The sequence below is a fragment of the Arsukibacterium perlucidum DSM 18276 genome, from assembly GCF_000382165.1.
GTDB lineage: Bacteria > Pseudomonadota > Gammaproteobacteria > Enterobacterales > Alteromonadaceae > Alishewanella > Alishewanella perlucidum.
Genome location: NZ_KB907705.1, coordinates 113,229 through 160,684, shown reverse-complemented (window position 1 = coordinate 160,684; position 47,456 = coordinate 113,229). Strand labels below are relative to the sequence as shown.

Genomic DNA, 47,456 nt, shown 5'->3' with positions numbered 1-47,456 from the left:
AATGCCGTGCTTCTCATTATTTTGGTTCTCATATTCACGGCCAATAGCGGTAACCGTGCAGCAGCCTTTTTTCATAAGGCTTTGTGCAGCAGCACTTAGCGCAGAAAGTCTGGCTTTATGCATACTTTTAGGGGTGACAAATGAGAGAAAATCGGCGAGCATTGTTTTTACATTCATGGCAGCATTCATGGTTAGGTGTTTTTGGCGAAAGATCAGATCGGGAACTGCCATGAATGTTCCCTTCGCCTTTAACTATTTGTTTTATCTACGCCATTCGTGGGGATTCGTCAGTTATTTTTTACACCCTCAGTATTCTTATATGCTTATTATTAATAAAATCAATTTGTTAGGTATTGGCTTATTTATTGCTAATAGACTGCCTGCTTAATGACTTTACAGAATAAAAAAGGACTTACTTATAATGAAAATAAGAAATATTGCGCTTGCAGCATTATTCACCGTTACAACAGTTTTCACTGCTCAGGCCAGCATAATTGAACCGGGCTTTAACAGTGCAACCCTGGCACCAAATGATGATAGTTCAACCGGTGCTGTCAATATCGGCTTTGATGTTAATTTCTTTGGCCTGACATTTAGCCAATTATTCGTAAATAACAATGGTAATGTGACCTTCGATTCAGCTTTAGCTACCTTTACTCCTTTTGATCTCACGTCAACTGGCCGGCAAATTATTGCGCCCTTTTTCGCTGATGTTGATACCCGCAGTGCCGGCGACCCGGTAACTTACGGCGTGGGATCTTTTAATGGCATGCTGGCTTTCGGGGTAAATTGGTTAAATGTCGATTATTACAGCAGCAGTGCCGCACATACTAACCGCAATAGTTTCCAGTTGTTGCTGGTTGATCGTTCAGATGTTAGTGCAGGTGATTTCGACATTATTTTCAATTACGATCAGATCCAGTGGGAAACAGGCACTGCCAGTTCTGGTGATGCGAATGGTTTAGGTGGTGATTCTGCCCGGGCAGGTTATTCAAATGGCACCGGTGATGCCGGAAGTTTTTTTGAGCTGGCCGGTTCAGCAGTTAATGGTGCATTTTTAGACGGTGGTAGCAATGCGTTGGTTAGCAACCGATTAAATAGTGGGTTTGACGGCCGCTATATCTTTAACGCTCGTAACGGTGAAATCGTTGTTGTACCACCGACCAGCGTGCCAGAAGCTCAGACTATAGCATTATTTGGTTTGGGTTTACTGTTAGTAGCTGGTATACGCCGCAGAAAGATACGCTAACCGAATTGTTCAGAGTAATGCTAATAATAAAAGGCCTGCAATAAATGCAGGCCTTTTGCTATGAGGTTGTAAACCAGTATTAAACCAATGCTTACACCAACTCCATACCCAGATTTGTCAGGCCCTGCTCTTGCAACCAGGCTTTGAGTTGCAGCATTTGCTCCCGTTCTATTTGTTTCATGGAGCTTACCAGCTCTATCAGTTCGGCAAGGCATTCCATTTCATACGCCATTAACGGGTGGTCGCGGACATGCTTTTTTAGCTCGTTTTCACTGGTTATATCTTCGTCTTCGGCCTGGTACTCTATCAGTCTTGCCACTGTGGCCTGAGATATCTTGGCGACATTGATAAATTCACTGCTGTCTTGCTGACTGATACCGTTAAACATGGCATCAAGGGCAGTAGCACAATCTACTGCCGGATATACGCCAAACATAGAGAAATGATTAACTTCAGGGATAAGTGGTTCTAATTCTTCAGCCAAACGTGGAAAATTAATTTTTGCTTTCTTAACGGTCAGCCACTCCCAGCTTAAATCCAGCATATGTCTGAGCGCGGCGGCGTCACCAAATTCACTAACCTCACTGAACAATTGATAATTAGGTAACATGCGCTCAAGCAAACAGGCTGCAATAGCAGCCTGTTGATAAAACCCCAGCTCACGCATTAGCTGGAAGTTATTTGCCTTTTCTTTCATAACACTCCAAAACGGATTAAAGCCCGGCGTTAACCCGATACAGCCAGTTGTTTCTGCGCGTATTCAAACTTGAGCTTGTATTCCATAATTTTCTGTTCAAGCTCGCTGATATTCTGCTGGTTAACTTCATCCTGTTCAGCAAGTTGCGACCGCAATTGCCGGATCATTTCCCGGGTCTGGTCAGCTTCATTTTGCTGTTTTTGCTCGGCAGCTTGCTGTCGGTTAACCGCGTGCTCTAACTGGCCTTCCAGCTTCTTACAGCGATTTTGACTCTGGCTTAACAGCTCGTTTATGTTAACAAACTCGGCTTGCAACCGGGTCAGCTCTGAGCCAAGCTCAGCACTACTATCAGCCAGATCATTGCGGTGCTGCTCAAATTCGTTAATCTGAGCTTGTAATACTTCACTATGGGTAGTCAACTCGGCAAGCTGCTCTTGCAGTTGATTATGCTCTTGCTGCTGCTCGCTCAGCAGCTGCTCACGCTCGGCCAGCTGCTGCTCTAAATCACGAACTTGCTGCTGGCTCTTCGCCAAAGCCTGGAGCTTGTCTTGTTGTGCCTGGGTTTGTTGCTCTGTTTGTTGCTGCAACGCCAGGTAGCTTTCGTTCAGTTCAGCTAACTGCTGCGCGCTTTGTTGCTGTTCATTTTGATGCTGCTGCACACTTGCTTGTAACTGTTGTAACGCCAATTTGCTTTCATGTGCCTGAGCCTGGGCTTGCTCAAGCGCTGAGCGCAGCTGGGTGAGCTCTTCAGGATCGGCAACACTTTGCTGAGCAGCCTGTAACGCCTGTTCAAAATGCTGGGCTTTATGTTGTTCAAGCTGCAGTTCTTTAGTTAAGTCAGCCAGCTGTTGTTCGAGATTCATCTCACGCTCACTGAGCGTGGTATTGTGCTGCTGTGCTTTCTTCAACTCAGCAGCAAGTGCTGCCATTTGTTTAGTTGTTTCAGCCGCTTTTTGCTTCAGAGTGGCCAGTTCCTGAGTATCAGCACTGGCCACCGGCACGGCTAAATCAAGTTGCTGCTTAGTGTGCTGCCAGTCTTTAAATAGTTTCTGGTAAGCTTGTTCCTGTTCGATTAAGCGCTGTTGCCACTGACTTTGCGATTTTGCCAGAATTTGGGCGCTGTAGCTTTGCAACAGCTGCTGTTGCTCACTCATTAGCTGTTTGCCAAAATCAGCCAGGCTGCTGGCAAGCTGCTGTTGCGCTTGATTTTCCAGTTCAGCTGCGAGCTGTTGCTCGTTGTTGTTATTATTCTTTTTCACTGCATTCATGTTCTGGTCTCGTATTAAACAGCCGCCCCGGCTGCATACTATTTTCGTTGTGCCGAGATCCCTGCCGCACTTTGTTAATAAGTGTAATATGAGTTGAGACTGATAGCTAACGCTATTGCGTATTTTGTCAGCAACTGTTTTATCACACTTAGCATGCCATAATAAATATCAGAGTTGGCAAATAAAGATTACATTTGCAATGATATCCAGTTAGCAGCCTAATTATCTTAGCGCAACTTAATCACTCACAGCCTGTCAGAACGCACAGGTTGCAACCGGGGAACAGTAATGATGATAAAGCTACCGACTAAAATACAACACAGCAAACTTTTAACCGCAGCGGTTTTGGCAATAACCTTAACAGCCTGCAGCAGCGGGCCAAAAGTTCGGTCTGATCAAGCCACTAACGTTAACTTTAGTCAGTATCAGACCTTTTCATTCGTTTCCGACTTAGCTACAGACAGAGCCGGTTATACCACTCTGGTAACTCAGCATTTTAAAGATGCCATCAGTGCAGAGCTTACTGCCAGAGGCTATCGCTACGTTGCATCAGATCCGCAGTTGCTGGTTAACTTTAATTCTAATGTGGCAAGCCGTTCTGATACCCGTACTGTATCAACACTCAGCTACCATCACGGATACTACCACTACCGGCGCGGCATTGTGTATGGTGGTTTTCCGGTTTACAACAACGACGTAAGCACTGTTCACTACAAAGTAGGCACAGTGAATATTGATGTGGTAGATGCGGCTGAGCGCCAGTTAATCTGGGAAGGGATTGCTGAGGGCACATTAAAACAAAAAGATTTAGAGCAACCGCGCGAAGCTGCAGCACGCACAGTGGCTCTTATTTTTGAGCAGTTTCCAAAATCAGCTCGCTAACCCGCGGCAATTTCGGCGACTTGTTGCTTTAACGCTGAACAATCGGCATTAGCATCAAGTTGCTGAATAGACAGCGTCAGTTCAGCTACTTTGAAGCCATATTTGTGGAGTGTGGTACGGTTTATCAGGTTTTTCTCATCAACCAGGTGCAGCCAGTCTTTCACCGTGACATCCAGGGTATCGCCATCGTAAGGGATCCGCAAAACATACTGCCAATACAGGCTGTTGCCGGCAAGCTGGCCTGTTGCTTCACCAACAACATCACCAGCCGTACCCCGAACTTCGCCATCGGCTCCTTGAGTCAGCTGCCAGTGACGCTGTTCTACCCGGCCATCACTAAAATAAAAAACTTCGTATAAATCACCCTGCCCCTGCTGCCATTCTCCGCACAGATCAGCAACAAAACGGACACTCTGCTGGCCACGCCAATCATGCATCACCCCGTAGGCCCGGCCTGACCCCAGAAAAAAACGGTCAAGCTCCAGAGCAGGTGTCAGCTGTTTGTAGTCAGATATAGACTGACTACAGCCAGTTATAGCCAATGCACCGGCGACAACTGTCGCTGTTAACCAAGATGATTTTTGCATGATGATATCCCTAATCTATTCAACCTTATTCACAACCATAGCAGACATTACGCAGCCAGTTGTTCTTTAGCTCAGTCAAACCTGCGATCTTACGCAGCAGAATCCCTTATCCTGAAGACAAGTTTTTCTTGTTAGACAGGCTGCCAGCAACCCCGTAAAAACGCTGCTCTATTATAGGGGGGAGCCTGAATATGGCAGAATCGGTTGGGGTCAGGATTGATCAATGCGTCAGCGATGGCGTTATTGGTGATGAATTAATGCTGGCGCAATTTTACCGGCAAGGCTGGACAGTCATAGCTGATTTCCTGCCTGCCGGTTTAAACTTACAGCTGCTGGATGAGGCCCGCTTTGACGCTGATTTGACCCCGGCCGGAGTTGGCCGGGCCCGTGACCATACCCTGAATCGGCAGATACGTCGTGACAAAACACTCTGGTTTGATGGCCAGAGCCCGGCTCAGCAACATTATCTGCAGTTAATGCAACAACTACAGCTGCAACTGAACCGCCAGTTTTTTCTGGGATTGTTTGATTTCGAGTGCCATTTTGCCTGTTATCAGTATGGTGACTTCTATCAGAAGCATTTTGATGCTTTCAGCGGCCGCTCGAATAGAGTACTGACCACAGTTAGTTATTTAAACGATGTCAGTGCCGGTGGTGAGTTAGTATTATATGGCCCCGATGACAGCATATTAAGCAGGATAAAGCCGCAGGCGGGTAGCCTGGTACTCTTTGAAAGTGAGCGTTTCGCCCATGAGGTTTTGAGCGCTGTTGATGACCGATACAGCATTGCTGGCTGGTTCCGGCATAATAATAGTATCAATGGTGTGATTGACCCCAGTCGCTAAACCCACTGGCTGAGCCACAGGTTTTAACGAACCAGTTTCAGCTTTTCACCCACCTGAATGTTGCGCTCGGCAAACCAGCCTCGAGGCATCTCCAGTGCCGCCAGCGCAGCAGATGGCGCTGATACCGGAGTTTCATCCAGCGGATGCAACTGTACTATGGCCATGATTCGCCATTGCGGGTCAATAAAGGCGACATCCAGCGCTAAGTCGGTATTGCGCATCCAAAGACTTATTAACCGGGGTTCGGGGTACAGCAACAACATACCCGGCTCGGCACTTTTTTGAAACATCAAACCACGTTCACGCAGCTCAGGGGTGTCAGCCAGTTGCACCGTTCTTTTAACGTCAGCCAGCTGAATTGTTGCCTGCGGGAAGCTCAGCAGTTGCTCCTGTTCTGGCGCAGCACATGCACTGACAACAACCAGCGATAACAACATGGCAAGGATCCGGTTTTTCATTAATATCTACCTGCAATAAGTCAAGAATCAGCCATCCGGCTAAGCACTATAAAACAAATAATGCAGGGCAATACCGGCAAACACCAGCAACCCGACATAATGATTATGTAAAAACGCCTGAAAACAGCCTGCCCGGCCGCTTATGGCAAGACGAAACTGATAGATAAACGCCAGCACACAACAACTGAGCGCGACATAATAAACCATGCTTAACTGCGCCAGCACCCCAACATATCCCAGCAATAACAAGGTTAACAGCTGCAGCAAACCGATAATCGCTAACGCCTGCCGGCCAAATAAAATGGCAGTAGATTTTATCCCGGCTTTTAGGTCATCGGGTTTATCAACCAGGGCGTAATAGGTATCGTAGGCTACCGTCCAGCATAAATTCGCCAGATATAAATACCACACCAACGCCGGCAACTGCAGCTGCGTTGCCATAAATGCCATTGGCATACCCCAGCTGAATGCTGCTCCCAGCACCAGTTGCGGCAAGTGGGTGTAGCGCTTCATAAAGGGATAGGCGGCTGCCAGTAGCAAGGCCACTACTGACAACAACACCGTTTGCCAGTTTAACCAAAATAACAAACCGGCACTTAGCGCAACCAACAACGCAAACAACTGCAAAGCCTCTGTTGCACTAACCCTGCCCTGCGCTAACGGTCGCTGTGCAGTGCGTTCAACCAGGCCATCGAAGTGGCGATCAGCATAGTCGTTTATAACACAACCGGCGGACCGCATTAGTACTACGCCAAAACTGAAAATAAGCAGCAGCTTAAGATCCGGCAACCCTTCAGCTGCCAGCCATAAAGCCCACCAGGTGGGCCACAGTAACAAATAAATGCCAATCGGTTTATCCAGTCGCATCAATAGCCGGTAATCCGGCCAGCGTTGCCAGCTTAACTGCCAGTTCACAGGGTTACGATTCCATCTAAAAATACTTCGGCAACTAATAGCGGATGCCCCGCCAGGGTAAATACCGAACGTCGGGCCCAGTATTCGCCTGTCGCAACCGTAGTAACCAACGGCTGCCGCAAATACACTCTGGCAACCTCAACCGCGCTGCGCGAGACATGTTGCTGCTGAAAAATCACTTCACCCAGCGGCTGATCGCCAAGCTCTGCCAGGGGTTGCAATGCAGCTAACGTTGGCAATGGCAGCCAACTCTGAGCATAAACACAAGGCAGCTTATTGCAGGACATCAGTACTTCCCGGCACTGAGCAACATCAATACCCGGCAGCAAAGGTTGCAAAAAGTCAGGTAATGCCTGCTGCTGTTGCTGCAGTACCTGCAACTGAAAATCACGGGCACGGTTTTTCAACCTTGCTGTCAGGGAGGCGGGTTCCAGCAACCAGGCCTGTAACATAGGAGGTAAAGTAACAGCACTGGCCAATTGCCAGTCAGCGGCTAATGAAATAGCAGGTTCGGCCACTAAAATGCTCAGCTAACGATAATGTGGCCGAATGATAACAAGTTCAGCCGGGCTTTTCAGCTGAAAAAACTATTGGTTGCAGCAGAATTAAACTGGTAATGAGCTTGGGAAAACACTAAGGTTAACAAAGTATTCTCCTGATGCAGCAAAAAGGCCAGGCAACATGAAATTATTCGTTTTTGTAGTTCTTGCATTAATGCTGACGCTGTCACCAGCCAGCGCCAGACAACAAGAAGCGGAGTTTGTTTATTATGGCTTTGATCCGGATATTGTCACCAACTACGTCTCCGGTAACCGCCGCAGCCTTGGCTATGTCAGAGTGACGGTGGAGCTAATGGTTATTGATAAACGTTTTATTCCGGCGATTGAGCACCACGAGCCACTGATCCTTGATACCATTATTGGCATTCTGAGCAAACAATCAGAAGACAACATAAAATCGCTGACCGGCAGAGAAGAGATCCGGACCACAATTTTGACAAAATTGCAGGAAGTGCTGAAAAGAGAAACCGGCGACACTATTATCAAAGACTTATTATTTACTAAATATTTGTATCAATGATCGACAGCCGCCCGGGGCGGCTTCATCAGCAAGGCCATCAGTAAACCGGCCAGTAAACCGGCTAAATGGGCCCAGTTTGCCATGCTGACCCAAAGCACATCGGCAAAGCCCAGTAACAACCATACCACCATAAAAATTGCCAGAGGGTCGCTGATCAGAGGCCGGGGTTGCGGATCACGTTTCTGGTTAAGCCAGCAGAAACCAAACAGCGCATACACCACACCAGATAAACCACCAAAATTGGTACCAACCAAAAAATACTGAGCAGCATTAGAAATAACCGCGGTTACCACTGTGAAATGAAGTAAGCTGATACTACCGAACCGGCGTTCCAGCGCTGATGCCAGCAACAGCCACCACAACAGATTAAACACCAGATGGGTTACTGAAAAATGCAATAAAGCAGGGGTAAACCAGCGCCACAACTGAGCGGGCTCGGTAAGCTGCAAGCTGCTGGTTGCAGTTTTAAAATCCAGTTGCTGCCAGCCATATACCAACAAACATAACAGCAAAATAAGCGAAGTGACCGGGCTATTGATTACTTTCGCCCAGGGAATAGCAACCTTAACTGGTCGTCCTGTCTGAGCTACCGGCTGGCTGCGCTGCCAGGCTGCGGCCTGATAACGGGGGTGATCAGGCTGCTGAATAAATTCCCTGAGCAAGGCGGTTGCCTGCTGATAATCGCCTTCATCGCAATACAATATTGCCGGGCCTGCAGTGGCCAGCTCAGCCTTAACCTGCAGTCCGCTGCTCTGACAATAGTCAGCAAAAAGTAAAGCAGCAGCCGGGTTGTTTAGCTCAGCCAGTTTATGCATCGGTGCTACGCTCAAATGGCTGCGATTGCTGCCACTGGCTGAAGCCACCATCCATACTATATACCTTCTCAAAGCCCTGCTGCGCCAGATATTGAGCCGCACCCTGACTGGAATTGCCATGATAGCAAACAACAATGACTGGCTGATCAAACTCAACCTGCTGCATAAACTGGCGCAGACTGCCATCGCTCAAATGATAAGCCCCTGCTATGTGACCATTGGCAAAGCTTTGCTCATCCCGGATATCGGCAATAATCACGTGCTGCTGTGCCAGCATTGCTGCGGTATCTGCAACTGAAATATGGTGAAAATCGGTCATATTTGCTCTCACTATTTTGTAAAGTAACCATTGGCACTATGATAACGCACTGATGTTGAAATAGCAGCCGGCAGCAACCCTGATGTTTCAGTTGATGTTTCAACAGCTACTGCACAAGAAAGGCTGGACATTCGATTAAACAATTGTTAACAATATTAGTATCTGATCATTGCGCCGGGAATCCATCATGAATTTACTTATTATACTTGTGATACTTGCTGTCATAATTTTTTATGTCATTAGTATTTTTAATCAACTCGTTAAGTTAAAAAACCGCTTTCAGAATGCCTTTGCCCAAATTGAAGTGCAGTTAAAACGCCGTTACGACCTGATCCCAAACCTGGTTGAAACCGCCAAAGCCTATATGTCGCACGAGCGGGAAACGTTAGAAGCCGTTATCAGTGCCCGTAACGCAGCGATGGCCGGCTTAAAAGTAGCCGCAAATAACCCGGGTGATGCCGGCGCTATCAGCCAGCTGGCGGGCGCTGAAGGCGCGTTGCAAAGTGCAATGGGCCGGCTGAATATGGTAATGGAGGCTTATCCTGACCTGAAAGCCAATCAGAATATGATGCAACTGTCTGAAGAGCTGACCAGCACTGAAAACCGGGTAGCATTTGCCCGTCAGGCTTTTAACGACGGCGTTACCGAATATAATACCTATAAACAGAGCTTCCCGCCGGTATTATTTGCACCCAGCTTTGGTCACGCTAAAGACGCCGCCCTGCTGGAGTTTGAAGACAGCCAGTTAATCCAGGCAGCACCTAAAGTAAGCTTCTGATAAGCCATGGCGAGTAACTTTTTCAGCCAACAGGATTTAGCCCGTCGTAACACCCGGATCCTGGTATCATTGTTCAGCCTGGCCGTTATCCTGCTGTTAGTGCTGACCAACGCCCTGGTGTTGGTTGGGCTGGGCCTGGTTGATATACAAAATGCCGATTCGCTCTCTGCAATAGAGCATGGTTTACCCTGGCAGGCAGTGTTTTTTATCAGTATTGGCGTGCTTACCGCTGTCGGCATTGCGGTGCTGATCAAATGGCAGCAGTTAAAAGGCGGCGGCAAAGTAGTCGCAATCAGCCTTGGCGGTAGCCGGATTGATGCCGCCAGCAACGACCCACTTGAACGGCGTTTGCTGAACGTGGTAGAAGAGATGGCTATCGCTGCCAATGTGCCAGTACCCCCGGTTTATCTTTTACCTGAAAAAGGTATTAACGCCTTTGCAGCGGGCTACAGCCCGGGTGATGCGGTAATCGGGGTGACCCGGGGCTGCATTGAGCAGTTAAACCGTGACGAGCTGCAAGGGGTGGTGGCACACGAGTTCAGCCATATTTTAAATGGTGATATGCGGATGAATATCCGGATGATCGCCATTTTAAACGGCATTCTGTTTTTAGGGCATATCGGTTACTACATGCTGCGCTCGGGTAGCACCAGCAGAGGCAGGATTGGCCGCAGCAGCAAAGATAAAAATGGCGGCGGTATCCTGGCCATTGCCCTTGGCCTGGTCGTTATCGGTTATTTGGGTTCATTTTTTGGCAACCTGATCAAAGCTGCCGTCAGCCGGCAACGCGAATATCTGGCCGATGCCTCTGCCGTACAATTCAGCCGTAACCCCAGAGGGATTGCCGGTGCCTTAAAACGCATAGGCGCACACAGTGCCGGCACCCGAATCAGTAATCAGAATGCCGATGAAAATAGTCACTTGTTCTTTGGCGAGGCTATTTCCCGCTGGGCCAGTATTTTTGCAACGCACCCGCCGCTGAGCAAACGGATTAAACGCCTGGAACCGCACTGGAATGGCAAATTCCCCAGCCCGGTAAGCCAGGTTGAAGTTACAGCAGAGGCCACAGCAGCAAAGCCGGCCGGCAATGCCATGCCCGATAAACAAACGATAATTCAGGCCATGGCTGCCTTGCCAGTGCTGTTGGTTCAGAACAGTCGGCAGCCGCTGCAGGCTCAGGCAATCGTCTGCGCTTTACTGTTACAGCACCCCGATTATGAAGCTGAGCAAATAAAGCTGATTAAAGAGCAAGGCTCACTGGAGCTGTTACAGCAGGTTGATCAAATGGTCGATGCTGTGCAGGCCTTGAGTTTGCCGTTGCAAGTGCAATTGTTGCAGCGCGCCGTGCCGGCATTGAAAGAACTTAATCACCAGCAGTTTATTCAGTTTGAAAAATTGATCCTGGCACTGGCCGCTGCAGATAAACAATTATCTCTATCTGAATGGATTATCATCAACTTTATTGACCATACAGTCGCCAGCCACTTTAAGCCAAAACAGCAAATTCGCGGCGCCCGCCAAACAGAATTTAGCGCCGTACAAACCCCGGCGTTACAACTACTCGCCGCTATAGTAAGTGCGGCTGGTGAGCCGGCAGCCTGCCAGCAGGCTTGGCAGGCTGGGTTAACTACTCTGGGGCTTAAGGACGATACGCCACGGCCTGTAAGCAATTTGCCCGGCTTAACCCGGCAGCTTGACAACCTGCTTGGTGCTGCACCGCTGTTAAAACAACATATCTGGCAGGCAATCCTGGCCGCTGTGGCCGCTGACAAACTACAAACTGACACCGAGCAGGCACTGTTAACTGCGCTGGCCCTACTACTGGAAATGCCCTGGCAGCCTGAAATTGCAACAACTTAAGCTGCCGGCGGCGCAAACGATGGATTAAAAATCCACTTTAGGGCTTTAGCCCTGACCTCAGCTAAGGTAAAATAGCCGGTTCTTGTTTAAATCCGGAGGCTCTGTGTCCGATAGTCCGTCAGATAATCGCTTGTTTTTATTGTACGATTCCTCATTCGACGATATGGATGCGGAGGGCTGCCCGGGCTTTGGCTTCGTGTTATTGTTCAGTGAAGCTGATGTCAGCCAGTTTACTGCCGGTGAAAACCCGTCTAGTCCGGCCGTATCAATGTTATTTACCGATCATGCCGATGGCAGTATCAGTGGCGATTTACTGGGCTGGGCACATCTGGACGCAGAGATTTTTCAGCATTATCCCCTTGGTCAGTTTTTAACCCTGATGGAGCAAGCGGCCCAGGTTGCCATTAACGCCTACCGGCAAGTTGGCCAGGTGCCAGACAAGCTGGTGGCATTAAACCTGCCTGATGACGATCTTATTCAGTTTGATGTCCAATTTAATGACCTGCAGCTGAAAGATAAACAAAGTGAAATCATGCTGGCTCAACAATTGATGGTCGGCCGGCCTTATCTGGATTCTTAAGCGATTTGGCGCGGCAACAACGTAATAGCTAATTGCAATTTATCGCTGATCTTTTACTATAACAAGTATCGGTAAATGAACAGGCCAGCAGCCGGAGTAACCGTGATGACAACTGCCCTTGATATGGCCTTAATTGAGCGGGCTTTGAGCGGCTTTACTATTCCGCCGCGACCAGAAATTTTACGGCATATTCAGCAGCAGCTGGCTAAAGACGAGCCTAGCATTAGCCGGATAGCCGCATTAATTAATCTGGATGTCGGCATCGCTGGTTTTACCTTAAAAGTGGTAAATTCAGCGTTCTTTGGCCTGCGCCAGAAAATCACTTCAATTGAACATGCCTGCAAATATCTGGGCCTGAGCAGGGTTATTGCTCTGGTTCGCAGTATTTTGCTGCGTTTCACCCTGGCCGAGGGCCGGCAGGATCCGTTTAGCCAGCGCTTATGGAGTAGCGCTCTGCATACTGCCACTATCGCTATGGCACTGGCCAAACAGTTTAATCTTAATCAGGCTACTCAGGATGATTGCTATAGTCTGGGTTTATTTCATAACGCCGGTATAGCGCTGATTAGCGAGCAGGCACCACAGTATGCCAACCTTATGCAGCTTGGCTTGCAAGCTGGCCGGGGCTACAGCGAGCTTGAAGAGCAACATTTTCAGACCTGCCATGAAGTACTGGGCTATTTAATTGCCCAGTCCTGGGGGTTAACACCCGAGCTTTGCAATGTCATTGCTTACCATCACAGCCCAGCGCTTATTCTGCAATCAGACAATGATTATGAGCAACAGTTATTCGCCCTGCTTAAACTGGCCGAGTTTTTCAGCGGTGAAAGCCGGTTGCTCTATAACGTTAATGTTGACCCGGAGTGGCAAAATTACAGCGGAGCTATTCTCGATGTGCTGGAATTGGACAGCCTGAGCCTGCCCGATTTTGCCGAGTTATTGCACCGCCAGGACATTCATACCGTATACAGCCTCAACTAAACTGGCTTGAGGCTGGATTGTGGTCCACCGTAAACCGCTGCTCCCACAAAAAATATGTCCCCGCTGTCAGCTGCCCTTTAGCTGGCGCAAAAAATGGCAACTGAATTGGCAAAATGTGGTTTATTGTTCAGAACGCTGCCGCCGCAGCAAAACAGCCCAGTCAGCTGCTGTACCCCCCTTTAAAAATTAGAAAATAGTAGAAACACAACCAAATGACAGCGTTGTCATTTGGCCAAAGGTCTGCTAAAGTCATGTTATTCGCTGGAGCATAGTATGTTATTTAATAATGTCTAACCGGGGCTGATCTGATGCAAATTGTTATCTTACCTACTGCAGACGACGTTGCTGACTATGGCGCACAACTTTTTATCCGTCAGCTTACCAAGCACCCGCAGTCTGTGCTGGGTTTGGCTACCGGTTCCACGCCTTTAGCACTTTATCGCTTGCTGATTCACGCTTGCCAGCAACAACAGGTCTCTTTTGCCAGGGCCAGAACCTTTAATCTTGATGAGTATCTGGGTTTAGCTGCTGAGCATCCACAAAGTTACCGCTATTTTATGCAGCAGCATCTGTTCAACGCTATCGATATTTTGCCGGAAAACACCGCTGTACCTGACGGTTCAGCTGCCGATCCTGTTGCTGCCTGTCAGCAATACGAACAACAAATTGCCGCGGCCGGCGGTATTGACCTGCAGCTACTCGGGTTAGGCCGCAATGGCCATATTGGTTTTAACGAGCCCTCATCCGGGCTCCGTTCCCGTACCCGGATTAAAACCCTGACGCCAGCCACTATTGCCGACAATGCCCGTTTTTTTCAACCAGATGAGTACCAGCCCCATTTGTCGCTCACTATGGGAATTGGCACCATTTTGGATGCTCGCAAAGTATTGCTGCTGGCCACCGGAGCCAATAAAGCCAATGCCGTACAAGCAATGATTGAAGGCCCGCTTACGGCTGCCTGCCCCGCTTCAGCTTTGCAATTGCATCAGCACGCCATTGTGGTACTGGATGAAGCCGCAGCCGCACAGCTGGCCGATATTGAATTCTACCGCCATATAGAGCGGGAAAATCAGGCACTGCTGCACCGATTAGCCAACCAGTAATATCCAACCAGGCCGGTTCCGGCTACAATAGCGCCCTTAATTCAAGTAGGGACCAACATGCAAATCGTATTAGCGCCGATGGAGGGCGTGGTCGATCATCTAATGCGCGAAATGCTAACCCAGATTGGCGGCTACGATTTGTGCATCACCGAATTTGTGCGGGTGGTCGATCAAAAACTGCCAGCACGGGTATTTACCCGGCTGTGCCCGGAGCTGCTGCAAGGCGGCAAAACCCTGGCCGGCACGCCGGTTAGGGTGCAGTTATTAGGGCAAGAGCCCGGCTGGCTGGCCGAAAACGCGTTGCGAGCAGTAGAGCTGGGCTCGCCCGGCATAGATTTAAACTTTGGCTGCCCGGCCAAGGCCGTGAATAAAAGCCGCGGCGGTGCGGTGCTGTTAAAAGACACCGACAAGCTGTACCAGATTGTCAAAGCGGTGCGCGATGCGGTACCGCCAGCCTTTGCCGTCAGCGCTAAAATCCGTTTAGGTTATGAGGATACCAGCCTTACCCTGGATAATGCCTGCGCTATTGCCGCGGCCGGCGCCAGCAGTTTAGCTGTTCATGCCCGCACCAAAACCGACGGATACCGGCCCCCTGCCTATTGGCCATGGATAGCCAAAATTAAACAGCAGGTATCGATACCACTTATTGCCAATGGCGAAATATGGAATGCGCAGCAGGCCTTACTGTGCCAGCAACAAAGCAATTGTCAGGATATTATGCTGGGTCGTGGTGCGCTGGCCATGCCTAACCTGGCGCAGCATATCCGGCAGCAGCAGAGCGCCATGCCCTGGCCGCAGGTGTTGCAGCTGTTAATGCAATACTCCGAATTTGAAATCGCCGGCGATAAAGGCAAGTACTACGCTAACCGGGTAAAACAGTGGTTTAGTTACCTGAAACTGCAGTACCCTGAAGCCCAAAGCTTATTCAGCCAACTGCGGCTGCTTGGCAAAAGCCAGGATATTCTAGCGCTGCTGCAACAGCAGTTAGCCAAATAATCTATAGCGCCAGCGGCGCACAAAGGGAGTAACAGATGCAGCAAGGCAGCCTGATATGTGTTGGCACCGGTATTATGCTTGGCGCCCATCTTGACCCATTAAGCCGCAACTATATAGAGCAAGCCGATGTGGTGTTTATGCTAATGGCCGATGCGATGACCGAGCAATGGCTGCTGCAAATGCACCCCGACGTCCGCTCGTTACAGCCGTATTATCATCAGGCGCCATCGCGCCAACATAGCTATCAGCTAATGGTCGAAGCAATGCTGGCTGAAGTAACAGCCGGTAAAAAAGTGGTCGGCGCTTTTTATGGTCACCCGGCGGTGTTTGCGCTGGTGCCGCATGAGGCAGTGCGCCAGGCCCGTGAACTGGGTTATTACAGCAAAATGCTGCCGGGTATTTCAGCCGAAGATTGCCTGTATGCCGATTTAGGCATAGATCCGGGCCGCTATGGCTGCCAGCTGTATGAATGCAGCCAGTTTATGTTTTATCAGCGCACTATAGATACCGCAGCCTATTTAGTACTGTGGCAACTGGGCATAGCAGGAGATCGCAGCCTGGCCCGTTTTAGTACCCCCAGCCAGTATCGCCAGCTGTTAACCGATTATTTATGCCAGTTTTATCCGCCCGGGCATATTATTACCCTGTACGAAGCCGCCAGCCTGCCAACCGAACAGGCGCGCATTGATAGCCTGCCGCTTAATGCGCTGGCCAGTGCTGCGGTAAGCGGCAAAACCACCCTGGTTATCCCGCCGGCCAGTAAACTGCAGCCGAACACCACCATGCTGGCCCAGCTGGCTGCGCTTGATGCTCAGCCCAATCTTAAGCCTGATTAAGCCTGATTAAGCCTGATTAAGCCCAATGCTAAGCCCGATATTAAACCCGATACCACTAGCTGAGCCGGTATTAAGCCTGTCACCGCTAACGCCAGCCGCAGAGCCGCTGTTTATTGCACTTTTTAGCTGCCCGCAGGTAATGCGATATATTCAGCCGCCGCTAAGCGTGGACCAAGCGCGGCAACGTTTTGGCCGGATCCTTAAACTCAGTACAGGGCCGGCCTATTATTTGGTTAACCATAACCCCAGCCAGCAAAACATCGGCCTGGCCATGCTGAATATATTGCCAGAGCAAAGCAGTGCCGAAATAGGCCGGATGCTGTTACCAGCCTGGCAGCAACGCGGGCTGGGTAAGGCACTTGGCCAGTTACTGCTGCAAACCGCCAGCGCAGATAGCCGGGTGACACAGCTGACCACGCGTATTCACAGCAGCAATAACGCCGCTATTAACTCTGCCCGTAAACTGGGTTTTGCACAACAACACTGCCTGCCAGACGATTTTTTACTGTTCAGTCTGCAGATAAAATGAGCACAGATAGTACTTGTAGCTTTTGTTAAAACTGCTTACATTAGGCATAACTTTTCAGAAATGCTGACTATTATGCCAAATATTACCGAACAGTTAGTTACCCTGGCGCTGCAACCCAACTGGGATAATACGCCAAGCGAAGCCGCCACTGCACTGCAACAGGTGCTGGCCAGTACCGAGCAGGCGTTGCTAAAAGAGAAAATTATTTGTTTTATCATAACTCCTGCCCCTGAGGAACCAGAGAAACAGGAACCTCAAGAACCGACAACGCCAGAACCTGAACCTGAATCTGAAGATAATAAAGATTTATTAAAATCAGCAGTTTAAGCGAAGCATGGCAATACCCCGCTTAATGATTAAAATTATGGTTTTGGCTATATGTTTATGCATATTCAAAGTGTATGGAATAACTGTAACCGAAAATCTGAAGAAACTAGATGAACTAAGACTTAAAGATTCGGTACAGTTTAGCTATGCATTGCAGGCTGTAAAGGCAGAACTCGATACTCATTATTTAACTGCCACTGAGCAACAATATCTGGATCTACTAATTGCATACGATCTCACCACCAGAGGTGATTTTAATACCGCATTGGATATTCTGGAAAGTATTGATTTTAAGGATAATAGTCTGATTACTTTAAGAGTAATTGGCCTTAAGGTTAATATTCACATACTGAGTTATCACTACCTTGAAGCTTTCCTCAATGTTGAGCAACTATTGACTGCGTTACCAACACTGACAAATGATCTGGACTACTATCAGGTAATTGGCCAGGTAATCCTGCTTTTTAATAATATTGAACGCTATGACTTAACCCAGCAATTAGTTGAAAGGGGATTATCTCTTAGCAAGAATGAAAGTTTGAGTTGTCGCTTAATGGCTCTCGGTCTGCAAGGCACTTACAATACAGCCGGTTTTGACACCTATATCACCAAATTTAATGAAGCCAATACGCTGTGTGAACAAACGGCGGAATCTGTCTTTCAGTTGCTTATCATCCGCAACCATCTGTTTTACCTGCTGGAGCAACAGCAATATCACACTGTGCTGCAACTGTATCACCAGCACCTGCCTCAAGTGCAGGACACCCGCTACCCGATATTAAGCGCCGGTTTTAATGCGGCCGCAGCCGAAGCACTGTTGCATTCAGACCAGCTGCAGCAGGCAGTTACCCTGGCGGCAGAGGCCGAGCGTATTTTACCCACTGATCGTAACGATCCTGCTGTACTGGTCACCTACCGGGTGCTTTACTTACTGGCTAAACAGCAGGGTGATTTTCAGCAATTGCTGCAGTATGCCGATAAGCTCAGACAAACCGAAGTAGCCATTGCCGAGGAAAAAGCCAGTCAGCAACTGGCTTACCAGATGGCCAGCAGTGAAGCCCGGTTGCAGGCGCGCCATATTGCCCTGCTCGATAAAGATAACGAACTGCTGTCGCTGGAGCGAAATTTATATCAGCAACAGGCGCAAAACCGTAACTTAATGCTGTATTTGTTGATTAGCCTGACGCTGATGCTGGCGGTGCTGGCTTATCGCGGCATCAAAGGCAGCCGCCGCTTTCGGCGCATGGCCGAGTATGATCAGCTTACCGGCATCAGCAATCGCTACCATTTTAACCAGCAAGCCACGCTGGCTATCAGTTACTGTCAGAAAAATCAGAAGCCGCTTGCTGCCATCTTATTTGATTTAGATTATTTTAAGAGTATTAATGATAAATTTGGCCATGCCGCCGGTGACTGGGCCTTAAAACAAGTGGTGAAAACTTGCCGCCATTTTATGCGTAACAGTGATATTTTCGGCCGCATTGGTGGCGAAGAGTTTGCGATAGTGTTACCCGACTGCGTGTTGTCTAAAGCTGAAATGCTGGCCGAAATATGCCGTGAGGCCTTAGAAACCATTGATACTGAGCAATATGATCATCAAATTACCATCACCGCCAGTTTCGGGATCAGTGATGTAAGTCAGTCAGGCTACGATTTAACAGAACTGCTGGCTGACGCTGACAAAGCCTTATATAAGGCTAAAAGAAATGGCCGTAATCAGGTTTACAGCTCATAAAAACTGCGGCCTGCAGACACCTATATTAATTTTAATAAGCGCCCCCGAACTATGGAAAGCTGGATCTCGCCGGTCATTACTATTGCCCGTTAAGGCATAGCGTAATAACACAAAAGGCGAACTCCGGTTCGCCTTTTTATTTGCCTTTTATTTAATGTTGCAGCAGTATTTTAGCCTGCTACCAGTTTAGGACCACTTTACCGGATTGGCCGGAACACATAATATCAAACCCTTGCTGGAACTGTTCCATCGGCATTTCATGGGTTACCATAGGGGTCAGATCCAAACCTGACTGGATTAAACTGGCCATTTTGTACCAGGTTTCAAACATTTCCCGGCCGTAAATACCTTTGATCACCAGGCCTTTAAAAATCACTTTATTCCAGTCAATCGCCATATCAGATGGCGGAATACCCAGCATGGCGATCTTGCCACCATGGTTCATGGTATCCAGCATGTTACGAAACGCCGACGGTACACCGGACATTTCCATCCCGACGTCAAAACCTTCGGTCATGCCCAGCTCTTTCATCACATCTTTCAGGTTCTGCTTACTAACGTCAACCGCGCGGCTGGCACCCATTTTTAAAGCCAGCTCCAACCGGTAGGGATTGACATCAGTAATTACCACATGGCGGGCACCAACATGGCGCGCCACGGCGGCAGCCATAATACCGATAGGGCCGGCGCCGGTAATTAATACATCCTCGCCCACCAAATCAAACGACAAAGCCGTATGTACTGCATTGCCAAAGGGGTCGAAAATAGCAGCGATATTATCGGGAATATTATCGGGTAATTTAAAGGCGTTATAAGCAGGAATAACCAGATATTCGGCAAATGAACCCGGCCGGTTAACGCCCACGCCAGTGGTATTACGACACAGGTGCACCCGGCCGGCCCGACAGTTGCGGCAATAACCGCAGGTAATATGGCCTTCGCCCGACACCCTGTCACCCACTTTAAAACCACGAACTTCTGAGCCCATACCTTCAATAAGGCCGACATACTCATGGCCAACTACCATACCGTGCGGAATGGTGTTTTGCGCCCATTCATCCCATTTGTAGATATGGACGTCGGTACCGCAAATCGCGGTTTTTTTAATTTTGATTAACACGTCATTCGGGCCAACTTCAGGTTTATCAACCTCTGTCTGCCAAATGCCGGGTTCTGCTTTAAGTTTTGCCAGTGCTTTCATTATACGTCCCGCCCTTATGCGATCACGCCCATGTCTTTACCAATCCGGATAAAGGCATCAATGGCCTTATCCAGTTGCGCTTTATTGTGTGCTGCTGATATCTGGGTGCGAATACGGGCCTGGCCTTTTGGCACTACCGGAAACGAGAAACCAACAACATAAATACCTTCAGCCAGCATTCTTTTCGCCATTTCTGCCGCCACTTTGGCGTCGCCCAGCATCACCGGAATAATGGCATGATCTTTACCTGCCAGGGTAAAACCGGCAGCAGACATTTTTTCCCGGAAATAATTGGCGTTGTCCCAAAGCGTCGCCCGCAGCGCATCGCCCGCTGCCAGCATCTCCAGTACCCTAATTGAGGCGGTAACGATAGACGGCGCCAGCGAATTAGAGAACAAATACGGTCGTGAGCGCTGCCGCAGCCAGGCAATCACTTCTTTTTTGCCTGAGGTAAAGCCGCCTGAAGCACCACCCAGCGCCTTACCAAGGGTGCCGGTAATAATATCTACCCGCTCCAGCACATCACAGTATTCATGAGTGCCGCGGCCGTTTTTACCAACAAAACCAACTGCATGGCTGTCGTCAACCATAACCATAGCATTATATTTATCGGCTAAATCACATATTGCTTTTAAGTTGGCAATAATGCCGTCCATCGAAAATACACCGTCGGTGGCAATCAGTTTAAAGCGGGCACCATCGGCGTCGGCTTGTTTTAACTGCGCTTCCAAATCGGTCATATCGTTATTGGCATAACGGTAACGCTTTGCTTTACAAAGCCGCACACCGTCAATAATTGAAGCATGGTTTAAAGCATCAGAAATTACAGCATCTTCCGGGCCTAAAATGGTTTCAAACAAACCACCGTTGGCATCGAAACAAGATGAATAAAGAATGGTGTCTTCAGTGCCCAGAAACTCGCTGAGTTTAGCTTCAAGAGTTTTATGAATATCCTGGGTACCACAAATAAAACGAACCGATGCTACTCCGAAACCATGGCTGTCCAGGCCCTGTTTTGCTGCAGCTATCAAATCCGGGTGATTGGCTAAACCAAGGTAGTTATTGGCACAGAAATTCAGCACCTGAGTACCACCTACCGTCACACCAGCCTGTTGCTGGGAGGAGATAATCCGCTCTGCTTTAAATAACCCTTCTGCGGTTACGTCTTCAATTTGTTGTTGTAGGTGTTGCAGAAAAGCGCTGTTGCGCATACGGCCTCCTGGTTGGCGATAGTCTGAGCTATTTTAAAAGATGCACATTGTAAAGGTTAAGCCGCTGCTCTGCAGCGTTTGGTTATTAAGGAGCAAAGCAGGCAGCTGTTAAGCTGTAAATAATCAGATACAACAGGCAGTACTTTTATTAGCTGGCCTGCTCTGCACTGGCCAGATTGGCATAGTGTTGTTGTAACTTACTGATCCGAGGTAAAGCCTGAGTTGTGGCATAAGGTTTAAACAATAACAACACTTTTAACACCCCCTGATACACACTGGCCTGATTTATCGGCTTATCCGGCGACTGGGTTTTCAGGTAACTGATCCAGAAAGTTACCAGCAGTTTAATGCTGTGAGCGAAGTCGGTAATGTCCTCGTCAGCAATTTCAATCACGGCTTTGGCTTTCAGCGCCTTTAACACCGAGATCACCCGCTCCAGCACGCCTTGCTGCACCCGGGCATAATCCTGTTGCAATGCCCTGTCGCGCGCCAGAATGTCGGGCAGGTTGGCATAGAAAAAATGAAAACGCCACATCAGCTCAAATACCACATCCAGATACTCGGCCAGGGCGTCCAGTGCTTCAGTCTCGGCCGCAGGCGGTTTGATCCGGGTTTCCAGTAATTTGGCATATTCTTTAAAAATTTGCCGGACAATGTCTTCTTTATTACGAAAATGATAGTACAAATTACCCGGGCTGATACCTAAGTGGGCGGCAATATGATTAGTGGTAACCTGGCGTTCCCCTATTTCATTAAACAGGGCGATACTGGCTTGCAAAATTTTGTCTTTGGTTCTGAGCTTTTTTTCCATCTCGGCAGCTAAGCTTCTTTGTTGGTATAGTAGTTTGCTATAGTAACGCTAAACTGACTAAAAACTCTAGTCGCTTGCACCGCAGTGGTGGCAGGTGGCAATAACCTAAGCATAAAAATATGAAAGTAAAAGCTATTTACCCCGGCACCTTTGACCCATTAACCAATGGCCACAGCGATTTAGTATTAAGGGCGGCCCGGCTGTTTGATGCAGTAGTGGTTGGGGTAGCGTCCAACCCCAGTAAACAGCCTTTATTCAGCCTGGATGAACGGGTGCAGCTGGCAGAACAGGCTTTTGCCGGCTGCCGCAATGTGCAGGTAATTGGCTTTTCCGGCTTACTGGCTCAGTTTGCTAAAGAGCAACATGCCCAGGTACTACTGCGGGGAGTACGTGCAGTGGCCGACTACGAATATGAGTTTCAGCTGGCCAGCATGAACCGGCAGCTGAACCCTGAGCTGGATAGTCTGTTTATGACGCCGTCAGAAAAAAATACTTTTATTTCATCTACTTTAGTAAAAGAAGTGTGTCGGCATGGCGGGGATATCAGTAGTTTCGTGCCCGCTCATGTTGAACGGGCTTTAAAAGCGAAATTTAGCAGAAGCTGAACTGAAATATTAATAAAACTTATAAACGGATAAATATTTTCCGTTTATACAACCACTGTGACAGCATCCAGAATAAGGCAACGTGCAGCAGCGCAAACAGCAACGAGGCAAGCCGCGGTGACAGCACTGCGGCTAAGCCATTAAAACCAGCCTGATACAGGGAAAGGGCAGCACCATCATATTGCCAGACCAGATACTGGCTGGCGCATATAACCCAAAGCCACGACAACATATAAATAAACAACGGGTTGGTGCCATAAACTACCAGTGGTTGCAACCAGCGCTGGGGTTTGATATCCAGCAGATAAACCAGTAAAGCCAGCAGTAATAATATTAAACCACTGGAAAACAGCACGTAACTGCCGGTCCATAAGGCTTTGTTTAATGGCCAGACGATATGCCAGAGCAAGCCGGCCACCACCAGGCCGCTACCCCAACAACTTAACCAACGCATGCGCTGAATGTTAATTAACAAACGCAAATGACTGGCGACCAGATAACCTATCAGGGTAGAGCTGAGCGCCGCCAGTGTGCTGAGCAGCCCTTCCGGGTCGAACGGTATGCCATATCCCTGATAGAGATGTGCCGCACCAAATAGCCACAGATCTAAGCGCTGTACTGCATTGCCACTAAGCGTATAAGGGGTACCACTGGCAAAACTAACCAGTAATGCCCAGTACAGCAGTAATAAACCAACACAGCACCCTACCAGCGCGCGCTGCTTTAACCCTAAAATAAGCACGGCAGCCAGACCGTAACACAGGGCAATCCGTTGCAGTACCCCGGGTAAGCGCAACTCAGTAAGCGACAATACAGCAAACCAATGCAGCAACAGGCCGCAACTTAACAATAGCACTGTTCTTTTAGCGACTTTCAGTAAACTGCTTTGGTTTAAAGTTTGCCCTTGCATTGAAAACGCCATTGCCGCTCCCACTGCAAACAAAAACAGCGGGAACACCAGATCTGCAGCGTTAAAACCGTGCCAGTCGGCGTGCAACAAAGGTGGATAAACGTGGCTCCAGGATCCTGGTGTGTTCACCAGGATCATCAGCGCAATAGCCAGGCCGCGGAGTGCATCTAACGCATAAAAACGTGGTTGCATGCTACTTATAACCCTGACTATCAGCGCCAGCTACGCAGCTTATGGCCTTTGAAAGCGTAAAACAGAATATAAGCGTAACAAGGTAACATCATCCAGTAAGCAAACTGGCTGTTACCAGAGTTGTGAGCAAGATAGCCATATACCATTGGCAAGATCGCGCCACCGGCAATACCCATAATTAACAACGCTGAACCGGTACTGGTCAGTTTACCCAGCCCCTGCAACGCCAGAGGCCATACCGCCGGCCAGACCAGGGCATTAGCGAAACCCAACAGTGCCAGATACATTACGGTATCCGGTACCACCGGAATACCACTCCAGCCAAACAGCACATTCGCCAGCACGCTACTATCGGTACTGCCAAACATCACGCCAAGGGTAAACAACAAACCAAATACAGCCGACCCTTGCAGCGCCCGTTCCTGCGACAAGTATTTAGGAATGCAAAATACCCCCACCAGGTAGCCCAACACCATAAAAGCCATGGTATATGACGTCAGCGCACCAAAATGCGCCACTCCCAGGCCCTGCCCATACAAACCAATAGTATCACCGGCAATCACTTCCACCCCGACGTAGACGAATAACGCCATAACCCCCAACACCAGCTGAGGATGCCTGAAAATAGCGGTCCAGCCATTATTTGCTGCACTGTCATCTTCACTGTCGTTTAAGTTAAGCTCAGGTAATGGTGAAAACTTTATAAAAGCGGCCAATAACAATAACGCAACGGTCATATAAAGATAGGGGGTGACCAGCCGGTTCGACAGCTCAGCCAGCTGAAGCTCACGCTGGGCATCGCTTAAAACCGCCAGTGCCTGTTCTGAAAACTGGTCCATGCCAGTCAGTACCCAGGCAGTAAAAATAATAGGCACTATAAAGCCAGCACCTTTATTCACCAGGCCCATAATACTGATCCGCATCGCTGCACTCTCGCGCGGGCCAATACAGACTATATAGGGATTCGAGGCAGTCTGTAGAATGGTCAGCCCCGTTCCCAAAATAAATAAAGCCACCAAAAACAGAGCATAGTGCGAGGTCTGGGCTGCCGGGATAAACATTACGGCACCAACGGCCATAATCAGCAACCCCAGCACCATGCCATTTTTATAGCCTACTTTATTCAGCACAAACGACATTGGCAGCGCCATCACCACATAGGCAATGTAGAAAGCAAAGGTAACCAGTAACGCCTGGAACTCATTCAGTTCACAAACAATTTTTAAAAAAGGGATGAGAGAACCATTTAACCAGGTTACAAAACCAAAGATAAAAAATAAGATACCGATAATTATCATTGGTAACACACTGCTATGGCTTACCGGCCGGGCAAGAGATCTATCCATTTTAATTATTCCTCTTTTATTGTAATCAATTACGCTATTGGCACTCAGGCGCCTGATAAATACTGCTACCGGCTATCCAGTTATGTTGCACCTGATAATGCTCATTCAGCAGTACCATGTTGGCCTGGTAACCATTGCTTAGCCGGCCACAACTTTCGGCACAGCCCAAGGCTTCGGCTGGATAAAGCGCCGCCATTCGCAAAGCTTCGCCCGGCTCAACCGCCAGTATCTCAATGGCATAGCGCACTGCACCAGCCATATCCAGTACAGAACCGGCCAGCGCCCCGGCTTCATTAGTAAGTTTATTGCCGTCGCGGACCACTTTGCCGCTAAAAAAAGCAAACTCAGTGTCATCGGTGCCGACAGGTGCCATGGCATCAGTCACCAGCACGATTTTGCCTTTAGGCTTAGCCGCAAGCGCCAATCTGGCCGCGGTCGGGTGCAAATGCAGGCCGTCCAGAATAATGCCGCACCAACTGTCGGTATCAGTCAGTGCTACCCCTACCATGCCAGGTTCACGCGACGTTAGCGGCGACATAGCGTTATATAAGTGAGTAAACCCCCGGGCTCCTGCATTCAACGCCTGCTGCACTGTGGCGGCATCTGCATTGGAATGCCCCAGCCAGACCTGCATACCAGCAGCAGTCAATTGCTTAATTTGTTGTGGCGTGACGTTTTCCGGTGCTACGGTAATCAGCTTAATGCCAATATCGGTGCGCTGATACAGCGCCAACTCGGCAGCAGACAGCGGCCGGATGTGCTCGGCCGGATGCACGCCTTTTTTTGGAACGGCTAAATGAGGCCCCTCAAAGTGCAAACCAATGACCCCCGGAAGTTTTGCGGCGATAGCCTGTGCCACCACATCAGCGGTTTGCTGCATCACCGTTACAGAATCTGTAATCACAGTAGGTAACATTGCGCTGGTGCCAAAGCGGGCGTGGGCCTGCACCATAATGTTTAAGCTTGCTAAAGCTGGCGCAGTATTAAACAGTACGCCGCCGCCGCCATTCACCTGCAAATCGATAAAGCCGGGCACCAGGATACCGGCCTGCACGGCTCCGCTTGCAGGCCTGATTCCGGTAATCAGCCCTTGCTGCCAGCTTAGCTCAACATTGCTGTGCCAGTTACTGCCATCAAAAAGAGAGGCAACAGCAATACTGCCATGATTGCTGCGTTGATTAGATTGTTTATTCATCATGTTATTCCGGTTTCAGCAGCTTTGGCACTGGCTTGCCTGGCAAACCACACTGCACCATGCTCTGGCGGCTGGGAAGCGGGTACCACCAATTGGCGAACCGCTGATGCAAGATACGGTTCTACTTTATATGCCAGACCGCCTATTAAACACAAGGCTGGGGGATTAATAGTCAATAACCGCTCAGCGATGGCATTAATATGGCCAGCACCCTGCTCAACAATTTGCCGCGCTACTGCATCACCGTGCTCTGCAGCGGTAAACACCAGCGGTGCCAACCTGGCGTAATCAGTCGGACTGGCCTGCATAAAATGCGACACCAGGTGGAGGGTATCGCTACAAGCTAATTCTGCCTGTAGCAATTCGGTCAGCAGGGTAGGTTCAATCAACTGATCCTTACTGCGCAATACCTGCTTTAACAACTGCAAGCCAAACCAGGCGCCACTGCCATTGTCACCATATGGAAAACCATGGCCACCAACTTCCAGCACCTGGCCCTTAACTGCTGCCAGACCGCAGGAACCTGTACCACAGATCAACACAGCACCATCCTGCCCCTGATGCGCACCAATACAGGCAATATGCAAGTCGCTGGTCAGATGCATACTGGCAAATGGGTGTTGCCAGGCCGAGAACAACTGAAAGTACTCTGGTAAATTTACGCCGGCTAAACCTGCGCCAACCAGCAGTTGTGACATTGCACTGCGCTCCAGGCCTGCGCTGTCTAACGCCTGCGCTGTCGCATCCAGAATTGATGCTGTAGCCAGTGACATGCCCCGCAGCGGATTTGCCGGACCGGACAGCCCCTCTCCCAGCACCTGGTTATCCGCAGTCATCAGCACCACCCGACATTTACTGCCACCACCATCAATGCCTAAATACAGGGGTTGCTGCTCTGTTACCGTTCTCCGCATGTTACATCCTTCTTCCTGAGTCGGCGTGGATCGCTAAGTTTGCCGAGCTGTCTGATTGGCGCTTTAATGGGCTAAAACTTGACTTTAGCATAACTATTTGCCAAATTGACAGCGTTGTCATTTTTTTTCAGCATATAATAAATCTGACAAATAACAAGAGCCTTGTTTAAATTTCAGCCGGATTTTTTCTGGCAACGCCAGGAGCAGGTAAATGCGACACATTTACATATTGATTTTTTTTGGGTTTGTTAGCGTGAATTGCAGAGCAGCTATTAACAGCCAAAGTGAGTTGGCCGCTTTTGCTCAGGGCACTGAACTGTGGTTTGCTGTTGAGTCAAACTTACTTTCTGAGCCTGCTACCTTTGCCGGCAGTATCAGCCTGATAAACCATTCAACGCAAGCCTTACCCTCAGGTAAAGCGGACTGGCACATATACCTGCATATGGTGCGGCGGCTCAACAGCACAGAACAGGCTGGCCTGACATTGCAGCATATTCAGGGCGATTTGCATCGCATTTCACCTACTGCAGAGTTCAAAGGACTGGCGGTTGGCGAGCAGTTACAGCTTGGCTTTCACTCTGCGCCCTGGATTATCAGTTACAGTGATTTTATGCCAAGGGCGTTTATTGTCGCCAACGGGTTAGCGCCTGAAGTATTTGCCAATACCGACAGCGAAGATTTCAACCGCTTTGTCCGGCCGTTAACCGAACCCCGGCAACTGCTGCGCAACATTGGCGATGGCGATAAATTCGCCACCATGACTAATCAGCAGCGTTATAAGCAACAGCAAAGTTCAAACAGCGCCATACTGAGCGACATCAAGTTGCAACAACGAATTATTCCAACGCCACTTAAGCTGCAGACTCTGCGCGGCAGCACAACTTTGAGCAGCCAATGGCAACTGAATTTCAGCGGCGCTTTGCAGCAGGAAGGACACTACTTACAACAGCAGCTACAGCAGTATTTTGGTAGCGATATAGTAATCAATAAGACAGTCCGCAAACAGCAAATCCGCTTGGCATTAGCGAAAAACAACGCCCCCCAGGCCGCTGAAAGCTATCAGTTGCAGATTACCCCTGAGCTGATTGAGATCACCGGTGCCGACAATGCCGGAGTGTTTTACGGTATTCAAAGCTTATTAGCACTCCTGCCTGTCGAGCAACACGCTACCGCCGATGCGCGCTTGCCGCAGCTGCAGATTAATGACCAACCTCGTTATCGCTGGCGCGGCATGCACTATGATATGGCGCGGAATTTTCATGGTCTGGACGTTACCCTGCGGCTTATTGAACAAATGGGCCGCTATAAACTGAATAAGTTACATTTGCACCTGACTGAAGATGAAGGCTGGCGGCTAGAAATCCCGGGCTTACCCGAACTGACCACGATCGGCGCCAACCGCTGCTTTGACCTGAGCGAGCAACAGTGTCTGTTGACTCAGCTTGGAACCGGCCCCCACTCGACGGGCTCTGGTAATGGCTTTTTCAGTCGTGATGAATTTATCAAGTTGTTACAATACGCTAAAGGTCATCATATTGAAGTTATCCCGGAAATTGATATGCCCGGGCATGCACGGGCAGCTATTAAAGCAATGCAAGCCCGGCAACAACGTTTACTGCAGGCAGGTTTGGTTGAACAGGCAAACCACTATCTGCTGTCAGATCCTGACGATAGCTCGCAGTATCTGACAGTGCAGAATTACAACGACAATTCGATTAATGTTTGCCTGGATTCAAGCTATGCCTTTGTTGATAAAGTATTTTATGAGTTGCAACAAATGTATTTGCAAGCAGGTACCCCACTCCAAATTGTACATATGGGGGGTGATGAAGTTGGCGTTGGCTCCTGGCAGGGCTCGCCAGCTTGCCAGCTGTTAATCAACAAACCATTAAATGGTATTGCCGGTGTAGCCGACTTAAAACCGTACTTTATCAACCGGGTAGCAAAGCTTGCAGCCCAGCGTGGTTTGGCTCTGGCGGCCTGGGAAGATGGCCTGATGGCCAGTAAACAGCAACCATACAATCGCAGTCAATTCAGTAATGATCGGGTAATCGTTAATGCCTGGGATAATATCTGGGAGTGGGGTTACGGTGACCGGGCTTACCGCTTTGCCAACGCCGGCTATGACGTCGTGCAATCGGCAGGCACCAATTTGTATTTCGACCACCCACAGGAAGCACATCCTGAGGAGCGTGGCTATTACTGGGCGGCACGTTATACCGATACCGAGAAAGTGTTCTTTTACCGGCCGGATCATCTGTATCATAATGCCGAATTCAGCCGCGACGGCACTGCTATTACTGACTTGGAAGCCTTACTGGGCCGGCCGCTTCCTAAACTGGAAAAACCGCAACATATGCTGGGCATCCAGGGCCAGCTTTGGAGTGAAACTATTCGCACCGCTGCGCAACTGGAGCAGATGCTATACCCAAGAGTAATGGCACTGGCCGAGCGGGCCTGGCATAAAGCTGGCTGGGAGCCAGATAAAACAACGACAATGGCCCGCGACGACTGGCAGCAATTCAGCCAACGCCTGGTAAGATATGAATTGCCAAGGTTACAACAAAGTAACAGCGGGCATTATTTACCACCACCGGGTGCGGTGCGCGCTAAAGATAAGGTAGAAGCTAATGCTGCCTGGCCGGGCTTAATTATTGAGTACAGTGTTGATCAGGGGCTAAGCTGGCAGCATTATCGGCAAGCACTGGCAGCAGTTCAGGATGAAGTGTGGTTACGCAGCCGGCTCGGCACTATCAGCAGCAGAATTATTAAACTCTGAATCTGACAACTCAGCTGCCGAACCAAAAACGGCACCTTTACGGTGCCGTTTTTCAGATCAGACGCAGTAATCAGGCCGGTTTAGCCAGCTTTTGCACCAGCTTCTGAGTATGTTGTAAAGACATCAGGTGGGCATAAATAGCTGTCAGGAAACCCAACTGACGCAGCTCAAGGAATACCTCGTTGCTCAGCTCATTCAGCTTCTTCTCGTCGACCATATGGATGCCATTAATATTACGCGGCTCACCGTCTATAGTAATGGTTAACACCTGCTCCTTAATCAAATCAAGGTTCTTCAGCTTTTCACTGAAACCACGGGTCATCCGGCTGAATTCAACAAACTCACCCATTTGTTTTTTCCGATCATTCAGAAAGTCAGTTTCGCTGCCATCCTCTTTAAATAATGGCACACCGTCGGTTTCATTTACCCGATCTGATGCTTCGTCTAACGCTACCACTAAGCGGTCGCTGTTTGGCTCAGGCTGAACCAGCACCAATGGATAATTGCGCGCTACACGCGGTACATACAATGCCTGCCATTTACCATCTTCAATTACCAGATTCTGGTTTGCCGCTAAGCCCAGTAATACTACCGGCTGATAGCTGTCATTCTGACCATCTTTGACAAATACAACCGGAAATTCAGCACCAGCAACCACGAATTCCTGAACGACTATTGGCAGCATATGTTGATTGGCAATATGGCTGAACGCATTAACATTGCTTATTTTGGTCTTGGCGTGTTGTTCTTTATTTAGCGCGACTACTTTATTCTGTTCCATAGATAACTCATTGTTATGGGATTTTAAGATACCAGCTGATTGTGGTGTTAGTATTTTGCAGCAGCTGTATACGCTGCCTCCATCTGCTTCACTGGCGTACGGGCCTTATCTTGCGGTAAGAGCGGCGCCGAATCAACAGCTGAATGTGGATTTACCACCACAAAACCGGCTAAGCTGCTGCCAAATTTAAAAAAATATTTCCGGCTGTTCTAAAAAGCAGCAATCGACATCGCAGCACAGTAATTGACAACGCTGTCAGGCTAGGTTTAGATAGCATAAAGCACTTTTCCGACCCAATTTAATGACTTTAACGCCCGAACAACAACTGGCAGAAGCCGCCAGACTAATGCGTTGCAGTGAATACCAGCAGGCAATCGCCCTGAACCAGCAGGTGCTGCAGCAACAACCGGCCAACCTGAATGCCTGGCATATGTTATTTGAGCTGCATCGGCTTGCCGCTGACTATCAGTTGCTGGCGCAAGCCGGTATTCAGGCCAGACAACAACTCCCCGAATTTAAAGCCGCTATTCAGGCTGCCTATATGGCATTGCGTCAGCTGCAACGTCACCCGGAAGCTATCGCTTTAATACAGGATGCAATAAAGCAATACCCGGCCTGGGCTGAATTGCAATTGCAACTTGGTTTGCTTTACAAAGAAACGGCAGATTTTGCTGCAGCGCTGACAGTCTTTAATCAGGCAATAGCACTGACACCAACCTTATATGAAGCATACTGGTTAAGAGCTGACCTATTAAAACAGCCGACAACAACTGATATAGCTCAGCTGAGGCAGCTGCTGGCCACCACCGCACTACCCGACAACGCCAGGGCGCAATTGCATTATGCGTTGGCCAGGGCACTGGAGTTTCAGGGCCACTATGCCGATAGCTTTGCTGAGCTAAACGCGGGCGCAGCGGCCAAGCGACGGAGTTTACCGTATAACCATGCAGCAGAACTTGCAGAGCACCAGCGCAGCAGCCTGCCATTTGCGCAATTAACATTCGACCCGGCCGGTACTGCTGAGGTTACCCCTATTTTTATCTGTGGCCTGCCCCGCTCAGGCAGCACCCTGGTAGAACAAATATTATCCAGTCATCCGGCGGTCAGTGCCGGAGACGAAATGTTTGAACTGGCGCAGGCCACCAAAGAGGTGCTGAGTCAGCCCCAGCAACAACTACCTTTCCCACTTTGGGCAGCCAGTATGAGCGAAGCGCAGTGGCAGCAACTGGGCCAGTGCTACCTGGAGCGAACCCGTCACTTGCATGCTAACGGCTACTTTACCGACAAAATGCCGCTTAACTACAAAGCCATTGGCATTATTGCCAAAGCACTGCCACAGGCCAAAATTATCCATTGCCAGCGCCAGCCAATGGATACGCTGTTTAGCTGCTACAAACAGTTATTTGCCGATGGTATTGCTTTTAGTTACAGCCTGACTGAGCTGGCAGAAATATATCAGGCTTATCAGGCGTTAATGCGTCAGTGGCGGCAATTGCTGCCCGGGCGGATTTATCAGCTACCTTATGAAGCGCTGATCCTGCAGCAACAAGCAGAAACAGCCAGCTTACTGCAGTTTATCGGTTTAGACTGGGCAGACAGCTGCCTGGCATTTCAGCACAACCCGCGGGCCGTGTTTACTGTTAGCAGCACCCAGGTACGCCAGCCAATTTTTAGTAATCACATAGGTTTTTGGCAGCACTATCAACCGCAACTGGCCACCCTGGCAGACATGCTGGCACCTGACATCAGCCAGTATCAGCAGCAACTGCAGTTAAGATTAAACCGCTGCTAGGATTGCTGCGCCAGTTGCTGCAGATAGTCAGCATGTGGCACCGTGCGTTGCAATACCTGCTGCACCCTGTGCTGTAATTGGGTGAAGGGTTGCTGCAACCCTTCGCCAGATTGAAATTGCAATGCAGGATAGTGCTGCATGCCATACAGAATATAACGGTAATTTTCATCTGTAAAAGTGGTGGCGTAGCCGCCGGCTAAATCGTGATACTCACAAATTTTATGCCGCCACAATTGCAGCTTTTCCGGCAAGCCAGCGCAACTGGCTGCAGTTGCCTGCGCCTGGCGCCAGAAATCGGTGTCATCCCGGTCAGTCAGGCAATAATGCAGCACAATAAACTGCTTTAAATCCTGATAAAAGCCGTTCATCGCTGTATTGTATGAATCGCGTACAGTCTGAGCAACTGTGCCCTGCGACAAGTGCGTGCTGAGTAAACGGGCACCCAGGTTGATTAAGTGCAACCCGGTTGACTCCAGCGGCTCAATAAAGCCACCAGCAAGGCCAATCGCAATACAATTACCCAGCCAGAACTGCTGCCGGCAACCCACTTTCATTTCCAGATGACGGGCCTGCAGTTCAGCGGCCTCTGGCCCTAACCAGGCTCTCAGCTCCTGCTCAGCTTGTTCAGGCGTTAAACGATTGCCATCATAAACATAGCCGGTGCCCTGGCGGCTGCTTAAATCAATTTGCCAGGCCCAGCCATTGCTTAGCCCGGTGGCCACAGTGTAAGGCTTAGGCTGATAATCGTCGCTGTGAGGCCGTTGGATAGCTACGGCCTTATTGCAGGGTAAGGCATCAGCAAAGGATTGCCAGTTATTCTGTTGTAACGCCTCTATCAACAGACCTTTAAAGCCGGTAGCATCAATAAAGATATCCGCCTGATAACTGGCAGTTGTTGAATAAACCGCACTGATATTGCCGTCAGCTACGCTGACATCGACGATAGTATCTGCAATATGCGCCACCCCGGCAGCAACAGCGCTATCCCGTAAAAACCGCGCCAGCAACACCGCATCTAAATGATAGCCGTATGGCACTACAGCCTGATAAGGCGCCGATTGCCGTGCTTTCGGGCCATGGCCCTGCTTGATCAAATGAGCGCTGATACTGACACCTTCATCATAACGCTCCTGCCGGTAACGCGCCCCCAGTAACCAGCAACTTGACATATCCAGCTCCTGTCCAAGCTGCTGTTGTTCAAACGGATGAAAATACTGATGTACCTGGCCCGCTACCGGTTTCATCCAGTTGCGAAACATAATGCCAGTTTTCAGGGTGGCATGAGTTGCCCGCAACAGCTCGTTTTCATCCAGCCCCATCGCAGCGAAAAAGTAGCGGATACTATGCACGGTCGCTTCACCAACCCCGATAATGCCAATGTCCGGGCTTTCAATAACGTTGATCTGAAAATTTGGCTGCTGACTGTTAAATACTTTATTTAAATAAATGGCGGTCATCCAGCCGGCAGCACCACCACCAACAATGGTCAGGGTTTTCATTTTGTCCGGGTTCATATTACCTTACCTAAATTGTTTGCAGGCGATACTGCTGAATTTGCGCTAATAACTGGCGATGGGCCGGTAGTTGCCGGACTGCCTGGCTGGCCTGCTGCCGGATCTGGCCAAAATAACGTTCCGCTGCAGCCCCATGTGGATAACAGCTTTGCCGCAACGTTAAATCAGTATAGAAATCCATGCCATACAGCACATACAGGTAGTTATCCAGATTAAAAATTTCAAACCGGCTGGCAAAATCGTACTGGCTGGGCAGTTGCTGTTGCCAGCGCTCCAGCTTGGTCTGCAAGCTGGCAGGTACCGTTTCTGGCAGCCGGTTTGCGTGCCAGAACCCGATGTCATCAAGGTCTGAAAGTAAATAGTGCAGCTTAATAAAATCAATGACCCGGTCCCAGGCATAATGCACATGCTGATCAAACTCAGCGGCAGCCGCAGCCAGCAACCGCGTGTCGAGTGGCAAAATCTCTGCCAGATAGCGGGCGGCAGCATCATAAACCAGCAGTCCGGTAGCCTCCAGTGGCTCAACAAAACCCTGGGACAAGCCAATCGCAACGCAGTTCTTCTGCCAGAACGACTGCCGGTAACCTACCTGCATTGGGATATGCCGGCATGGCAACTCTGCTGCAGCAGGGCCCAGATACTGGCGTAAGGTTTGCTCTGCCGTTTCAGCATCAGCAAACTGGCTACTGTAAACATAACCGGTGCCGCGGCGCTTACTCAGACCAATATCCCAGATCCAGCCAGCATTCTGCGCACTGGCGATGGTATAGCTGGCAATCGGGCTATCGGCTGTGGCATAAGGCATTTGCAGCGCCACCGCGTTGTCTGCCAGCAAAATATCATTTTTGCTGATAAAGGGTACCTGCAGGGTGTCACCCAGCAATAAGCTTCGAAAACCGGTGCAATCAACAAAAAAATCAGCGGATACTTCGCCAACGCTGTCGGTCATAACACTGGCAATACTGCCATCAGCATTCTGACGCACTGCGCTAACATTGGCTTTTATATGATTAACCCCCAGCTTTTCAGTAGCATGACGGGTTAAAAACGCCGCAAATCTGGCAGCATCCAGATGATAGGCATAATTGCACAAGCCATCATACTCGGGGGGACTGATGGTTTTCGGCGCCAGACCGGCATCGCAAACCTGGCCCTGAATGGTTAAGCGATTTACGTAATTATCCGGGCCAGGTTTAAGTAAATAATAGGGAGTCAGTGCTATCGGCTGCTGCTCGGGGTAATCGAACGGATGATAATAGTGATGGCGCTGGCCCCCGTTTGCCTTGCGCCAGCCAACAAATTTAATCCCTTGTTTAAAGGTGGCGTCACACTCTCTGATAAAATCAGTTTCGCTGATCCCCAGATGCTGCAAACTTTGGCGGATGGCCGGCACTGTGCCCTCACCGACTCCGATAGTGGGAATATCAGCAGATTCCAGTAAGGTCACCTGCACACTGCCCGGTTGCTGACACTGCAGGTGGCGCGCCAGATGGCAGGCGCTAAGCCAGCCAGCAGTGCCACCGCCGACTACCAAAATGTGCTTGATCCTGGTCGCTGCTGCCATTTGCTACTCCGTTCAGGGCCCTGTGTTTTAGTGTGGCAGCCGGGATTGAACCTGCTGGCTGGCAGCCCGGTCCACCAAATGGCGCAGCCTGTGCAAAGATAACAAGTGCGCATAAATTGCCGGCAAAAAACCGCGCTGCCGCAGCTCGGAAAAATCTGCACTGGCCAGTGTATTTAACTTTACTTCATCAATTACATACAGGCCATTTAACTGCTGGGGCTGGCCATGGATGCTGACACTAAGTTGCTGCGGGCTTAACAGCGACAACTCTGCCAGTCTGGCAATAAATACTCCGGTGAGCTGCTGCGCGTCAAAATACCCCGCCAGCCCCCGCTTATTATCTTCTAAAAATCGGCTCTCTGTCCCGTCCTGATTAAACAGCGGCTGTCCCTGCTGACTATTTAACCGCGGCGAGCTTTCATTTAACGCTACCACCAGCTGGCCTTCGTCCTGTGGATCAAGAGCCAGACAAAGCGGATAGTAGCGCAGCACCTCTGGCATATACTGTCCCTGCCACTGCTTACCCAACACAAACTCATTGCGACCTTCCGCCAACGCAGCCAGTAACACAGCCTGAAACTGGCCGCTCTCGCTATTTTTAACAAAAACTATCGGGTACTCGCTGGCGGCTCTGACAAACTCGGTTGCCAGCAGCGGCAACAGTTGCTGGCCAGCAACATGCGATACATCCTGTTCATTGCTCAGCCGCAGATGGCCATGCGCTTCTTTGGTTAGGGGTCTGATCGCTGTCATTTCAACCTCATTTCGTCCTGCTGTCGCAGTTGTCGTTATAATTTTGCTCAAGTCGAATATAAAGTATGCTCAGAACAAACCGCAAAAGGGAAGGTTGCCCTTCCCTTTGTTTAGTTATATATCAAGGCATTTGTTGTTAGAACCGGAAGCTGGCACCCACAGTGATCCGGCGGGCCATCTCATATTCATAGAGTGGAAAGCCCTGAGCAAAACCGCTGTAGAACACCGGCTCCTGATTATTGCCAAACTGTTTGGAGCTGGCTTCCAGCAGGTTGTTCACATCCAGTTTCACATCGATATTATCTGTCACTGACCAGACAGCACTTAAATCCAGGCTGCCAAAGTCATCGTGCAACCGGTTGCCGTAGGAGCCGGCTTCCCGGATCATATACTCACTGCGCCAGTTATAAGCCAGCCGCAGCTGCACCGCGTCGTTTTCATAGTAGCCGGTCAGGTTGTATGAATGACGAGAGCTATCACTGAGCACCCGGTTGCGGTCGCCAAAGGTGTCACGGTCAGTTTTAGCATCGGTATAGGTATAGTTCACAATAGTACCAAAACCATTACCAAAATCCTGCTGGTATTGCAGCTCCAGCCCCTGAATAGTGGCATCTTTACCATTACCTTTTTGCTCAACAATCCAGCCAAACGCCTGTTCATCCGGATTGGTCAGCGGGAACGGGATCTCTGCCGCACTGGCATTGCTGCGGGTAACGGTGACAAAGTTTTTGACATCTTTGGCAAACAGCGCTGCTGAGACCATCGAGCTGGCATCAAAATACCATTCAACACCGATATCAAACTGATTACCAACGAACGGCTGCAAGCCAACATTACCGACAATCCAGCGTTGGTTATTGGGCAAATCGTCGTTGGTACCCATAACATTAGGGTTAACATACATATCCACATATTGTGGCCGTGCCATAACCCGGGCGGCAGAGGTCCGCAACAGCAGATCATCAGCTAAATCAAACACTATATTGAAGCTGGGCAAAAACTCGGCATAGCTTGCATCAGTGCTGGTTTGGTTGCCATCCAGATAATAGGTCGACCTGGCATCAGTGCTGACATAACGTAAACCAAAGTTACCGCGCACACCATCGGTGCCAAATTTGGCCATCGCATACAACGCCGCGTTGTCTTCATCAATTTCGCTGTATGCGCCTAAATCTTCTGTTTCACCAATAATACTGGCTTTAGCCCAGTCTTTTAACGCCTCACTGTCGAAACGAATAATCTGATAATTACCAGCGCCGACATCAATTAAGCCGTTCGCTAAACCAGCAGTCGGAATTTGCGGATTAAAACCATCAGCCTGAATATATTCAAAGCGGCGGCTGCGGGTATTATGCTGGGCATAGCGGGCGCCAAATTTCAGCTCGTTGATAATGCCGTATTCGACTTCAAAGGCAATATCGCCCTGAATGTAGCTTTCATCATCGCTTTTCGGTGTGCGGTTAAAATTCGGGCCTGTGCCCATAACCAATGAACCCGGATCATAAGTTGCCAGATCAAAACCTGGCGTGTTCCAGCTTTGGCCTCCGCCGGTAAAATCATAAGTACCATTAACCGGGGTACCACCCGTGCCATCGTCCACTACCATTTCAAAATCTGTACCGCCGGTAGAGCTGGTATCACCCAGATGAATACTGGCCAGATAGTTATCACCCTGGTACTCCAGCTTCAGATCCAAAACCTGAGATTTCATGGTCGCTTCCCGTGGCCGGGCCTGGTAATAGGCGACATTCAGAGGCCCTTTTACCGGGGTGCCCTGTCCCAGCGCCGGATCACCAATCCAGGCTTCTGTAGCAGAGGTATCACCCCAGGTTGTATCAGCCTGAGTTAACCATAATGCATAGTTGGTATTATCGGCTGCCATTGCCATGTCCAGCACATTCAGCACCACATTCAGGGTGTCAGTTGGCCGATACTGTAAGGTAGCGGCAAAAGCAGTACGTTTACGATCCTGTTCAAAGGCCACCGGACCGGCACCCCACTGCCAGAATGCTTCATTGCCTTGCCGTTGCAAACTGCGTTGCTGCGCCACTGCTGCTAACAAAAAGCCTACAGTTTCATCGTCGTTCTTCCAACTGCCTAAACCAGAAAATTGCGGATCCGTGCTACCAGAGTCAGACTGATAAGAACCCTCTACCGAGGCAAAATAGGTATTAGAATCTAAATCTAACGGCTTGCGGGTATTAACGATAACAGTACCGCCAACTCCACCTTCGGTTAAATCCGCTTGCGAGCTTTTGTAAACCTCTAAATCACCAACAAGTTCAGAAGGGAGTAACTCATAGTTAAAACTGCGCCTGGCGGGTTCTAATACAAACCAACCCGTCGACGCTACATTCTGGCCGTTGAGAGTCGTCAACGTCAGGTCTTCACCCGCACCACGAATAGACACCGCGGCACCTTCACCAAATTGTCGTTGAATGGTTACCCCTGGAATGCGCTGCAAAGACTCTGCTACGTTTTTATCCGGAAACTTACCAATATCTTCGGCCGTTATCATATCGACAGTTCCGTCGTTATAACGTTTGGCATTTAAGTTAGCTTCCTGCGAGGCACGGATGCCCCTGATTTGAATCACTTCAACCTCACCGGCCTTGGCGCCCTCGTCGTCAGTTGCCAACACTGGTATTGCAGCCGTTGCAACAGTGGCCAATAACGCCATTCTGACCGCCAGTGCGCAGCGTTTTATATTATTTTTCCGCATGTGCTTCTCCCGTTCCTGTACTTATTATGTATCGCGCTTAGTCTTGTCCTGCAATGACAACGCTGTCATTAGTTTTAAACATACACAAATTATTTTTGCATTGCAAAGAGTTTTAGTTGATATTTTCAACAGTTTTTGTTGTTGCAAAGTTAGAAACGTGCTCAGCGTTGTCTGCAGCAGACTGCTGACTTAACTGCCACACCTTAATTTTAAACCACTGTTTTATAAAAGATTTAATAAAATTAAAATTAACAGTTTGTGTTAAAAGTTAAACAATGAGATAAATATCTAACTGTTGTTTGCGGTATAAACAAATATTCATTAGATAAAATTGGTCTATACGAATGACGAGCGTTGTCATATTTGCTGCAGGCGACATCACCACTTCAGAAGGTTATGCTAATATAAGCAGCTTAACCGGGAGTGACAATTTGAGAAAGACTGATGAAATCAACTATAAATGATGTGGCAAAACTGGCAGGCGTATCCATTAAAACCGTATCCCGGGTAATGAATAACGAACCCTCAGTTCGTAAAGACACCTTTGATAAAGTCACCGCGGCAATCAAACAACTGCAATATCAACCCAACGCAGCGGCCCGCAATCTGGCCAGTAGCCGTTCGTACAGCATTGGTTATGTTTATGACAACCCCAACGCCTATTATGTAATTGAAATGCAGCGCGGTATGCTGGATGCCTGTCGTAAACACAGTTACGAGCTGATTATCCACCCCACCAATGCTAAATCGCCGGATATCGTGCAGGAGGTGATCGAGTTGGTCGAGCGTTCAAGACTGGCAGGCCTGGTGTTAACGCCACCCTTTTCAGAAATGCCACATCTGGCTGAAGCATTAGCCGCTAAAGATATCGCCTTTGTCAGGATTATTTCCGGCTCTACCCCATCACCCAAGCTCAGCAACTGTGTGCTGGTAGACGATTTTACTGCCGCATTTAAAATTACTAATCATTTACTGGAACTGGGCCATACCGACATTGCATTCTTGGGTGGTGATGAAGAACATAGCTCCAGCGGCGAACGTCTGGCTGGTTTTGAAGCTGCACTGGTTAAGCGTGGACTGAAGCCAAAACCAGAGTGGGTAGTAGCAGGCAGTTACTCGTTTGAATCCGGGGTCGCCCGGGCTAAAACCCTGCTTAGCAGCAAACACAGGCCCAGCGCGATATTTGCGTGTAACGACGAAATTGCCGCTGGTGCCTTATTCAGCGCCCGTTTAATGAATATCTCTATTCCTGATCAGCTGGCTATTGCCGGTTTTGAGGACAGCCCGTTTTCGCGCCAAACCTGGCCACCACTCACCACTGCTCACCAACCTAACGCAACCATTGCTCAATATGCAGCTGAGCTTTTGTTTAAGTGCAGCAAGAAAACCAATAACAAAGCTGATGTTAAGCAACAGACGGTATTTATTCCGGAGCTGGTGGTTCGCGAGTCCACCACAGCAGGTAATTGAATTTTAGCTTGCAAAAAAACCGCTGAATTCAGCGGTTTTTTTATATCAGCTTGGTTTAACCTGCCTCGAACTGATAGAAAGTAGGTGAACCTGGACCAACCGGTAAGTTGAAAACAAAAACCCACAGGAAAAATAACAGTGTCCAACCAATAAAGAACACTATCGAATACGGCAACATGGTGGCGATAAGGGTACCCAGGCCTAAATCTTTCTTATAGCGGGCAGCCACCGCTAATATCAGGCCGAAATAACTCATCATCGGGGTAATAACGTTAGTGACTGAATCACCTATCCGGTAAGCCGCCTGGATCACTTCAGGTGAATAACCAATAATCATCAGCATGGGTACAAAAATAGGCGCGGTTATCGCCCATTGAGCTGAAGCCGACCCCAGCATCAGGTTAACAAAGCCACACATCGCAATAAAAAACAGGAACAGCAATGGCCCGGTTAAGCCAAGCTCCTGCAGAAAGGTGGCCCCTTTGACTGCGAAAATAGAGCCTAAATTTGACCAGCCAAAAAACGCCACAAATTGCGCCGCAAAAAATACCAGCACAATATAAAGTCCCATGGCACCAATGCTTTTAGACATAGCATTGATTACGTCTTTATCGTTTTTCATGGTACCGACAATCTTGCCGTAGACAAAACCCGGTATAGCGAAGGTAATGAAAATAAATACCACAATACCTTTTAAGAATGGTGAACCTGGCACACCACCGGTTTCCGGGTTACGTAAAATACCCCATTCCGGCACTATACTCAGCGCCAGCAACACCGCCAGCGCGAAAAATGCCAGGCCGGCTCCGGCCAATCCGCGCCTTTCCTGCTGTGTCAGCATTTCCAGTTTTTGTTCGTCTAAATCGATTGCCGCTTCGCTCTTATCGTATTTACCCAGCTTAGGCTCAACAATTTTTTCAGTGACTATGGCCCCCAAAGCGGCAATAACAAAGGTGCTGGCAATCATAAAAAACCAGTTTGCCTCGGGGCCAACCGTATAGTTTGGGTCTATCAGGTTGGCGGCAGAGGTCGTAAAACCAGCCAACAGCGGATCAACGGTACCAATAAACAAATTAGCACTGTAACCGCCTGACACTCCGGCAAAAGCGGCCGCTAAACCAGCCAGCGGATGGCGGCCAAGCGAGTGAAATATCACTGCAGCCATCGGAATTAACACCACATAGCCCAGCTCTGAAGCTGTGTTAGAGATAATACCGGCAAACACGATAGTAACAGTTACCATCCGTTTCGATGCGCCCATTACCAGGCCGCGCATTGCTGCTGAAATTAAACCGGAATGCTCAGCAATACTAACGCCAAGTAAGGCTACCAGCACCACGCCAAGCGGAGGAAAATTAGTAAAGTTGGTTACCAGATTAGCAATTATGCGCTGCAGGCCATCAACACTAAACAGGCTGACCACCCGGATAATGCCATCAGCAGAACGTCCGGCAGCGCCTTCCGGCCGCGGGTCAACTGCACTGAAATCAAAATAGGCTGCTACGCCGCTACCTACCACTACTAACAGGGCAAATAAGGCAAATAATGTCACCGGATGTGGTAATAAATTACCCAGAAACTCTACAGTATCAAGAAAACGGGTAAACCAGCCACGCTTTGGTCCTGCCGGGGCAGGTGCTCTACCAGCGTTTGTCATAAATGAATCCTTCTTGGTCAAAGCGCAGATAATGTCGATAATTATCTGGAAATAGTTAACAGCTTTTCTGGTTATTTTAAGGCTCACAGCAGAAAAATAGCGCAAGAGCCTGATATATCGCAGCTTAACCAGGCCAGAACAGCGCCTGAAGCTGACTTTTTATAGTATTTATCGGCCAAATCTATCACAGGAAAGGCTTGCCGCAAAGCCTGAGGCTGCCGCTGAACTGGCTATTGCGTCAAACTGCAGCTGAAAACAACAAAATAGCAGCCATTTAACTCACGTATAGCGTTCAATAACCCCCACTTTCACTGCCACATAGCACTAAAGTACCGTTGCCATTGGCCTGCCCGCTGCCTAGCATAGGCTATTAACATTTTTAGGAGAAACCCTATGCGCGCTGTTATTACCGGAGGTACCGGCGGTATTGGTTTTGCTATCGCCAGCCATTTTGGCAAGGCCGGCTACCAGGTGGTATTAGCTGATTTAAATCAGCAGCTGTTACAGCAAAAAACTGCAGAGCTTAGCAGTCAGGGGTTTACCGCTGATTATTGTGTGCTGGATGTAACTGATCAGCAAGCTATTGACGCTTGCGCCAGACGCTTTCCGGCAGACATTCTGGTTAACAATGCGGGTATTCAGCATGTGGCACGGCTGGAAGATTTTCCGCCGGAAAAATGGGCATTACTGCTTAATGTTATGCTAACCGGGCCGGCCATGCTAACCCGCGCCATGCTGCCCTCCATGCGCAGCAATAACTTTGGCCGGGTGATTAACATCGGCTCTATTCATGCGGTAATAGCCTCACCATTTAAATCAGCCTATGTTGCAGCTAAGCATGGTTTGCTGGGTTTTAGTAAGGTAGTAGCGCTGGAAAACGCCGATAAAAACTTTACTATTAATACTATCTGCCCCGCATACGTTAAAACGCCGTTGGTAGAGCAGCAAATTGCCGCTCAGGCCAAAGAGCACAACCTGACAGAGCAACAGGTTATCGAACAGATAATGCTGGCGCCAATGCCACAAAAGGCCTTTATCGATGTCAGTGAAATTGCCGCAATGGCGGCCTTTCTTTGCCAGGATGCTGCCAGGCATATGACAGCGCAAACCCTGATCCTTGACGGTGGCTGGACAGCCCGCTAGCACTACGCCTTTATCTGAGGCACAATCGGCTAACGAGTATTAGATGACCTCACCGCAACAGATGATTGAAAATGGCAGCGGCATTGGTTTAGCCACCATTGCCGCCATCTCACTGGTATACCTGCTGATTTTATTCAGTGTTGGCCGCTTTGGCCGACGTATCACGGCCCGGCATCCGCTGGCACCCTGGGTATTCAGCTTTGCCCTGTCAATCTACTGCACCTCATGGGCCTTTTATGGGGTAACAGCTCAGGCTGCGGTAAACGGCTGGTGGATCCCCCCCACCTATATCGGCTCTTTTATTCTGTTCTGGTTTGGTTTTAAACTGATTGCCCGCATAGCCATCGCCTGCCGGCGCTACCGCATTACCTCAGTTGCCGATTTTATTGCCACCCGCTTTGGCCATTCCCGCTCGCTGGCAGTATTAATTACCCTGATCCTGATTATGGCGGTGATTCCCTACATCGCCCTGCAATTGCATGCTGTGTCTACCAGTATTAATACCCTGGTGCAAGCTGAGGTAGGTGTGCACTGGTACACCGATACCGGTTTTTATGTCAGCTTGTGGATGGCGGTATTTGCCCTGCTATTCGTCAGCAAAAGTGCCAGGGCGCATCAGCCAAACCCCGGCCTGATGACGGCTATTGCCTTTGAATCGTTGATTAAATTACTGGCTTTACTGGCAATTGGCTGTTTTGTGGTGTTTGGCATGTTCGACGGTTTTGCCAGTATCTTTGACAGTGCCGCTGTTGACCCGGCAATCAGTAAGTTGCGCGAGCAAGCGCTGCCAATGCATGCGTACTGGCTGCACGCCTTGCTCGGTTTTTTTGCAACACTCTGCTTGCCGCGGCAGTTTCATGTCAGTTTTGTTGAAAACCAAAAACTAAGCCATCTGCGCAGTGCCCGCTGGATTTTCCCGCTGTATTTACTGTTAATGAGTATTTTTACCCTGCCGCTGGCGCTGGCCGGCGTCATGTTGCTGGGCAATGATGTCAATATTGATGTCGTGGTATTACAGTTACCGCTGGCAGCCAACCGCACCGACATTGCCCTGCTGGCCTATCTGGGCGGCTTTTCTGCCGCCACCAGTATGGTAGTGGTCGCGACGGTGGTGCTGGGCATTATGATCACCAACGAACTACTTGCGCCCTTTATTTACCGCAGCAGCCAGCTGCAACCAGCATTGCAGCATAAAGTAAAAGTGGCCACATTGCGCCGCTCAGCCATGCTTACCGTTATGGCGCTGGGCTTTGTGTACTACCGTTTTATTGGTACCGAAACCGGCCTGGCCCAGCTGGGTTTAATGGCGTTTGCGTTGGTGGCGCAACTGGCGCCGGCGTTAATCCTTGGTTTATTGTCACGCAAGGTCAACCGCCAGGGCGCTATCGCCGGGGTGCTCAGCGGTGCGATAGTCTGGGCTTATATTTTGTTACTGCCGGAAATCAGCCGGGCGGGTTTAATGGGCTCAAACTGGCTGAGCCAGGGGCCCTTTGGCATGTCATGGCTGGCCCCACAGCAGTTGTTTGGCTGGCAGGCAGACCCGTTAAGTTTAGGGGTATTGCTGAGTTTATCGGTAAACTGCCTGATGGTGTTGCTGGTAAGTCAGTTTAGTAATACCCGGATAAGTGAATGGCTGGAAAGTGGCCGTTTCTTAAGAGCTCAGCTGAGTAGCGACCATAGTCGTCGCAGCTCGCAGCTAAGCGTGCAGGATTGCTATCTGCTGGTAAAGCGCTTTGCCGGTGAAAAAGAAGCACGACGCCTGCTGCTGCGTAATCTAAAAGACCCCGCTCCTGCCCAGAACCAACTGGCGCCGCTTAATCTGGTACAAGCCGCTGAGCGCAGTCTGGCTGCCGTGGTTGGTGGCGCCTCTATGCGGTTAATTATGGATGCCGCCGGCCGGCATGCCCAGTTACCAATGGAAACCATTGAACGTTTTGTGGACGAAGCCAGTCAGGTATTTCAGTTTAACCAGGCACTGCTGCTCTCGACTATTGATAATATCAGCCAGGGCATAAGCGTAGTCGATGCCGATTTACGGCTGATTGCCTGGAATCAGCGCTATATAGACATGTTCAGCTATCCGCCGGGCATGGTTGAAGTAGGTAAACCGGTCGCCGACGTCATTCGCTTTAACCTGCAGCGTGGCCTGATTGACAGTGAAAACATTGAGGCTGAAGTCAGCAAACGGCTAAGCTTTCTGCGCCAGGGCAGCAGTTATAAGTTCCAGCGCCAGCAGCAAGATGGCCGGGTGCTGGAGATGCAGGGTAACCCGTTACCCGGCGGCGGTTTTGTCACCACGTATACCGATGTCAGCTCTTTTATTGCCGTGCAAACTGAGCTGGAGCAAAGCAATACCCTGCTGGAACAACGGGTCAGCGAGCGTACTTATGAATTACAGCAGCTCAATCAGCAATTGCAGCTAACCCAGCAGCAGCTGGAAGCCAGCACCGCCGCCAAAACCCGGTTTTTTGCGGCCGCCAGTCATGACCTGATGCAGCCTTTCAATGCTGCGGCATTATTTGCAGGCTTACTACGCCAGCAAAGCACCACGCCTGAACTACGTCAGCTGAGTGTCAACCTGACGAACTCGCTTAATTCTGCCGAGGAGCTGCTTACCGCTATTCTGGATTTAACCAAGCTTGATTCCGGCGTCATTAAAGCCTACCCGCAGACAGTTGCGGTCAGCCAGCTGCTGGATGATATTGGCCGCGATGCGGCAGCACTGGCTGCTGAGAAAGGCCTGCAGTTTCGGATCTACAGCAGTAAGCTTAGTGTCAGCACCGACCGCAAGCTGGTGAAACGGGTTATCCAGAACCTGCTGGCCAACGCCGTGCGTTACACCAATGCCGGCAGGGTGGTATTGGGGGTAAAAAGAGCTGGAAAGCATTTACAAATAAGGGTTATGGATACCGGAGTAGGCATTGCCAAAGCGGACCAACAGCGCATTTTTGAAGAGTTTCAGCAAGGCAGCCAACCGGATCAAAAAGGCCTTGGCCTCGGTCTGGCCATTGCGCTGCGGATAAGTGACATTCTGGGCCATACACTCAGCGTGCAATCGGTACCGGGTAAAGGCAGTTGTTTTAATCTGTTGCTGCCGTTAGCGACAACACCGGCACTTTCAGCTGTGGTGAGTATGCCCAGCAGCAATGAAATCAGTGCCAGCTTTGCCGGCAAGAAAGTCTTGTTGCTGGACAACGAAGCCCATCTGCTCAGTGCCGTTAGCGCGCTGTTAAGCAGCTGGCAATGTCAGGTTACGGCGGTTAGTCAGCCGGCTGAAGCCCTGACAGCCATTCGCCAGGGGCTGAAACCAGATTTATGTTTGTTTGACTACCATCTGGATAACGCCGCTACCGGTGTCGCAGTGGCTGAGCAACTGGCCAGCCACTTTGCGATAAATGTGCCGGTTATTATTCATTCGGCTGATCATGACCAGAATATCCGCGAACAAGCCCTGAATAGCGGTTTTTACTTTTTGTTAAAGCCCCTGAAACCCGCCGCCTTGAAAAAGCTATTCAGCCGGCTACTGCGCTGACATCAGCTGATCATGTGAACACAACATAAATTCATATAAAGCACATAAAAAATAAACTGAAACTCTAATTTACTTTAGTCCCAAATAAGATAACATTTGCAACATTTTTACCATCAATGTTATGGCAATGGATTTAAACCTGGTTAGCGCCCCCCACCTGCCTGACGCGCGGGCAGCATTGCAACGTCAGGTGCAGCATAGCAGCACCAATGTGGTGACCGATTATCCGCTGCTATTGGCGCCACAACTTAGCACCCGCTTGCTCAGCGCTAATGCTGCGGTAATAAATCAGGCTATGCAGCAATCTACCCTGGCTGGCGTCAGAGCCTTGCTACCATCAGATGTCCTGCTGGGCAACGCGCCGGCAAAGCCGCACTTTTTTGCTGTCGACTTCGCGCTTTGCTGCAACCAGCAACAGCAACTGGTACCGCAGCTGATTGAGTTACAGGCTTTTCCGTCTATGCTGGCAATGAGCTTTTTTCTGGAACAACAGTATGGCGCCACTGTATTGGCAGGGCTGACCT

Annotated in this window: 43 protein-coding genes and 1 pseudogene (1 of these 44 only partly in view); 22 read left to right on the top strand and 22 right to left on the bottom strand. The window is 49.4% G+C overall.

The window, feature by feature from the left end; all coding sequences use genetic code 11:
• Nucleotides 1–231, bottom strand: a pseudogene (locus H141_RS19895) (hypothetical protein); the annotation flags it as partial.
• A 190-nt stretch (nt 232–421) separates the two neighbouring features.
• Here H141_RS19895 and H141_RS0105980 point away from each other — a divergent pair.
• Nucleotides 422–1,249 carry a nidogen-like domain-containing protein gene (locus tag H141_RS0105980; protein ID WP_019675339.1) on the top strand — a complete coding sequence of 276 codons (828 nt, stop codon included), beginning with the start codon at nt 422–424 and terminating at the stop codon, nt 1,247–1,249.
• A 91-nt stretch (nt 1,250–1,340) separates the two neighbouring features.
• On the opposite strand, the gene H141_RS0105975 is transcribed toward H141_RS0105980, so the two are convergent.
• Nucleotides 1,341–1,946: a YjaG family protein gene (locus H141_RS0105975; protein ID WP_019675338.1), complete on the bottom strand. Its 606-nt coding sequence runs from the start codon at nt 1,944–1,946 to the stop codon at nt 1,341–1,343.
• Between the two features lie 29 nt (nt 1,947–1,975).
• Entirely contained in the window at nt 1,976–3,214 is a 1,239-nt protein-coding gene (locus H141_RS0105970; protein WP_019675337.1) for a coiled-coil domain-containing protein, read from the bottom strand.
• Nucleotides 3,215–3,502: 288 nt separating this feature from the next.
• Here H141_RS0105970 and H141_RS0105965 point away from each other — a divergent pair, with 288 nt between their 5' ends.
• Entirely contained in the window at nt 3,503–4,096 is a 594-nt protein-coding gene (locus H141_RS0105965; protein ID WP_019675336.1) for a DUF4136 domain-containing protein, read from the top strand.
• On the opposite strand, the gene H141_RS0105960 is transcribed toward H141_RS0105965, so the two are convergent.
• Nucleotides 4,093–4,683 carry a DUF3833 domain-containing protein gene (locus H141_RS0105960; protein WP_019675335.1) on the bottom strand — a complete coding sequence of 197 codons (591 nt, stop codon included), beginning with the start codon at nt 4,681–4,683 and terminating at the stop codon, nt 4,093–4,095. The genes H141_RS0105965 and H141_RS0105960 overlap by 4 nt on opposite strands.
• A 191-nt stretch (nt 4,684–4,874) precedes the next feature.
• Here H141_RS0105960 and H141_RS0105955 point away from each other — a divergent pair, with 191 nt between their 5' ends.
• Nucleotides 4,875–5,528 (top strand): 2OG-Fe(II) oxygenase, encoded by a 654-nt coding sequence (locus tag H141_RS0105955; protein WP_019675334.1) that lies wholly within the window; start codon nt 4,875–4,877, stop codon nt 5,526–5,528.
• A 23-nt stretch (nt 5,529–5,551) separates the two neighbouring features.
• Here H141_RS0105955 and H141_RS0105950 read toward each other — a convergent pair whose 3' ends face one another.
• Genes H141_RS0105950 through H141_RS0105940 form a run of 3 tightly spaced genes read right to left on the bottom strand, consistent with a single transcriptional unit; the run spans nt 5,552 to nt 7,419 of the window.
• Nucleotides 5,552–5,986 (bottom strand): DUF192 domain-containing protein, encoded by a 435-nt coding sequence (locus H141_RS0105950; protein ID WP_019675333.1) that lies wholly within the window; start codon nt 5,984–5,986, stop codon nt 5,552–5,554.
• 39 nt (nt 5,987–6,025) lie between these two features.
• Complete coding sequence (gene ubiA, locus H141_RS0105945; protein ID WP_019675332.1) at nt 6,026–6,901, bottom strand: 4-hydroxybenzoate octaprenyltransferase; 876 nt, start codon at nt 6,899–6,901, stop codon at nt 6,026–6,028.
• Nucleotides 6,898–7,419 carry a chorismate--pyruvate lyase family protein gene (locus H141_RS0105940; protein ID WP_019675331.1) on the bottom strand — a complete coding sequence of 174 codons (522 nt, stop codon included), beginning with the start codon at nt 7,417–7,419 and terminating at the stop codon, nt 6,898–6,900. The genes ubiA and H141_RS0105940 overlap by 4 nt, the downstream gene beginning before the upstream one ends.
• A 163-nt stretch (nt 7,420–7,582) precedes the next feature.
• Here H141_RS0105940 and H141_RS0105935 point away from each other — a divergent pair, with 163 nt between their 5' ends.
• Nucleotides 7,583–7,981, top strand: coding sequence for a flagellar basal body-associated protein FliL (locus H141_RS0105935; protein WP_019675330.1), 399 nt, complete (start codon nt 7,583–7,585; stop codon nt 7,979–7,981).
• Here H141_RS0105935 and glpG read toward each other — a convergent pair.
• Together glpG and glpE are read right to left on the bottom strand one after the other, a co-directional pair.
• Entirely contained in the window at nt 7,975–8,796 is an 822-nt protein-coding gene (glpG, locus tag H141_RS0105930) for a rhomboid family intramembrane serine protease GlpG (RefSeq protein WP_019675329.1), read from the bottom strand. The genes H141_RS0105935 and glpG overlap by 7 nt on opposite strands.
• Nucleotides 8,789–9,115: a thiosulfate sulfurtransferase GlpE gene (gene glpE / locus H141_RS0105925; protein ID WP_019675328.1), complete on the bottom strand. Its 327-nt coding sequence runs from the start codon at nt 9,113–9,115 to the stop codon at nt 8,789–8,791. Before glpE ends, glpG begins: the two co-directional genes overlap by 8 nt.
• Nucleotides 9,116–9,302: 187 nt before the next feature.
• On the opposite strand from glpE, the gene H141_RS0105920 reads away from it, so the two are divergent.
• The 11 genes from H141_RS0105920 to H141_RS21735 all read left to right on the top strand — a co-directional run bounded on the left by H141_RS0105920 (nt 9,303) and on the right by H141_RS21735 (nt 18,840).
• Nucleotides 9,303–9,893 carry a LemA family protein gene (locus H141_RS0105920; protein WP_019675327.1) on the top strand — a complete coding sequence of 197 codons (591 nt, stop codon included), beginning with the start codon at nt 9,303–9,305 and terminating at the stop codon, nt 9,891–9,893.
• A 6-nt stretch (nt 9,894–9,899) separates the two neighbouring features.
• Entirely contained in the window at nt 9,900–11,753 is a 1,854-nt protein-coding gene (locus tag H141_RS0105915) for a M48 family metallopeptidase (RefSeq protein WP_019675326.1), read from the top strand.
• A gap of 103 nt (nt 11,754–11,856) precedes the next feature.
• Nucleotides 11,857–12,333 (top strand): hypothetical protein, encoded by a 477-nt coding sequence (locus H141_RS0105910; RefSeq protein ID WP_019675325.1) that lies wholly within the window; start codon nt 11,857–11,859, stop codon nt 12,331–12,333.
• A gap of 105 nt (nt 12,334–12,438) precedes the next feature.
• Nucleotides 12,439–13,314 (top strand): HDOD domain-containing protein, encoded by an 876-nt coding sequence (locus H141_RS0105905; protein ID WP_019675324.1) that lies wholly within the window; start codon nt 12,439–12,441, stop codon nt 13,312–13,314.
• 19 nt (nt 13,315–13,333) lie between these two features.
• Nucleotides 13,334–13,504 carry a DUF2256 domain-containing protein gene (locus tag H141_RS21095; protein WP_083923035.1) on the top strand — a complete coding sequence of 57 codons (171 nt, stop codon included), beginning with the start codon at nt 13,334–13,336 and terminating at the stop codon, nt 13,502–13,504.
• A 118-nt stretch (nt 13,505–13,622) separates the two neighbouring features.
• A complete protein-coding gene (nagB, locus tag H141_RS0105895; RefSeq protein WP_019675323.1) occupies nt 13,623–14,417 on the top strand; it encodes a glucosamine-6-phosphate deaminase in 795 nt (264 codons plus the stop codon).
• 57 nt (nt 14,418–14,474) lie between these two features.
• Nucleotides 14,475–15,413 carry a tRNA-dihydrouridine synthase gene (locus tag H141_RS0105890; RefSeq protein WP_019675322.1) on the top strand — a complete coding sequence of 313 codons (939 nt, stop codon included), beginning with the start codon at nt 14,475–14,477 and terminating at the stop codon, nt 15,411–15,413.
• A 35-nt stretch (nt 15,414–15,448) separates the two neighbouring features.
• The gene (locus H141_RS0105885; protein ID WP_019675321.1) at nt 15,449–16,249 is read left to right on the top strand and encodes an SAM-dependent methyltransferase; all 801 of its coding nucleotides are present in this window, start codon (nt 15,449–15,451) and stop codon (nt 16,247–16,249) included.
• 25 nt (nt 16,250–16,274) lie between these two features.
• Nucleotides 16,275–16,778: a GNAT family N-acetyltransferase gene (locus tag H141_RS0105880; RefSeq protein WP_019675320.1), complete on the top strand. Its 504-nt coding sequence runs from the start codon at nt 16,275–16,277 to the stop codon at nt 16,776–16,778.
• A 72-nt stretch (nt 16,779–16,850) separates the two neighbouring features.
• On the top strand, nt 16,851–17,105 hold the full coding sequence (locus H141_RS0105875; RefSeq protein ID WP_033425406.1) for a hypothetical protein: 255 nt from the start codon (nt 16,851–16,853) through the stop codon (nt 17,103–17,105).
• A gap of 70 nt (nt 17,106–17,175) precedes the next feature.
• Nucleotides 17,176–18,840: a GGDEF domain-containing protein gene (locus H141_RS21735; protein ID WP_205620343.1), complete on the top strand. Its 1,665-nt coding sequence runs from the start codon at nt 17,176–17,178 to the stop codon at nt 18,838–18,840.
• Between the two features lie 178 nt (nt 18,841–19,018).
• On the opposite strand, the gene tdh is transcribed toward H141_RS21735, so the two are convergent.
• The 3 genes from tdh to H141_RS0105855 all read right to left on the bottom strand — a co-directional run bounded on the left by tdh (nt 19,019) and on the right by H141_RS0105855 (nt 22,063).
• Nucleotides 19,019–20,041, bottom strand: coding sequence for an L-threonine 3-dehydrogenase (tdh, locus tag H141_RS0105865; protein ID WP_019675317.1), 1,023 nt, complete (start codon nt 20,039–20,041; stop codon nt 19,019–19,021).
• A 14-nt stretch (nt 20,042–20,055) separates the two neighbouring features.
• On the bottom strand, nt 20,056–21,252 hold the full coding sequence (locus tag H141_RS0105860; protein WP_019675316.1) for a glycine C-acetyltransferase: 1,197 nt from the start codon (nt 21,250–21,252) through the stop codon (nt 20,056–20,058).
• Nucleotides 21,253–21,400: 148 nt separating this feature from the next.
• Nucleotides 21,401–22,063 carry a TetR/AcrR family transcriptional regulator gene (locus H141_RS0105855; RefSeq protein ID WP_019675315.1) on the bottom strand — a complete coding sequence of 221 codons (663 nt, stop codon included), beginning with the start codon at nt 22,061–22,063 and terminating at the stop codon, nt 21,401–21,403.
• Between the two features lie 119 nt (nt 22,064–22,182).
• Here H141_RS0105855 and coaD point away from each other — a divergent pair, with 119 nt between their 5' ends.
• Complete coding sequence (coaD, locus tag H141_RS0105850; RefSeq protein WP_019675314.1) at nt 22,183–22,668, top strand: pantetheine-phosphate adenylyltransferase; 486 nt, start codon at nt 22,183–22,185, stop codon at nt 22,666–22,668.
• Between the two features lie 19 nt (nt 22,669–22,687).
• Here the strand turns inward: coaD and H141_RS0105845 are convergent, their stop codons facing one another.
• From H141_RS0105845 to nagK, 4 genes are read right to left on the bottom strand one after another with little or no spacing between them, the layout of a single operon-like run.
• Nucleotides 22,688–23,770 carry an acyltransferase family protein gene (locus tag H141_RS0105845; protein WP_019675313.1) on the bottom strand — a complete coding sequence of 361 codons (1,083 nt, stop codon included), beginning with the start codon at nt 23,768–23,770 and terminating at the stop codon, nt 22,688–22,690.
• A gap of 20 nt (nt 23,771–23,790) precedes the next feature.
• The gene (locus tag H141_RS0105840; RefSeq protein WP_019675312.1) at nt 23,791–25,116 is read right to left on the bottom strand and encodes a sugar MFS transporter; all 1,326 of its coding nucleotides are present in this window, start codon (nt 25,114–25,116) and stop codon (nt 23,791–23,793) included.
• Nucleotides 25,117–25,150: 34 nt separating this feature from the next.
• Nucleotides 25,151–26,314 carry an N-acetylglucosamine-6-phosphate deacetylase gene (gene nagA, locus H141_RS0105835; protein WP_240473096.1) on the bottom strand — a complete coding sequence of 388 codons (1,164 nt, stop codon included), beginning with the start codon at nt 26,312–26,314 and terminating at the stop codon, nt 25,151–25,153.
• On the bottom strand, nt 26,311–27,225 hold the full coding sequence (nagK, locus tag H141_RS0105830; RefSeq protein WP_019675310.1) for an N-acetylglucosamine kinase: 915 nt from the start codon (nt 27,223–27,225) through the stop codon (nt 26,311–26,313). The genes nagA and nagK overlap by 4 nt, the downstream gene beginning before the upstream one ends.
• A gap of 211 nt (nt 27,226–27,436) precedes the next feature.
• Between nagK and H141_RS0105825 the strand changes: the two genes are divergently transcribed.
• The gene (locus tag H141_RS0105825) at nt 27,437–30,004 is read left to right on the top strand and encodes a family 20 glycosylhydrolase (protein WP_026349263.1); all 2,568 of its coding nucleotides are present in this window, start codon (nt 27,437–27,439) and stop codon (nt 30,002–30,004) included.
• Nucleotides 30,005–30,074: 70 nt separating this feature from the next.
• On the opposite strand, the gene H141_RS0105820 is transcribed toward H141_RS0105825, so the two are convergent.
• Nucleotides 30,075–30,785 (bottom strand): SapC family protein, encoded by a 711-nt coding sequence (locus tag H141_RS0105820; RefSeq protein ID WP_019675307.1) that lies wholly within the window; start codon nt 30,783–30,785, stop codon nt 30,075–30,077.
• 301 nt (nt 30,786–31,086) lie between these two features.
• On the opposite strand from H141_RS0105820, the gene H141_RS0105815 reads away from it, so the two are divergent.
• Entirely contained in the window at nt 31,087–32,577 is a 1,491-nt protein-coding gene (locus H141_RS0105815; RefSeq protein WP_019675306.1) for a tetratricopeptide repeat-containing sulfotransferase family protein, read from the top strand.
• Here the strand turns inward: H141_RS0105815 and H141_RS0105810 are convergent.
• The 4 genes from H141_RS0105810 to H141_RS0105795 form a co-directional block, all read right to left on the bottom strand.
• Nucleotides 32,574–34,091: a tryptophan halogenase family protein gene (locus H141_RS0105810; protein WP_019675305.1), complete on the bottom strand. Its 1,518-nt coding sequence runs from the start codon at nt 34,089–34,091 to the stop codon at nt 32,574–32,576. The genes H141_RS0105815 and H141_RS0105810 overlap by 4 nt on opposite strands.
• Nucleotides 34,092–34,101: 10 nt before the next feature.
• A complete protein-coding gene (locus H141_RS0105805; protein ID WP_019675304.1) occupies nt 34,102–35,655 on the bottom strand; it encodes a tryptophan halogenase family protein in 1,554 nt (517 codons plus the stop codon).
• 27 nt (nt 35,656–35,682) lie between these two features.
• Nucleotides 35,683–36,408, bottom strand: a complete 726-nt coding sequence (locus tag H141_RS0105800; protein WP_019675303.1) for a SapC family protein — start codon at nt 36,406–36,408, stop codon at nt 35,683–35,685.
• Between the two features lie 136 nt (nt 36,409–36,544).
• Complete coding sequence (locus H141_RS0105795; protein WP_019675302.1) at nt 36,545–39,130, bottom strand: TonB-dependent receptor; 2,586 nt, start codon at nt 39,128–39,130, stop codon at nt 36,545–36,547.
• Nucleotides 39,131–39,574: 444 nt separating this feature from the next.
• Here H141_RS0105795 and H141_RS0105790 point away from each other — a divergent pair, with 444 nt between their 5' ends.
• Nucleotides 39,575–40,600, top strand: a complete 1,026-nt coding sequence (locus H141_RS0105790) for a LacI family DNA-binding transcriptional regulator (RefSeq protein WP_019675301.1) — start codon at nt 39,575–39,577, stop codon at nt 40,598–40,600.
• Between the two features lie 55 nt (nt 40,601–40,655).
• On the opposite strand, the gene H141_RS0105785 is transcribed toward H141_RS0105790, so the two are convergent.
• Nucleotides 40,656–42,257, bottom strand: coding sequence for an AbgT family transporter (locus H141_RS0105785; RefSeq protein ID WP_019675300.1), 1,602 nt, complete (start codon nt 42,255–42,257; stop codon nt 40,656–40,658).
• Nucleotides 42,258–42,650: 393 nt separating this feature from the next.
• Between H141_RS0105785 and H141_RS0105770 the strand changes: the two genes are divergently transcribed.
• The 3 genes from H141_RS0105770 to H141_RS0105760 all read left to right on the top strand — a co-directional run.
• Entirely contained in the window at nt 42,651–43,400 is a 750-nt protein-coding gene (locus H141_RS0105770) for a 3-hydroxybutyrate dehydrogenase (RefSeq protein ID WP_019675298.1), read from the top strand.
• A gap of 43 nt (nt 43,401–43,443) precedes the next feature.
• Nucleotides 43,444–46,932, top strand: coding sequence for a PAS domain-containing hybrid sensor histidine kinase/response regulator (locus tag H141_RS0105765; protein WP_019675297.1), 3,489 nt, complete (start codon nt 43,444–43,446; stop codon nt 46,930–46,932).
• Nucleotides 46,933–47,059: 127 nt separating this feature from the next.
• Nucleotides 47,060–47,456: the start of a hypothetical protein gene (locus H141_RS0105760; RefSeq protein ID WP_019675296.1), read on the top strand. Its footprint extends 809 nt past the window's final position; only the first 397 of its 1,206 coding nucleotides appear in the window; the start codon lies at nt 47,060–47,062; its stop codon lies off the right edge, out of view.

Coding starts and splice junctions, on each gene's coding strand:
- H141_RS0105785 (WP_019675300.1), bottom strand. CDS start 42,257: ATGACAAACGCTGGTAGAGCACCTGCCCCGGCAGGACCAAAGCGTGGC.
- H141_RS0105875 (WP_033425406.1), top strand. CDS start 16,851: ATGCCAAATATTACCGAACAGTTAGTTACCCTGGCGCTGCAACCCAAC.
- H141_RS0105800 (WP_019675303.1), bottom strand. CDS start 36,408: ATGACAGCGATCAGACCCCTAACCAAAGAAGCGCATGGCCATCTGCGG.
- H141_RS0105805 (WP_019675304.1), bottom strand. CDS start 35,655: ATGGCAGCAGCGACCAGGATCAAGCACATTTTGGTAGTCGGCGGTGGC.
- H141_RS0105880 (WP_019675320.1), top strand. CDS start 16,275: ATGCTAAGCCCGATATTAAACCCGATACCACTAGCTGAGCCGGTATTA.
- H141_RS0105915 (WP_019675326.1), top strand. CDS start 9,900: ATGGCGAGTAACTTTTTCAGCCAACAGGATTTAGCCCGTCGTAACACC.
- H141_RS0105855 (WP_019675315.1), bottom strand. CDS start 22,063: ATGGAAAAAAAGCTCAGAACCAAAGACAAAATTTTGCAAGCCAGTATC.
- H141_RS0105890 (WP_019675322.1), top strand. CDS start 14,475: ATGCAAATCGTATTAGCGCCGATGGAGGGCGTGGTCGATCATCTAATG.
- H141_RS0105840 (WP_019675312.1), bottom strand. CDS start 25,116: ATGGATAGATCTCTTGCCCGGCCGGTAAGCCATAGCAGTGTGTTACCA.
- H141_RS0105960 (WP_019675335.1), bottom strand. CDS start 4,683: ATGCAAAAATCATCTTGGTTAACAGCGACAGTTGTCGCCGGTGCATTG.
- H141_RS0105980 (WP_019675339.1), top strand. CDS start 422: ATGAAAATAAGAAATATTGCGCTTGCAGCATTATTCACCGTTACAACA.
- glpG (WP_019675329.1), bottom strand. CDS start 8,796: ATGCATAAACTGGCTGAGCTAAACAACCCGGCTGCTGCTTTACTTTTT.
- H141_RS0105825 (WP_026349263.1), top strand. CDS start 27,437: ATGCGACACATTTACATATTGATTTTTTTTGGGTTTGTTAGCGTGAAT.
- H141_RS0105935 (WP_019675330.1), top strand. CDS start 7,583: ATGAAATTATTCGTTTTTGTAGTTCTTGCATTAATGCTGACGCTGTCA.
- H141_RS0105820 (WP_019675307.1), bottom strand. CDS start 30,785: ATGGAACAGAATAAAGTAGTCGCGCTAAATAAAGAACAACACGCCAAG.
- H141_RS0105765 (WP_019675297.1), top strand. CDS start 43,444: ATGACCTCACCGCAACAGATGATTGAAAATGGCAGCGGCATTGGTTTA.
- glpE (WP_019675328.1), bottom strand. CDS start 9,115: ATGACCGATTTTCACCATATTTCAGTTGCAGATACCGCAGCAATGCTG.
- H141_RS0105845 (WP_019675313.1), bottom strand. CDS start 23,770: ATGCAACCACGTTTTTATGCGTTAGATGCACTCCGCGGCCTGGCTATT.
- H141_RS0105795 (WP_019675302.1), bottom strand. CDS start 39,130: ATGCGGAAAAATAATATAAAACGCTGCGCACTGGCGGTCAGAATGGCG.
- H141_RS0105950 (WP_019675333.1), bottom strand. CDS start 5,986: ATGAAAAACCGGATCCTTGCCATGTTGTTATCGCTGGTTGTTGTCAGT.
- H141_RS0105920 (WP_019675327.1), top strand. CDS start 9,303: ATGAATTTACTTATTATACTTGTGATACTTGCTGTCATAATTTTTTAT.
- nagB (WP_019675323.1), top strand. CDS start 13,623: ATGCAAATTGTTATCTTACCTACTGCAGACGACGTTGCTGACTATGGC.
- H141_RS0105965 (WP_019675336.1), top strand. CDS start 3,503: ATGATGATAAAGCTACCGACTAAAATACAACACAGCAAACTTTTAACC.
- H141_RS0105905 (WP_019675324.1), top strand. CDS start 12,439: ATGACAACTGCCCTTGATATGGCCTTAATTGAGCGGGCTTTGAGCGGC.
- H141_RS0105810 (WP_019675305.1), bottom strand. CDS start 34,091: ATGAACCCGGACAAAATGAAAACCCTGACCATTGTTGGTGGTGGTGCT.
- H141_RS0105975 (WP_019675338.1), bottom strand. CDS start 1,946: ATGAAAGAAAAGGCAAATAACTTCCAGCTAATGCGTGAGCTGGGGTTT.
- coaD (WP_019675314.1), top strand. CDS start 22,183: ATGAAAGTAAAAGCTATTTACCCCGGCACCTTTGACCCATTAACCAAT.
- nagA (WP_240473096.1), bottom strand. CDS start 26,314: ATGATGAATAAACAATCTAATCAACGCAGCAATCATGGCAGTATTGCT.
- H141_RS0105885 (WP_019675321.1), top strand. CDS start 15,449: ATGCAGCAAGGCAGCCTGATATGTGTTGGCACCGGTATTATGCTTGGC.
- H141_RS0105860 (WP_019675316.1), bottom strand. CDS start 21,252: ATGCGCAACAGCGCTTTTCTGCAACACCTACAACAACAAATTGAAGAC.
- H141_RS0105970 (WP_019675337.1), bottom strand. CDS start 3,214: ATGAATGCAGTGAAAAAGAATAATAACAACAACGAGCAACAGCTCGCA.
- tdh (WP_019675317.1), bottom strand. CDS start 20,041: ATGAAAGCACTGGCAAAACTTAAAGCAGAACCCGGCATTTGGCAGACA.
- H141_RS0105815 (WP_019675306.1), top strand. CDS start 31,087: ATGACTTTAACGCCCGAACAACAACTGGCAGAAGCCGCCAGACTAATG.
- nagK (WP_019675310.1), bottom strand. CDS start 27,225: ATGCGGAGAACGGTAACAGAGCAGCAACCCCTGTATTTAGGCATTGAT.
- H141_RS0105790 (WP_019675301.1), top strand. CDS start 39,575: ATGAAATCAACTATAAATGATGTGGCAAAACTGGCAGGCGTATCCATT.
- H141_RS0105955 (WP_019675334.1), top strand. CDS start 4,875: ATGGCAGAATCGGTTGGGGTCAGGATTGATCAATGCGTCAGCGATGGC.
- H141_RS0105770 (WP_019675298.1), top strand. CDS start 42,651: ATGCGCGCTGTTATTACCGGAGGTACCGGCGGTATTGGTTTTGCTATC.